This is a genomic window from Bacillus sp. XB1 (genome assembly GCF_053557995.1).
Genome location: NZ_JBNRIL010000002.1, coordinates 59038 through 115283 on the forward strand (window position 1 = coordinate 59038; position 56246 = coordinate 115283).

A 56246-nucleotide genomic window follows, 5' to 3' on the forward strand; every position below is an offset into this window, starting at 1 on the left:
CAATTTCGCACGGTATGATGTCGCAGCTAAAAGAAGCTGGACTTGATGATATGAGAGATCATATAGATAAAAAGTGAGAAACCTTCATTATATAGAGTGAAGGTTTTTTTGTTTCTTACAAAAATGTAAGGTAGTTGTAAGGCAAATCGATAGTTGCATAAGAGCATTTTGGATAAACTATGGGTGTAAGGTAAAAGGCAAGCATATTTTAGGTAAATTAAGTTTTAGGCACTCTATATGTGAAAAAGGAGTAGGAGGGCATGGAGAAACGTTGGACGACCTTTTCTTTTTTAGCGACTAGTAACACCGTAATGCTAGATGGAAAAATGGATTTTTTGCACTTGTTTGATCGTGAAGATGATCATTCTTCTTCTAAATTTACAATGAAATGGAATAAATGGAGCGAGAGTTGTAGGTTTGAAGAAGAGGCCCCTAACGAAGAGCAAAAGATTATTTTAACAAACCCTATTAAAGCGTGGGTTGTTCAACGTCGTAAGTGTAACGTCAAAAATCACTTCAAGAAAACTGAGCCGAGACAATTAGTTATCGCTCCGGCCCGTTCTACTTCCAAATCACGCGAAAGTAACATGTAAATAATTGAGACACACACCCGAAAAAAACATCGTACATATTGCGATGTTTTTTTCTTTTTCTACAATGAAATCTTTAAATGAAATATATTTCATCTGCATCTTATATTTATATCTCTTGCTTATTCTAGTAATACATCCGATGCGAGTAGATGTGAATAAAATATAAGGAGAGAGTGAAAATGAAAAAGAAACTATTACCAATTTGTGCAATGGCACTTTTAACAGTAGGATATTCTTCAGTAGCGAGTGCGGATACTGGAACAGTAACAAAGGAAGAAGAAGCGCAAGTACAACAGGATAAAGCTAAAAAAGAAGAAGCAATCAAGGAACAGCAAAAAAGTGAAATAGAGAAAAAGCAAGCAGCACAAGTACAAGAAAAAAATGATATGGCTAAAAAAGAGGAAACAATAAAAGCTGAGAAAAAAAGTGAAGAAGAGAAAAAGAGAATAGCGCAAGAACAGTTAAAAAACGATATGGCCAAAAAAGAAGCAGCGATAAAAGCCGAGCAAAAGAATGAAGTAGCTAAAAAAGAAGAAGCAAAGCCAGTTGTACAAGGTGAAAAATTACCAAATACAGCATCAAATAATGTAGCAATGATGGGATTAAGTGCATGTCTTGTAGCGGTAGGTACATTATTTGGTTTGAATCGTCGCAATAAGATTAAAGCGTAAATAAAATATTTTCCTATAAAGAATGGGATAATTTCATATATTAAAAATGGTAGGTTACTCCTACCATTTTTGGCATGGAGGAATGAAGAATGAAGTTACTCAATTATATCGGTATCATATTGATGGCTATAGGGCTATTCATGGGATCCTATTATGCTGTGGAATGGTATAAAGGAAGAAGCTCTGCCGGGCAATTAACGGCAGAAGAAATAAAGAGCCTTAAAAATATACAAGATACTCAACTTTCTCATGAAACACCTGTAACTTCTCAAGTGCCTTCTTCTCAAACAGAACATAAAGAAGGAGAAAAGGTAGCGATGTTAAACATACCGAAAATAAAGAAGAAGTTTTCTATATATTGGGGAGCAGATGATACGACTTTGAAAAAAGGAGTGGGTATGTTCGTTAGTGATTTAACGACAACTCCATCTGGAGGGGGACATACTGTACTGAGTGGACATCGAGATACTGTATTTACAGATTTAGAAGAGTTGAAAGAAAAGGATACCCTTGTTTTAGAGTATGATAATAAAACGTACACATATGAAATTCAAAAGACATGGATTACTCATGCGGATGATCGTACTGTTATTATAAAAAAAGAAGAACCGATATTAACACTGACAACTTGTTACCCATTTGATTATATAGGGGATGCACCAGATAGATATATTATCGAGGCGAAGTTAACTGGCAGTTATTCAAAGTGAAATTATAGTTTCTGAAAGCGAGAGGGGGATATATAAGTTATGTCAAAAAACATTTTAATTGTTGAAGATGAAGACATATTACGTGAAATATTAAAAGATTATTTTTTAAGTGAACAATATGTAGTGTTTGAAGCGAGGGACGGGAAAGAGGCTTTAGTTGTATTTGAAGAAGAAGAGGTTGATTTAGTTATTTTAGATATCATGTTGCCAGAACTCGATGGATGGTCTGTTTGCCGAAGGATTAGGAAGACGTCCGAGGTGCCTATTATTATGCTGACGGCGCGTGTAGATGAAGACGATACGTTACTTGGTTTTGAATTTGGAGCAGATGACTATGTGACGAAGCCGTATAGTCCTCCAATTTTATTAGCAAGAGCGAAACGATTATTAGAAAGTAGAAAAGCATCGAAGAAACCTTTAGAGAACGAAGATGATACGTTATCGATTCATGGCATCCATGTCCATTTTCCGTCGCGTACTGTTACTGTTGATGAGGCAGATGTTAGTTTAACGCATACGGAGTTTGAAATATTGGTGTATTTCATGAAAAATCAAGGAATCGTTTTAACGCGAGAGCAACTCATTTCAAGAATTTGGGGATATGAATTTGCTGGCGATGATCGAACGGTGAATAGCCATATTCGTAATTTAAGAAATAAATTAGGAGAGAAAGCAAAGTATATTACAACTGTAGTACGAACTGGTTATAAATTTGAGGGGAATGTATGAAGAAAGGAATTGTACTAAAATTATTTACTCTTACAACAGCATTATGTATGTTGATTTTAGCGACGATATTTATTGGACAAACGATATTTTTTAAACAATATTATGCGAATCGAAAAGTGGAAGATATTAAAGTGAATTTAAATTCTTTTGAGAAGAATTATTTGAATTATGCAGGAAATGCAGAAGAAATTCAGAAACTAGAGCAAGACTTTTTAAGAGAAAATAATACGTGGATTACGACATTAGATAAGAACGGGAATTTAAAACATGCAGATGATTTTTATTTTGAAGTAACGATAGATCGTAGGCAACAAAAGAGCTTTGGACAACAAATATTTAAAATTCCCTTAGGTAATCTCGTCAATATAGAGGAAATTGATAATAAATTATCAGAGCAGTTTTTAGGGCAAGAAATTTATTTTTCTGGAGTGAGAAAAGAAGATAGTTTTATTCCATTCTCTTTTTCTTTATCTAAGCAGAATTTAAGTGGATCTAATAAACCGTTAGAAAAAGCATTTAATGAGAAAATGAGCAAATTAAATGAGGAGAAAAAGAGAGCAGTTGAGGAACAACTTGTTAAGGAAAAGAAACCAGCTGTTCAGGAGCAAGCTGCTCAGGAATTAGGCGTTTACATAGGAGGACGTGTTACAAAAGTACAGTTACCAGATGTAAAAGGTCCTGTGAATCCAATTTATAAAAATGGCATCTTCTTAGATAGCATAAAAGAATTTCAAACTAATTTATTATTAAAAGAGAGCAAGCCCATACAATATACAACACAAACAATGGACTATGAAAAAAATGATATTAAATATAAATTATTAATCAAGCCAATAGAAAAAGACGGATCAGTAACATATATTTATGCGATGGCTTCTTTACAGCCCGTAGATGAAGCTGTACAAATGGTGCAAGATTATTACATCTATATCATTGCATTTGTAGTTGTTCTTATTTTTTTAGCTTCGTTCTATTACTCAAAACAAATTGCCAAACCGTTATTAAAAATAAATGATACGACGAAGAAAATAGCACAATTAGATTTTACAGAAAAAATACCGATTATTTCAAAAGATGAAATTGGAGATTTATCGAAAAATATTAATGTGCTATCAAATAAACTCCATTCACATATTGGACAGTTAGAAGAAGATATTGAAAAGGAAAGAAAGTTAGAAAATACACGGAAAGAATTCATTTCTGGTGTTTCGCATGAATTAAAAACACCGCTAAGTATTATGAAAAGTTGTATTTCCATTTTAAAAGACGGGGTAGCTGAGCATAAAAAAGAGTATTATTTTCAAGCGATGGAGAGAGAAGTAGACAAAATGGATACTTTAATTTTGGATATGCTTGAGCTAGCTAAATTTGAATCTGGTACATATAAAATGAAAAAGTCTTCGTTTTATATTGATACAGTAATTGAAGATATATGTGAACATCTATCTGTGGAAATAGAGAAAAAAGAACTTCATGTTCATAAAAATATACATTCATTTGAAGTGATTGCAAATCAAGGCCGGATTGAACAAGTCATCGTTAACTTCATTACGAATGCCATACGTTATACACCAAATAAAGAAGATATTATTATTTCTGCAATAGATGAGAAGGATCGTATAAAAGTTTGTATTGAAAATAAAGGTACTCACATTGAAGAAGAACAATTAGATAAAATTTGGGATCGTTTTTATCGCGTGGATACAGCTCGTCAGCGTTCACAAGGTGGGACGGGACTTGGGCTTGCTATTTCTAAAAATATTTTAGAATTACACGATGCTGAATATGGAGTGAAAAATACAGAAGACGGTGTATTATTTTACTTTTACTTACCGAAAAAAGCGTAGATAATGCATGCTACGCTTTTTTTAATTTATTTTCATATTATCTTTACTTAATCTTTATTTTTAAGCGATATAATCTGGTTAGAAAATGAGGTTATGTAAGGAGTCGATGAACCGTGCATAGCAATTGGCTAAGTATAATGGTATTTATTTTCTTTTGCGCATTTATTGTATTTTTAATTAATATTACGATATGAAAAAAGAGCGCTCATTAAGCGCCCTTTTTTTGTGTATTCATTTGATAAGCACTGATGCTTTTGAATAAGCGTGGGGAAGTGAGGAATAAAAATATAAGTAAAACTGTACATAAAATAAAAGAACCAAGCATTGTACTTCCATTTACGATTAATGAATATAACACAGCTGATTGACCCTTCGGCGCATATTGTCCCCAGAAAATAATACCGGCAATAAAGTGACAGAAATAGCGAGCAAAGCTACCGACAAATGTAGCAAGGATAATGTAAACAAGGATTTTCTTACCATGGTTTTGTTTTGCTGAAGGTTTTTCATTGCGACTACCTAAACTTGAATGTTCTTCACTATTTTCATTAGACGTTAAAAGTGCTTTTTGAATTGGACGATAGAATAAGCCAGCAAATCCGATAAAAGCAAAGGCAATGAAGTACTCAATGAATGCTTGAACAGGTGTTAAAATATAAGCATCCCCCACGACTATTTGTAATAGTCCCCAAACTAAACCACCTAAGAAAGCTGATTTAAAGCCCCAGCGGTAAGCAATAATAAAAATAGGAATCATAGCGAATGAGATAGAACCGCCTGTTGGAAGTTTAAGTGATAATGGTAAAATATCGATAATCATGGCGAAGGCTGCAAGAATAGCAGATTCGATCATCGCTTGTAAATTGGTGTTACGCATGTTGTCTCCCCCTAAATCCAAGTTGTACAAAAAAGAATAGATATCATAGGAGGATACGAAATACGTAAATAAAAATGAGGTATGTATTTCGGACGTTTGCACAATCCCTGCGTTAGCATTAACTAACAGGTTCGAAGGGTCGGAACGAAGTGTTCCCTCTCAGCGGCATGGCTCCCCCAGTGATAACGAGATTCTTTATTTGCTATTGTTTATTGTAAGCGAAATGGATGAGAATGGCAAACGAATACAGTATGACAATAATTGAAATAGAATTGTAGCGAAATGTTAATAAATATGAAGCAAAAGGGTATAGTACAAGAGAAATTGGGTGTGGTATAATTTTTTTGAAAATAATTATCATTCTCTTCTGAGGGGGAAGGTTATGAGCTTAGTAGATATTAAAATTGGAGAGAAAGTGTTAGTAAAAAGTATTCAGTCTTTAGATCAGCTATTAAAGCGTAGACTAGCTGCTTTCGGTCTTGCTGAAGGAAGCGAACTTCGCCTGAAACAGAAAGCGATGTTTAAAGGTCCTTGTACATTGGAGTGTCGTGGACAGTTAATTAGTATTCGTCATTGTGACGCGAAAATGATAAAGGTGGAATTAGCGTGAATAAGGTAGCTTTGCTAGGGAATCCGAATACAGGGAAGACATCATTATTTAATGCACTTACTGGTTCTTATGAGTATGTAGGAAACTGGAGCGGTGTAACAGTAGAAAAGAAGGTTGGTAAATTAAAAGATAGACAAGGAACATTAATTGATTTACCAGGTGTTTATGATTTAAATCCAGTTTCACGTGATGAAGGTGTTGTAACAAACTTTCTATTAACAGAAGAATTTAATCATATGTTAAATATCGTAGATTCCTCGCAGTTTGAAAGAAATATGCATTTAACGTTGCAGTTACTTGAATTTGGTAAGCCAGTCTCAATTGGTTTAAACATGGTTGATGTGGCGAAGCAAAGAGGAATTGTCATTAATGTAAAACGATTATCAGAACTATTAGGTGTAACAGTCGTTCCTGTTGTTGCAAGGAGTGGAAAAGGCTGTGAAGAACTGCTTACGACTCTTAAAGAAAATGACAAAAAAGAGAAAAAGCCATTCCTTATTTCATATGGTGTACAAATGGATGAAGGAATTGGAGAAGTAATTGCTCTTTTAGAGACAGTGAATTACGAGCATCCGAGATGGTTAGCACTTCAATTTTTAAGCAATAACGAAGTAGTAGAAAAAGAAATGAAAGCATTACCAATTTATAAGGAACTCATAGCCATTCGATCTCGCTTAGAAGGAAAACTTGATTGTACGTTAGAAGAGCACATTTACAAAACTCGTGAAGCGTATATTGAAAAGTTAAAAACAAATGTTATGAAGCATGAGAAAGAAGGAAAAATTCCTTTTTCAGAAAAAATTGATAGATTAATTACACATAAAATTTTAGGACTTCCAATCTTTTTAGCAGTTATGTTTTTTATTTTTCAGGTTACGTTTACGTGGATTGGTACACCTTTATCTGATATGTTAGATGAGTTTTTTGGTGGCCAGCTTACGGATTGGGTGACGGCTGGACTTACAAGTATTGGAGCTTCTCATTTTATTCAAGCACTCGTTACAGAAGGTATTATTGCCGGTGTTGGTGCTGTATTAGTATTCGTACCACAAATCTTTGCACTATTCTTTTTCATTTCATTATTAGAAGACTCAGGGTATATGGCGCGAATTGCAGTTGTTATGGATAGAATTATGGAGTTTTTCGGCTTAAACGGAAAAGCTTTTATTCCGATGATTATCGGTTTTGGATGTAACGTTCCAGGTATTATGGCTGCGAGAACGATTGAACAGGAGAAAGAACGTTTACTTACCATTTTAGTAACACCATTTATGTCTTGTTCAGCACGATTACCTGTATATGCATTATTTGCGGGCGTATTCTTCCCGCATAGTCAGGCGACTGTTGTATTTTCTTTATATGTTGCAGGGATTGTTCTTGCGTTATTAGTTACAAAAATTATGTCTCTTACGATTTTGAAAGCGGAAAAGTCTATTTTCGTAATTGAATTACCTCCTTATCGTGTGCCACAAGCAAAAACGTTATGGCTGAGCACGTGGGAGAAAGGAAAAGGATTTGTTCGTAAAGCTGGTACATTCATCTTCGGTGGTTCAGTTATCATTTGGTTATTAAACTATGCAGGTCCATCAGGATTTGGTGTTGATATGGGAGACAGTTACTTAGCGATGATTGGTGGATTTATCGCACCACTATTTGCACCGCTCGGCTTCGGAACGTGGCAAGCTGCAGCATCCCTTTTAACAGGATTTTTAGCGAAGGAAGTTGTCGTTTCAACAATGGCAATTATTTATGCAGTTAAAGAAGATGTGCTTGGAAACGTAATGGGAGCACATTATACAGCATTATCAGCTTATGCATTTATGTTCTTTATTTTATTATACGTTCCATGTTTAGCGACGGTGGCTGTTATTAAACGTGAAACAGGATCAGCGAAATGGACGATTTTCTCAGTCGTTTACCCGCTTGTTGTTGCTTATGTATTAACGCTTATTATATACCAAGTTGGATCTTTACTAGGATTCTAAAAGGAGATGTATAATGATGGTCAATATTATAATTGGAGCTATCATTTTTGGTTATGCAGCATACACGTTAGTTAATTTTGTAAAGAGAAGTAAAAAAGGAAAATGCGCAGCATGTTCTTTAAATAAGTCATGTCAGTCGAAAAATTGTAGTCCAGATATGGAACAAGTTGCTCATAATAAATAGAAAAAAGCTTTGCGAATTTCGCAAAGCTTTTTTGTTTTACTTTTTAATTTTTACAAGTTGAGAAGCTTCGACGCCGTTGTAACCAGGGAATTCTTTACTTGGGTCTTTATCAAATTTTAATACACCTACAGATTTTTCATCACCTTTTACATTGTTGTAAGTTGCGTCATCGACAATCGCATACATATCTGTATATGCACGGCCACTTCCGATAATTGTGTTGCCTTCATATTTTAATTTCGCTCCATCAAGTGTAGCATTTTCTACTTTTTCTTTTGCAAATAATACACCTTGTTCTGTTGTTACAGTTGGTAATTTATCAAGTGGTTTCGTGTTGTCTTTTTCATCAACTTTGCTAAGTAACTCTTTTTTCACTAGTTCCTCACCAGTTTTCTTATCCATTACAAGAACTTTTTTACCATCTAATGTTGTCATTTTCATTTTATAGAAGTCTTTTTCTTTCACTTCTTTTTTGTTTTTATCTGTAATTTGCTGAACTTGTTCTTCTGAGCCGTACAGTACAAAACCGTTCGCTTTCTCTCCTAATAAAGAACAACCTGATAATGCTCCAAGTGAAATTGCTGCTGCTAATCCGATTCCTACTAATTTTTTCATGATGATTTCTCCTTTTATATGTTTTATATTAAATACAATTTTTGTATTATTGCTTACAAGTGAAGAAGCTTGTTTGTTGCTTCTGGTATTAGTGTATAAGAAATATTAGAATGCAACTATCGAGTTAGCTTACAGTAACATTACACTTATGTAATTTAGTGAAATTGCATAAAAGTAAGTTAATTTCAAAGAGGGATAATGAGAATATGTTAGAAATACAATATTGTATATAGAATGTCATATTATAATGGATGTATTTTGGAAATAACATGTAAGGACATATTAGTTTTGTTATAATAAACACATAGGCTGTAAAAATGAATATTCTTTACTGTAAAGGGAGATTTTTCAGTTTTCCAAGTAGTGAATTTGAAATATGAGGTATATCATAGGAGGAATTTAGATGTCTGTATTCAAACGATTAAGAGATTTAACAATGTCGAATGTATATTCATTAATTGAAAAAGCGGAAGATCCAGTTAAGATGACTGATCAATATTTACGCGATATGCAAGCGGATGTACAAGAAGCTGAGAAAAGTGTAGCAGCTCAAATCGCGCTTGAGAAGAAATTCAAAATATTATTTGAAGAGCAAGAAGCACTTGTGAAAAAACGTGAAGAGCAGGCTCATATGGCTGTTCAAGCTAATAACCTAGATCTTGCGCGTCGTGCATTAGAAGAGAAACAAAATGCAGAACAAAAAATGAATGAGTATAAAGCAAGCTATGAGCAAAATAAAGCTGCTGCTGATAACCTGCGCCTGAAGCTAGAAGAAATGCGCAAGCAATTAAATGAACTGAAAAATAAACGTGAAACACTTGTAGCACGTGTAAATGCGGCGAAAGCACAGAAAAATATTAATCAGGCAATGTCTGGATTTGATTCAAATTCAGCAAAAGCTGGTTTAAGCCGTATGGAAGAGAAAGCTCTTCAATTAGAGGCTGAAGCAGAAGCAAGCGGTGAAGTTTATAAGAAAGAAAAATCATTAGATGATGAATTCGCAAGCTTAAACAAAAATTCTGCTGTTGACGATGAATTAGCTCGTATTATGAAGCAGTATGAGAAATAATATAGAATAGAGACAAATGAACCGACATGTCTAAATATATTCATGTCGGTTTTCTATTATATTTAGAGGAGGTTTTGCAATGACATGGATGAATGTAGTTGCCATGCTTGTATGGACTGGAGCGAGTGCAGTACTTTTATTTGCAATTATGTGGGTTGATTCAATTTTTACAAAATACAATGATTTAAAAGAAATTAAAAATGGAAATACAGCTGTAACAACTCGTTTTATTATGAAATTATTTGCACAAGGGTACATTTTATCCCAATCAATTACGAAAGCAAATGACTTATGGCAGGCACTTCTTGCTTCAGCAGTTTCTTTCGTTATTTTATTAGTGGTAGAAATGTTTATCGAATTTGTATTAAAGAAAATGTCTGGTCTTGATTTAGAAGAAGGTACGAAAGAAGGTAGCGTTGCACATGCGATGTTAGCCGGATCATTACATATTGTTGGTGCACTAATTTTAGGTGCTTGTTTATAAAGAGAAAAGGAGGGGTAGATCATGAGTTTATTTAAACGAATTAAAAATATAATGAAAAGCCCAGAGCCACCGAAGCCGGAAAAGAGTCTTTTAACGTTAGCTCCTGGCGATATGATTGAAGTGTCATTAGTTATGTATGAATTAATTGGGAAAACGAGTATGCATTCGCGTAAGGAAATTGTTTTGACATTGCAAGATGGAAAAGACATTCGTTATTTAAAAATTGAAGATCGTGAAAATACGTATTACAAATTATATACACCAATTGATGGTCGCTTAGATTCAATTGATGAAATTCCGACGACAATTGAAATGGATGATACCGAGTACCATATGGAAGAACAATATAACGGACGTGTTGTTGTTATGGGAAAAACTCCATTCTCAGCTTCAGAAGAACAGTACGTATGGGAATTCCAATCAGATAATCGAAAATTATTGCGTATTGAATGGCAAAATGGTCGCACAATGATGTATGAGGGAGAAGCAATCATTCCTGCTGATGTACAAATTATAAGAGCAACGTAAGGGGGCGTAATCATGTCAAACCGATTGTTTACCATGATTAAATCGTTTGTAATCCCTATACTTGCTATCGTTATATTACTTGTTGTTGCTGGTTATGCCTTATCAGGTTGTCAAGGCGGGCAGACAAAGTCGATTCAAGACCGTTATCCACTTGAATCTGTTGCCAAGGAAGGTAAACAAGAATCTTACGTGTATAGGGCCGCCAATCGGTCAGTTCCTGAAGTAGCGAAGGAACTCATTAACGAAAGAGAACCGAAGCAAGCATCTAAAGAAGACGAAAATCAAATGTTCCTCGTTTATTCTGATAAGATTTATAACCTGCAAAAGGATAAAGAGAAACCATCTGATACGTTAATTGAAATAAGTAATAAAGAATTTGTCCGTCAAAATTACCAACCGTCCTTCTTGCAAGGATATATTATGGGTAGCATATTAAACGATATATTCGGTTCAAAAAGATCATCATCCGGTGATTACCGAGGATATAATGACAGACAAAATCATCAACCAGTTATTCCAGAAAGACCACCTACGAAAGAAGAAAAGAAAACCCCACCTCCAATTACGAAGGAAGGGAAAGGATCTATCATTAAGCGAGGCGATAATGTAGATTCGAAACCATCAGTAGGTGATAAGGGAAGTATTACTGAAAAAGGAAGTAATACGACGCCCCCACCTTCTACTGGAAGCAAGGGTAAAATTACAAAAACACCAGGCGGTTCAAGCGGATCAGATGTGAAGCCAAAATCATCTATTAAAACGCCGCCAAGGAACACATCTCCTCCGAAAACAAGGGTCGGTGGTTCAGGAAAAATTACAAAGAGAAGATAGTATAGAGACCGAAAAGTGTAAATTGCTTTTTGGTCTTTTTTTGTTATGGGAATTAATCCCTTTCAGTTGGTACGATTTATGCATAAGGGGGGGGAGTAAAAATATATCAGCGATTATTAGAATATATCGACCGCAATTTAAAATATATCAGCGATTATTGGAATATATCGACTTACCGACAAAAACTGACAACGATAGCAACTTAATAATAAAAAGAGGGTGTGCCAAAATTTTGGCACACCCTCTTTTATATAACGATTAATGAATATCACGTTTCTTGAAATTACCGCCTTTTACTTCTGCTACGTCATAAACTGTAATAAAGGCGTGTGGATCGATTTCATTAATAAGTTCTTTCATTTTACTTTCTTCTAAACGGTTAATTACGCAAGAAATTTCTTTGAATTTCTCTCTTGAATAACCACCGTATACTTCGTTATATGTTGCACTTCGGCCTAAACGATCGCGAATTGTTTCTACCATTAATTCAGGCTCTTTTGTAATAATTTTAAATGCTTTTGAACCACTTAAACCAACTTCAACGATATGAATCACTTTCGAAGCGATAAAGTAAGCAATTGCCGAAAGGATAGCTCCTTGAAGACCGAATACCGTTGATACGAAAATAAATACGAACATGTTTAAGAATAAAATAAGGTCACTCGTTCCAAATGGTAACTTACGAGAAAGCAATACAGCAAGCATATCGATTCCATCTAATGCCCCACCGTTACGTAATGCTAGTCCCATACCAAAACCGATGATAATACCACCAACAACTGTAACTAATAATGTATCGCCTTCAATAATAGCTGGTATTCCGTGCATGACAACGGTACCTACTGCTAATGAAGCAATTCCGATAATAGAATAAATCGCAAAGCTTTTACCGATTTGCTTATACCCTAACCAAACGAAAGGAATGTTAATAACTGCGATTAGAGCTCCTAATGGCAATCCAAATAATCTTGAACTAACGATACTTAAACCAGTCACACCACCGTCTGATACGTTATTTGGAATTAATACTGCTTCTAATCCGTACGCTGTGATAAATGCCCCAATAATAATCATCAAAGCTTTTGAAGCAATTTTTAGCTTATTGGGCTTGTTTTTGATAATTTTCTCCATATAATTTCCTCGTTTCAAACTAGTTTCTTATTTGTTACGTCATTCACACCTAAATTTTATTTTAACATTTAATTTGAAAAAATTCTCCTTTAATGGATGTATGCAGGGAATATTATCACCATATTATCTTTAAAATATTTTTGAAATCAGTATAAGAAATCCCATCCTTTCAAAGGATGGGATGCTATTAAGAAAATATAAAACTAAGTATTGATACGAATAAAGCGAAACCTAAAATAGTTCCACATATTTTCATATGGCGCTTACGTCCCATTACGACAATCGCAACATATTCGCGAATCATTGCGTTAGGCCAGTAATAAAATGCAGTTTTTGACCCGATTCCTTGGCTATTAAGACCAGCTTGTCTAGCGTATATGCCAGCGCGGAAAAGGTGGAAATTATTTGTGGTAAAAATACTTTTATATTTACCTTCAGGTTTTAAAGAATCCATAATTTCTTTAGAGAACAACATATTTTGATATGTGTTTACAGAGCGATTTTCTTGCACCGTATGTTCAAGAGGAATTCCTTTTTCAACAGCATAATTTTGCATTGCTTCTGCCTCTGGAAGACCTTCATCTGGACCTTGACCACCAGAGAAAATAATTGTTGGTGGTGTATTTACAGCTGCTTGTTTCCAATAGAAGTCGATAGCTTTATTAATGCGGCTTGCAAGTAATGGTGGTACTTTATCATTAATTAAGCCGCTACCAAGAACGATAATGAAATCTTGATTACGTCTTGGTCTGTTGAATTGGTATAAAAAATATGCGCTTAAGAAGTTAGATAAGTGTATAAAGAAATAGAAGCTTATAAGAGAAATAGCTGCAAAAATAGGCTCTAAATGCGATGAGACCAAACTTGCTGGGTTTATGATAGGGAGTAACATAAAGAATAACATCCCTAAAGCAGCAAGGAGTGTTAAACAGTTAGTGAACCGTCTTCCTTCTCGCTTCATTAAAATTCTAGCATTAAGAAATAGCCCAAACATTAAAGCAACAACACCGAAAGGAAGCATAATAAGAAGTGCTAAAATAGGTAAAATTATAATATAGCGTAGGACATCACTACTTGAATTTACAGATATAATCACACAAAAAAGAAGGAAAAAACAGACAAAGGAATTAAATAAAAAGCCGTTTATTATTTTTCGCGGATCTTTTAAATAGGAGATAAGAAAAATAATAAATAATATAAGAGGAATAATTCCGAAATACATCATAAATATAGTACACCTCAATTTGTATAAGAATTTGACATACCTTTTATATTACATGATTTTATAAGTGAAAATGAAAGAAAAAGGATTTTGAATTTTCTCAATAAAATATATGGATACATATGTTACAATATATTCAAAGCGATATATTAAAAGTAAAATGGTTGAAAAGGCACTCAATAGAGTGCTTTTTCTTTTTGTATGCAATTGTGCATATTATATTTTTTTTCAAATGAAGAGGATTACAATATAATTTGTAGACAGACTTTATAAAGCAGAATTTAATACAAACATTTCCCTCTACTTTTTGTATCTAACAATCGTATAACAATAAATAATTCTGTTTTATAGTGTCTGTTTTTGAAAGGTGTCTTTTTTGAAGGCACCTTTTTTTATTAGTATAGATAGTTTTCACTGTTAGCATAGTGTAAACTATCTATACTAAACATTAGCAATCTTCCGTATAAATATTATCAATTTACTATATATTCCAGTGGTGTTAACCTACATATGAAAGGCTTTCTTTTTCAAAATATTACCCCTAATAAAATTTTGAAGAAGTCAACTGTCTCCAAACTTGTCTTTATGCTTAAAGAAAAAGCACTCAAATTGAGTGCTTTTTCTTATTGAAACATGCTATTTTTCTAGGCGATTTTCATAAAATAAAAGTAAAGAAATGAAAGTGGGTGACAAAATGCCGGCAGTTGTGGAAGGTGTTATTATTGAAAACTGCAATGGAACAATTAATGTAGGGGATAAATATAACGTACAGCCGATTGAAAAGACGAAAGCTTATAATGGATCGGGATCATCAAATACAGGAATGAAAGTACAAACGTTTAGCGGGATTAGTACGGCGGATGTAAGGGATAATGATGCGTATGATCAAGTTATTCAATCAACGTTATAATTTTAAAATGCAAAATTGCATAAAGTAACATGTTTGTTGTATGTTACACTCTAGCTGTGAGCTGTTAATGATTCTTCTGTATTATAGTTGTTAGATTAGAAATATAACATCTTATCGAAAATCATACGTACAAAAAAAGACACTTCAAACGAAGTGTCTTTTTTTACTTTAGTGATACCCTTTAGCAGAGTCTTTATGAATTTTATTTTTAAAAATACTGTAGCTCCAAAGCTGATATCCAATAACGATTGGTACCATAACCATTGCAACGAAGAACATAATTTTTAAGTTTAATTGACTACCAGCTGCGTTATATAACGTTGTACTGTATGCATCGTTAATACGAGATGGTAACATTCTTGGGAACATACCTGCAAAGCCAGTTGTCATAAACATTGCGATTGTTAGGCAAACGAATGTGAATGCAAGGCCAATTTTATGTTTGTACACCATAATAAGTGCGAGTACACTCATTAGCATTGCAAGTACTGGAAGAATGAATAGTACCGGATATTCCGTAAAGTTTTGGAATAAGTTTGTCCGATTAGCAGTTGCTACATAGAAGATAGCTAAAATAATAGCAGCTGCCATTGAAAATGGTCTTGCGATTTTATAAGCACGATCAGATACTTCACCAGTCGTTTTAATCATGACCCAAAGGGCACCGGATACGACAAATATAGCAGTGAAGAAAAGACCACCTAATATACCGTAATGGTTTAGTAAGCTAAGTAAATTTCCTTCATAGCCATTTTTTCCGATTTGTAGTCCGTAATAAAGATTAGCGAACGTAACACCGAATAAGAAGGCGATTAGGAAACTGCCAATTGCAAATGCCCATTTACAAGTTTTTTGCCAAATTGGTGAATCATCTTTATGCATGAATTCCAGTCCAGCGGCACGAGCAAATAGTGCAAGTAATACTAAGAATAACGGTGTATATAAATAACTAAACATATTAGCATATGTGACTGGGAAGGCAGCAAATGTTGCGCCACCAGCTGTAATTAACCATACTTCATTACCGCCCCAGAACGGGCCAATTGCTTCTTGTAATTGATTTCGTTCTTGTCGATCTTTCGTAACGAAAGGAAAAATCATTCCGTTACCAAGTGCATACCCGTCAAGAATGAAGTAAACTGTCCAAATCACGCCCCATAAACCGAACCAGATGATTGCAAGCATATCATGAGACATGAGCTACACCTCCCTCAGTAGCAGGTTCTTCTAATGCGGCAGGTCCTTTTTTCGCGAACTTCAGCATTAAGTATACGTCTGCGATTAAAAGTAAAGTGTAGAATAAAATTAAACTAATTAATGAGAACCAAATTTGCGGGACAGATATAGGTGATACAGATTCTGCTGTACGCATTAGTTTATATACTGTCCATGGTTGACGACCTACTTCAGCGACAATCCATCCTGCGTTAATTGCGATATAAGGAAGTAAGACAGACCATATTGTAATTTTCAAATAACGTTTTGAGTTTTCTAGTTTTCCTTTTCGGTTTAAATAGAAGCCATACCAAGTTAATGCCATAAAGAACATGCCGAGTGCAACCATTAAGCGGAAGCTATAATACACGAGGTTAACATTTGGACGTTCATCTTTCGGAATATCTTTTAAACCAACAATTTCGCCATTAAATGAATTTGTGTAGAAGAAGCTTCCGAGTTTTGGAATCGTAAGGAATTCAAAGTTCTTCTCATTTTTTACATCAGGAATTTGAACAATTGAGAAGCCTTGTCCTTTTCCAGTTTCCCAAACTGCTTCCATCGCAGCACCTTTTGCGGGTTGATATTTAGCTGCTGATACACCAGATTGATGTCCCATAAACGGTGTAATTGTTGCGGCGAATAAGCCTAACATTAAACCAAACTTAAATGATTTTTTGAAGAATTCTACTTCATTTTTACGTAATAAGTGATAGGCACTAATTGCCATAACGAAGAAAGCACCTACGATATAACAACCAACTACAGTATGGAAGAACATGTTCCAAGCGTATGGATTCGTAACGAGTGCCCAGAAATCATTTAATTCAGCGCGGCCGTTACGCACGACGTATCCAACAGGGTTTTGCATAAAGCCGTTTGCTGTAATAATCCAAAGGGCGGAAATGTTTGTTCCAAGTGCAACCATCCACATACAGAAGGCACGAAACTTTGGTGAAATTTTGTCTTTACCGAATAACCATATTCCCATGAAAGTAGATTCTAAGAAGAAGGCAACAAGTGCTTCGATTGCGAGAGGGGATCCGAAAATGTCTCCCATATATTTGGAGTACTCAGACCAGTTTGTTCCAAATTGGAATTCCATCGTAATCCCGGTTATAATCCCCATTACGAAGTTAATTGTAAATAATTTACCCCAAAAATTTGCCATTTTACGGTATGTTGGATTCAATGTGCGGGCGTATTGAGTTTCCATACATGCTACTAAAATGACAAGTCCGATTGTCAAAGGTACAAATAAAAAGTGATAAAAAATAGTAATTGCAAATTGAAAACGACTCAGTAACAGAACGTCGGACATAATAAATATTCACTCCTTTTTTACATTATCTACAATCAGTTTATAGTGAAAATACGTTTAAAGTATGTGAAACTTGTTACAAAGATGTGTGTATATTTTGAAAGAATTATGTCGATTATCTGAAAATATCTTATTTTTACTATAAAGCGATATCCTTTTTGAGTTTTTCATATTTTGGTACACTATTTATGTAGTGTAAACGAGAGAAAAGAGGGTCCTTTACTATGAAGTCATTAGAAGAGATTTTGCAGTACAATGAGAAATTTGTTGAAGAGAAAAAATATGAAGAGTTTGTAGCGGGGAAATTTCCAAACAAAAAGATGGTAATTATTTCTTGTATGGATACACGACTTGTCGAACTATTACCAAAAGCGATGAATATGCGTAACGGTGATGTGAAAATTATTAAAGTAGCAGGCGCTGTTATTTCACATCCATTTGGAAGTATTATGCGTAGTATTTTAGTCGCTGTATACGAACTTGGCGCTGATGAAGTATGTGTAGTTGGTCACCATGATTGTGGTATGGCAAAAATTCAAGCAAGTAGTACAATTGAGAGAATGAAAGAACGCGGTATAACAGAAGAGAAATTAGATATGCTTCGTTATTCTGGAATCGATTTAGAACAATTCTTGCGCGGTTTCTCTAGTGTGGAAGAAAGTGTAGAACATAGCGTATCAGTACTTCGCAACCACCCATTACTTCCGGAAGAAGTACCTGTTCACGGTCTTGTTATAGATCCTGATACAGGAAAATTAGATTTAGTTGTAAATGGTTACGACAATTAAGAATTTACTTTGTCATCCTTTTTATCTGGGACAGGATCAAATCCTCCCGGGTGGAAAGGGTGACATTTTAATATACGCTTACAAGTAAGCCAAAAGCCTTTGAATGCACCATGTTTTTGAAACGCTTCTAATCCATAATGAGAACAAGTTGGATAAAAACGGCATGTTGGTGGCGTCATCGGAGAAATGAACTTTTGATAAAAGCGTATAATCCCAATAAAAATCTGTTTCATAACGGTCTCCTTTTCAGCATATTCTTAAAGTATTATAGCACGACTGTACATAATACTTTACTAATGTGCATTTCCGTTATATCATATTGGATATAACGGAATTAAATTAAAAGCGGGAGAGATGTTGTATGCCATCAGTAGAAAGCTTTGAATTAGATCATACGATTGTAAAGGCACCTTATGTAAGACATTGCGGAGTTCACAATGTAGGTAGTGACGGTATTGTAAATAAATTTGATATTCGTTTCTGTCAACCGAATAAACAAGCAATGAAACCAGATGTTATTCATACGTTAGAGCATTTATTAGCATTTAATTTACGTAAATATATTGATCGTTATCCGCACTTTGATATTATCGATATTTCACCGATGGGCTGCCAAACAGGATATTATCTTGTAGTGAGCGGAACGCCGACAGTTCGAGAAATCATTGATTTATTAGAACTAACATTAAAAGATGCGGTTCAAATTACAGAAATTCCGGCTGCAAATGAAACGCAATGTGGTCAAGCGAAGCTTCACGACTTAGAAGGAGCACAACGCTTAATGAACTTCTGGTTAAGCCAAGATAAAGATGAACTTGAGAAAGTTTTTGGATAAAAAGAAAAACTGCCTGTGAAAGGGCAGTTTTTTTATTGTGCTAAGAGCGACCATACTCTTCTTTTGTATGAAAATATATTAGATACTCCAACATATAAAATAAAGGCAGAACAGAGAAAATAAACAAATGCTTTCGCTTTTTGCTGCTTCTTTATTTCATCGATTCCAAAAAGGATACACATAATACTTAAAAGGATAGACACGTAAGGTAAAAGAATAGTGAAGTTTGCAAAGAAGCTAAATAGGGCGAGAGAAAGAGCGATAGTGGCGATTATAATTTGAATGTTTTTTAACATGGAATCCCCCTTAAGTAGAAAGAAATAGTTACTGAGAGAAAATAATTATAAATGCTAAATTGGTCAAAATTTCATTCTACATATAACGAAAGTAGTTCGATATTAAGAAGAAGAATATAAGACCAGAAACGAAAAAATACGGGATACTCATTGATTTTCGTCCGGATTTTAATTCATTAATTCCTAGAAGAATAAAGGAACAACTGAGAATAAATTGTAAGTATGGAAGAAGTGAAAAATTATCGGTAACATGGACATAAGTGCTTAGAGTGAGTAAGAGAAGCATGAGAAATGCTAAAAAAATCCGTAATATAGTTAGAGTTAGCATTGTATAGCCTCCTTTAGACCATTTACTAGAATATTTCTGTGAAACCAATAAATAAAGCAGCGGCCCCTGCTAGTAGAGCGAGCACACTACCTCCTGTTTGCCGTTTTAATATTTCCTCTAAACTTATGGTGAGGGCCATAACTCCTAAAAAGATGAACATATAAGGGATTATTTCTCTACTACCATTAAAAAATCCATAAATTGCTATAGAGAAAGCGATAAGTAATACAGTAATCCGGATTCCTTTTAGCATGTATGTACCTTCTTTTATTTTATATAGCTAATGATGAGAACAATCCAAATGAAGGCACCGGCAATAATACAAATAAGTCCAGTTGAGGACTCCTTTTTCTTTATTTGTTCAAATGCGATGAGAAACATTAAAGCTCCTAATAGAAATTGTGAAAGAGGTAAAAAATTATTTTGACCTGTATATAATCCAATTGCCGACATAACGATCACAGTGAGTGCGATTGTGATGCGGAGTATACGAAGCATATTATAAATCCTCCTTATTCTTTTTTGTATAAGGATTATCTTCTAGTTTATCGACCGAATGTTTATAAGCATAGCCTTTATTAATTGTCATGATGGAGAGTACGAGGATGATTAGGACGATGATAATACCGATAATTAATATTTTGAACATTAAAACCCCTCCTTTTCTTTATTTTACATAATTTTGTAATTGATGAAAACAATAGAAATTAAAAGGATGAAAGAAGGGTGTTACATGGAGACGAAAAAAACATATTATATATCAATAGGAAACGGTCAAATTTCACAAGTGAAGACGGCGGATACGTATAATTTTGAGATTTCCGCAAATGATGAGGAAATTACGGAATTAAGAGAGCACTTCGATCAAGCATATGTAGAAGATTTAGGGTCATTTGTACGCTCCCACGTTCCATTTGTTGAGTATCATCACGATTCAAATAATGACCGATATGATGAACAACTACAAAAAGCATATAAAATGATTTACGATTTAGGAAATCACGAGACGAAAGAATTAGTCGCGCAAATGGGAATAATCAATGGATTGTAATTGGATAATATTATGCAGAAAAGCGAGAATATGCTACAATTTGTGGTAGGAAAAACTTGTAACCATCAATAGGGGAGTAATGGCATGTACAAATTTAAAGATTATTACCACAACACTGTACAATTATCGTTTGAACGTTATCCATTTTCTCCTGAGCCAAAGCATGTTTGGGTTGTATGCCGGTACGGGGATCAATGGTTATTAACGCATCATTTACGTCGCGGTCTTGAATTTCCAGGTGGTAAAGTAGAACTAGGGGAAACACCGGAAGAAGCGGCAGTTCGAGAGGTTCATGAAGAAACCGGCGGCATAGTTTCTGATTTAACTTACTTAGGACAATACAAAGTATCTGGAAAAGACAAAATAATCATTAAAAACATTTATTTTGCAACAATTAGTGCGGTAGAAGAACATACGCATTACGAAGAAACGAAAGGGTCTGTTTTATTAAAAGACATTCCTGACAACATTAAAACGAATAGAAAATTTAGCTTTATAATGCGCGATGACGTATTAGCGCGTACGATGAAACATATAGAAGAAATCGGCTGTTTTACGAAGTAAAGTAGCCGGTTTCTTTTTTTGTATGTAAGAATAAATGTAAATATATCTTTACATTATTTTGGTTATATTATACAATTTTGTAAAGATATATTTACATTTTAGGAGGGGGAAGATGGATAAAAGAAAAGAAACGACTGTTACTGTTTCGATGGTTAAATTAAACTTTTCTTTATTTTTTATAATAATTGCTTTGTCGTTTGGAATTGGTTATTTGCATATATTTCTTTCGGGTGGGGGCGGATTAAAGTTTCACTTTATCTCCACCTCTAAAAACGAAAGCACCTCCAACAAATCATCTACGATACGTGAATGCTTAAAATTCCCCCAAAACGAATCTTTTTTCCAAACACCAAGAATCCCTACTTGTTCAGAACCAAGCACATCGTTTTCTGGATGATCTCCAACATAAAGACATTCTTCTGCCTTCACATCTAGTCTTTGCAAAGCACGTTCGAAAATTTCAGGATGAGGTTTTTTAATTCCTTCAGCTTCTGAAACGAGAATGGTGTTTGTATACGTATGTATATGTAGTGCTCGAAGGTTGCTCATTTGAAATTCAGTAAAACCATTTGTAATAATACCAATTTTAATGTTTCGCTGTTTTAACTGTTGAAGTAGTTCATGCGTGTTTTTGAAAGGAATGCAATGATGTTGGAAGTTTGTAATATAGTCGTGTAGTAGTTGTTCTTGCGTTAAAGTAGTAATGTTGTATTGGGAAAGGAGAGTAGCATATACTTTATCCTTCCACGTATAGCCATTATTATCGAGTTCAAGAAATCGAGAACAATACTCTGTTTTCTCTACGCTCTTCAAATGTGAGGCGAAGCGATTATATTGCTCACAAATAAATTGTTCTAAAGATTGGCGCCGATCTAATAGTGTTCCATCTAAGTCGAATAAGATTGCACGAATCATGGGAAGCCTCCTTGCAGTTTTTATAATTAATTATCGCATATTCGCAAAAAAATGATTATGATATTTTGTAGAATGGAATAATGGGGGATTGTATGAAGAAACTGTATGGCAAGTTAGTATGTTGTATTATAGCAAGCAGTTTAGTTGCAGGATGCGAGAGTGCTATCGAGGTTACGAAAGAAAAAGAAATTTGTAAAACAGAAGAAGAGTGCACGCAAATAGGAGATAAAACATTACAAAAAGTATATAAAAAGATAGAGGGACTTTCAGAACTTGAAAAAGTAGAGGATTATGACATAGAAGAGTATGAAAGTATGAATATGAAAGAGGCGGAACAGAAAAAAGAAGAGGATGACAATTACTTCTTTTTAGCTTCTTATTATATCGATGATGATGAAATTGTAGATCCTTATTTTGAGAAATTGGATCGTAAGAGATTGAATAAAGTTTTTGCAGATGACAAAGTAGCAAAAGATGATTTGTTAAGCCAGCGGCAAGATAGAGAGTATCATGAAACGTTATGGGACATGTATCGCACTCTCATTCCAGTGAAATATCGTGAGAATATAACAGGGTTGGATTTAATAACGGATGGTTATGACGGCGTTGTTGCCCATGTCATGCCAAGTATGGATGACCCGAGAGATTGGTTGCTTAGTTTAGACGTGCTCGATTCTGGGGTGAATATAGATGAAGTGATGAAAACATTAATTCATGAAACGGCTCACGTATTAACGATTGGGCATAAACAAGTACCAGTGGATAGGAAATATTTAGAGGCGTTTGATGAAGAGAAAGACATTTCATCATATCGAAATAAATGTAACACGGTGTTCTTGAAAAATGGATGTGCGAGAAAAACTTCGTATATTAACCAATTTTATAATGAATTTTGGAAACCAATTGAGCAAGAGTGGACAGAAAAGAAAGTAGAAGAAGGTGAAGAGGCACAAATTGAATTTTATAAAGAAAAGCATGATGATTTTGTATCGCTGTATGGAACAACAAATGTAACGGAGGATATCGCAGATACATTTACAGCGTTCATTTTACAAGATTCAAAAAAGGTGAAAGAAGGAACAGAGTTAAAATATAAAAAAATTGCTTTCTTCTATCAGTTCCCTGAGCTTGTAAAAATGAGAGCGGAAGTGCTGTCGGGATTATATGATGTTTCAAAAACGATAGAACAACAAAGTGGAGACTAATGTGAGTTATGCTTTCGATATAGTTTCGTTAAAGAAAAGCGTGAAGAATTTTTAATTCTTTGCGTTTTTTATGTTGATAAAATTGAAAATTCTGTATTTTTATTAAAAAGAAGAAGGAACTTGCGGTATAAAATAGAATTAGTATAAAAATGTCACAATTTAGACACAATTATAATGCGCGTGTTGTAGGGACTATAAGTTTACTCTCGAGGAGGTAATGAAACGTATGAAAACGATTCTTGCTGTTGCTGGTCTCATTTGGGTAATGTCTCACGGTTTTCCGATTTTTGAAGGGGAGCAAATTCGTAGTGCTTTGAATGAAAAGTTTAATGATTATCATGTGATAGATCGAAAAGATAATGTCGTTACAGTACGTGTGAAAGACTGTTTCCATACAGTTACGGTTGCGGATGGAAACATTACAAATGAAACGAAAATGTGTGATAAAAGGTAAAAGAAAGAAGCTGACTATAGCGCACTGTTTTGAGTCAGCTTCTTTTTCTTTTTCCAATTAGAATTTTTTCAAATGCCTCAACAAATACATACATAAGAGTTGCAAGAACACATGTGAGTAGTACGCTAAGTAAGACGAGTGTGAAGTTAAAGACTTGGAATCCGTAGCTAATTAAGTAGCCAAGTCCTTGTTTGGAAACGAGAAGTTCTCCGAAAATAACACCGACCCAGGATAAACCAACATTTACTTTTAACGTTGAGATAATTGCTGGAAAGGATGCAGGGAGAACGACTTGCTTATAACATTGCCATTTATTTGCGCCAAATGTGTCCATCACTTTTATATAGTTAGAATCGACTTCTTGAAATGAACTGTAAATAACGAGAATGGTAATGATGATGGAAATGATTACTCCCATTGCGATAGAAGATGAAATGTTTGGACCGAAAATAACGATGATGATTGGACCGAGTGCAACTTTTGGCATTGCATTTAGGACGACGAGGTAAGGATCAAGTACGCGGGCTAGAAGTGGCATCCACCAAAGAAACGTGGCAATAATAGCACCGAGTACCGTTCCGAGAATGAAGCCTACTCCTGTTTCCAGCAATGTCGTCCATATGTGGACCCAAAGTGAACCATCGATCCATTTCGTTAAGAAGAGATCCCAAATACTCGAAGGAGAACTAAAGAGTAAAGGATCGAGCCATTCTTTTTTGCTAGCTATTTCCCATAGTGCAAAGAAAAGAATAAGTAGTAAAAGCTGTAATGAGCGAGCAATCCAAGCACGCCTGCGTTCTTTCTTTCGAAATTGTTCATGTAGTTGTTTTATATTATCCAAGTCGTTCCAGCTCCTTCCATATATCTTGAAAGAGGGCTGGGAAATCGTAGTGATGGCGTGCTTCTAACGGTGATAAAGAACGGATACTTTCCGGGACGATAAAGGTTTTTGCGATTTTTCCAGGATTCGCTTGCAGTAAATAAATACGATCACTCATCGCAATCGCCTCTTCAATATCGTGAGTAACAAGTAGTGATGTTTTCTTATATTTATTTAGTAAGTTGAAAACGAGTTCTTCTAGTTTTAATTTCGTTTGATAATCGAGTGCGGAGAATGGTTCATCTAGTAATAAAATTTTCGGATCAGTTGCTAACGTTCGAACGAGAGCAGCACGTTGACGCATACCGCCGGATAGTTCACGAGGATATTGTCCTTCTACCCCATGTAGACCGACTTGTTGTAAAAGATTTAAAGTATGTTCTTTCATCTGTTCATCATAAATCTTTCGAATATGAAGTCCAAGCATAATATTTTCTTCAATTGTTTTCCACGGGAATAAGTAATCTTGCTGCAACATATATCCCATAGATGAAGTTTTCGTTGTAATTGGTTCACCATCTAAAAAGACGATACCATCAATTGGATCAAGTAGTCCAGCAATGATTGAGAGGAGCGTTGTTTTACCGCAACCACTTGGGCCGAGTATAGAAATAAATTCGCCTTCTTCCACTTGTAAGCTCATATCTTCGAGAATAAGTTTGGCATTCTCTTTTGCGAAAAAACAGTGAGAAACGTTACGTATTTGTAAAAAACTCATACACTTCGCCTCTATTTCTTAATAACGCTTTCGGCAATTTTTGTATTGACGAGCGCTTCATGTGGGACTTCTTTTTGTAATTCACCAGCATCTTTCATAATCGTTTGGAGCTGTTTCCATTCTTCCGCATCTAGTAGTGGATTTGTCGCATAAGAATGTTGTTTTTTATACCGTTCAATTACTTTTACTGTAATGTCTTTCGAAGTGTCTTTAAATAGCGGAGAAACAGCATCAGCAATCTCTTCTGGACTATGTGTATCAACCCATTGCTGTGCTTTATAGAGCGCACGTGTGAACTTTTCAGCAGCAGCTTTATCTTTCTTTAAGAAACTTTCTTTTGCCATGAACGTTGTATAAGGAACAGTACCAGATTCATTTCCGAATGAAGCGACGATATAACCTTTACCTTCTTTTTCGAATATGCTTGCAGTCGGTTCAAAGAGCTGCACAAACTCTCCTGTACCAGATGCAAAGGCATTTGCAATATTAGCAAATTCGATATTTTGAATTAAGTTCGTATCTTTCCGAGGATCAATTCCATTTTTCTTTAAAACGTATTCCCCAACCATTTGCGGCATGCCGCCTTTACGCTGTCCTAAAAATGTAACACCTTTTACGTCATTCCAATTAAAAGAGTCTAGTTTTTTACGTGAAACTAAAAATGTCCCATCTGTTTGTGTAAGCTGTGCAAAATTAATGACAGGGTCTTTCGCTCCTTGTTGATGAACGTAAATAGACGTTTCAGAACCGACGAGAGCAATATCAATTCCGCCAGATAATAGGGCGGTCATCGTTTTATCGCCACCAGCTGTTGTTTGTAGGTCAATATTTAGTCCTTCATCTTTAAAAAATCCTTTTTCAATCCCGACATATAATGGGGCATAGAAGAGAGAATGGGTAACTTCGCCAACGCGAATGTTTTGAGTTTGTTCTTTCGTACTTTCTTTTTTACTACTACAAGCAGCAAAAGTAAAAACAGCTAGTAACATGATGCAAAAAATCGCGATTAATTTCTTCACTATATAACACCTCCTAGAAGTCACTCTACAAGCATGATATGTAGGTAAGTGCCCATATGTGAGTGTAGATAGCAGGAATTTTTTGGGTGGTAAAGAAGTACAAATATAAGGGGTGATAAAATGGAGTACGAATACGATGATAGCGTACATTTACATCTTGATTATTTCGGGACAGAATGTGATATGGAATCGATCGCTTATAAGAGGAAGAATGAAGACGTATGGGATGTGTATTTTAATTTTGGAGTATACGGTATTCAGAAAGACGATGTAGAGTTAGGTAGGTTTATGGACGAATATGCCGGTTATTACGTTTTTTCTGTACATGCTCGCGATCTTAGTTGGGAATTTGGAAGTGCCCAGTTTGAAGAGTGGGTTTTGAAAAATCGGATAGTAGAAAAAACGCTACAAAAATAGGAGGAATTTTGTGATTGGATTTCTCATCTTATTATTTATTTTTGTGGCCGTATTTTTTATTATGCAAATGCTTATTTACCGATTCGCAAAGAAAAACATCCATAAATATACAAAAATAAAATGGTTTCATATGTGGCTACATATGAATATGAAAAAAGGACCGAGATTAGATTTTTTTGATTTTGTAGTTATAGTGCTCGTATGTATCGTATGGAAAATATGGCTGCTTCCTTTTATATAATACACATACTAATCATTTTCTCTTTTATCATAAAATAACGAAAAGAACCTGTCTTGTGGCAGGTTCTTTTCGTTATAGTAATAGTTGTTAAAAACGTGCAACGCCTGTTTATTAATTCTTTCGTATTTTTATGTGAAATCTTTAATAGTATTAAGGATTTCCAAAACCTAGTTATTATATCATAAAGTGGAATGCTGAAATTAAGTTTTTCAAGAATGAGTAATTTGTATACCACAATTTAACTGTTGATTAAGGGAATATTAAGACAATACATTTATGGTAGAAGCAAGTATGCAGACGAAATATGTAATATATGTTATTTTAATAGAAATAGTTCTTTCGATGCGGGGGAAATTAAGACATAGAAACGAGGGAATGAATTGAAGTATGGTTCTACACTTTTTCATCTTCCAAAAAGAAATATATTAATTTCTAGCATTATAAGTAGTATGGTGACTTTATTAGTAATAACTATGCTGTTTATGATTTTAAAGGTTTTTAATTTAGACATGATGAAAGATCATTTAAATCAAAAGCTTGTTTTAAGTGTTATGATGATTTTCATATGGGGCATAACGTTTTATATTACGCATTTCAATAAAAAAGAGATGCCTATACTTAGAGCATCCCTGCGAGTGCATTTTATATTACTTTTATTAGCTCATACAGTAGCGTTATTTTATATTGTCATGCAAGTTAATATGAGTTTCATAGAGGCAATGAATTGGATTTACTTTTATAATATGCAGTTTATATTAAGTTTTGTAGTAATTTATGCAATATATATTCTTGTATATAATTTAATAGGTAAGGTTTTTCTAAGTATGGTTTTAACGAGCTGTACGTTAATCATTTTATGTATTGTGAATTATTTGAAGCTTATTTTCAGAGGTGATCCGTTATATCCTTCTGATTTCACACAAATTACGCATATGCAATCTGTTATACCGATGGTGATGGACTATTTTAGTTGGAGTTATATTTTTGTCATTATCGTAAGTATCGTAGCTTGTATTGTAGCAGGGATATATATGAGAAGGTATATTCAAAATGTAAAGATTCATCTAGGAATAAGAGCCTTATTAGTAGTAGGATCTATTTTTGTTCTATATGCGTACGGTAATTTTGCGAATACATTTATGAATAAAGTATTTCAAAAATCAGGTGTAGATTTTGTTTTGTGGAATCAAAATGAGAACTACGCTTCAAATGGTTTTGTACTTGGGTTTATTAGCAATTTAGATACAACAGTTATGGAAAAACCAAAAAATTATTCTAAAGAAAATATGCTTCAAATAGCAAACGATATAAAAAAACAATATAGTGGAAATGTAGGGAATCAAAAGAAAAAAGAGAAACCGAATATTATTTTTGTAATGAGTGAATCGTTTTGGGATCCGACGAAAGTAACCAACCTTTCTTTTAGTGAAGATCCTGTACCAAATTTGCATCATTATATAGAAAACTTTCCTGGGGGACAAACTATTTCTCCTACATTTGGGGGAAATACAGCGAACGTTGAATTTGAGGCATTAACAAGTTATTCAATGAGTTTGTTAAAGCCAGGTTCTATACCATATCAGCAGGTTATTACAAATAAGAAAGAAGTTCCATCAATCCCTACGGCGTTGAAAAAAGAAGGTTATTATACAAGTGCAATTCATTCATTTGGTCGCACATTCTTTAAACGTGACGATGTATATAAGGTGTTAGGATTTGATAAGTTTAATGCAGAGGACACGATGGAAAATGTGGATATTGATGGAGATTATATTAGTGATTTAGCGATGAGTAAAGAGATAATTGCTGAGTTAGAGGAACAAAAACAGCCAACATTTATTCATGCAGTTACGATGCAAAATCATTTTCCATTTACAGAAGGCCGATTTGGTGAAAACCTAATAGAAATTAGCGGTCTAGAAAATGAAGAATCAAAAGGAGAATTAGAGACGTATACAGAAGGATTAAGACGTTCAGATGAGGCACTTCAATATTTAATAGAGCAACTAGATAATTTAGATAGACCTACATTATTAGTATTCTTTGGAGATCATCTTCCATCATTAGGAACAAATAAATCTTTTTATAAAGAAAACGGGTATATAACGAATGAAAAAACACCGAGCGAACGTTTAGCGATGGCGCAAACTCCGTTATTAATGTATGCAAACTTTGATATGCCAAATGATAATTTAGGTTTAGTAAGCCCAATTCATTTTTCTAATCTTATTTTTGATTATGCAGGATTAAATAAATCCTTATTTTATCAATTTTTATCGGAACTTTACAAGGAAATACCAGTGCTTAGAGATGAATTAAAAGTTGATAAAAATGGAGAAGTAATCAATGATTTAACAAAGAAACAAAAAGAAATGTTAGAGCAATATAAAATGCTCCAATATGATTTACTCGTTGGAAATCAATATAGTACAGATATCCTCTTTAAATAAAAGAAACAAAAAGAACTTGTATAACGATACAAGTTCTTTTTTCATAGTATTTAACGGGGTAACCAGACAAGCTGGGTTTAGGGAGTATTACTTGTACATTTAGTATATATGAAAATGTAATTGTTTTATTTGTGTATTTGTGAGAAATGTGTGAATTTTATGTTTTATAAAAACCGATTATGTTAACTTTCATTCTTATATTGCAGTTGTTATGTTTGTAAAAATTTTATCAGTTCTTTATTTAATTCATCCGCTTGATCGATTGGTGAACCATGACCACTATTTGTAAGAGCATGTAACTGAGAATTTTTAATTCGTTGTTGCGTAAGCTCAGCACTTTTGTAAGGAATTAGTTGGTCGTGAACGCCGTGGAAGATTTTTGTTGGGACGTTAATTTTATTTAAATCTTTCGTTACATCTTCATTTGCAGCTGCTTGTAAAATTTTGATAAGGGCATAAGAAGCGGATTGCATACCGAGATAAGAAAACCATTCAAGGGTTGCAGCCCCTAAGTTTCTATTGAAAAAAGATAAAGATACGTCATTTAAAAATTTTGGTAAATTAGCATACATTTGATTAATGAGAGCATCTGCTTGTTCTTTCGGTACACCGTAAGGGGACTCTTGATTTTTAACGAAAGAGGGGGAGACAGCGTCAATTAATGCGAGCTTAGAAATGCGGCGCCCATGATAGCGAGACATATAGCGAATAGAAAGAGCACCACCAACTGAGAAACCGACTAATGTAGCGTTCTCTACTTGGAGTGCTTCTAGAACAATTGCGATATCATCGGCTAATCGATCATACGTGTAACCAGTCCATGGCTTATCAGATTGCCCATTCCCTCGTATATCCATGGCGATACAACGAAAGCCATGCTCTGGTAAAACATTGATTTGATATTGATACATTTGATGATTTAAAGGCCATCCGTGAACGAAGAAAACAGTCTTACTACCTGGACCAGGATTAACGTCTTGCACAAAAATATGCACATCTTTCTCGACAGTAACAAACATAAAACTCCCCCTGTTCTATCAATAGGCTCCATTCTAAAAGCTTTGTTTTACTTTTTAGGCCGTCTATATAAAACATCCTCCATAATATACGTATTAATGATCATAGATTTTATGCTCTGTATATAGTCTAAATATATTGCGTTTTTGGTACGATTTTCCTCAAATGTTCGATTTATCTTTGTTTGTCTATGAAAATCATTTATTATAATAAATGGTATTCTTCGAGATATTATTTTGAAGGGGTGTTGAAGTGAAAGAAAGTTTTCTATCATATAAAGAAGAAGAAAGGAATGCAAAAATCCTTTTATGGGTGTTATATGTCATTGTTATTGTATATCAAATTTTCTATGCAATCGTATTAGAAGATAAATCAATAATGGATAAGGGATACAACATAATATGGCAAGTTATTTGCGGAGTAGCAATACTATGCGTGAATATATATTTACTGAAAAAAGAAAAGGCAAACCTTGTTAAATATGCATGGATATTTGCATACATAGGGATAGAAATCGCTAATATAATTTCGTATATTTTTTATAATAAGGCGGCGTTTGATGCGACAAATATAATAGAAATTATTCTCATTTTCTTTGTACCCATATTTTTAAATAAAAAATTTTATGTGTTTTTGCTTTCCTCTATTGTAGGAAAATATTTAATTTATTTATTTGTATTAGAGGAAATAAAAGCATTTATGTTCCTTATTATGTGTACACTTATGTTAATAGCTGCATATATCATTTTAAATCGATTTTTACAATATCTTTCAGCCGTAAAGGAAAGTATTGCGATTGCTAGTGAATCACAAAAATTAGCAGTAATCGGAAAAATGGCAGCGACTGTTGGACATGAAATTAAAAATCCACTGGCTTCATTAAAAGGATTTACGCAATTACAACGAGAGAAGCATGAAGAGGATCCTATTTATAAACGTATGATTTTTGAAATAGAAAATATGAATAATATGATAAGTGAGTTGATGGAAGTTGCTACATGCAAACCTTCTATTTATAAGAAACATGATGTAGGAAAAATTGTATTACAAGTAATAACAAGTCTTCGCGGAAAAATGAATGAATTAAACGTGCAGTTTATTTCTAATGTGGAAGAAAAAACAATAGAAGTTGAATGTGATGAACGAAAAATAAGAGGAGTCTTTTTATATACGATAAAAAATGCTTTAGAGGCAATGGAACAAGGTGGCATATTACATTTACAATTAGAGAATAAAGGGAAAGAATATGTAATAATCAGCGTAATCGATAATGGTCATGGTATTAAGCAAGAAAACTTAACCCGTGTTACAGAAGCCTTTTATACAACGAAACAAGATAAAATTGGTCTGGGACTTACGGTAGCGAATCGAATTGTCGCCGAGCACTTTGGTGAGCTGCATATTTCAAGTGAAAGAGATACTGGAACGAGAATAGACATCATTCTCCCAAGGAAGTGTGGAAATACTGAAATCCAAGTGGAAGAAAAGCTAGGAGTTACCATATGAATAAAGGCTATATATTTAAAAATGAAGAAATAAAGGCATTGAAAGTATTTTTAAGTTTATTTTTTATTATATTTTTTGTGTATGATCTTGCCTATGAATTTATCGTACCTTTAATCGCGGGAGAGCAAGAAGGCGTAGGAAAGTTTGAAGATGGTTTAGGTTTATGGCTTTACCTTTTGACGGTAGTATTGTTTTGCATTGGAATATACTTTATGAAATGGAAGAATGTTTTTGTGGTAAAGTATATTATTCTAATTGGCTATAATGTATTAGATTGTATCCATAACATTATGATTTATTATGGTAGCGATGCGGAATTTGACGGTGGAAATATAGTAGAAGTATTTTTTATTTTGTTCGCACCAATCTTTGTGAACAAAAGATATTTCTGGTTAGTTCCAGCGATACTTGTCGGGAAGTACGCTCTTACAGGAATCATTATTCAATCTTCTCTCGTTTTAATCCCAATGGCATTATATAGTGTATTTACTATTATATGTTGGATTATATTTTTGAGGGTTCAGTCTTACGTTCGTACGCTTGAGATGATGGACAAAGAAATAAAACAGACAGAAAAACTAGCAGCTGTTGGAAAAATGGCAACGGTTATTGGTTATAAGATTAGAAGACCTTTAGCAAACTTAAAAAAACTTGTGAATAAACAGGCAGACAAGCATCCAGAGGATAAAATTTATAGTGATATTATGAAACAAGAAGTAGATCGGATTCATATAATTGCTACAGAACTTAGTGGATTTGAGAAATCTAAATCACTAGAATCAGAAACTCATAACATACAAGAAATTATCTCTTATGTTATTCGAGTTATGGAAAAGCCTGCTTTAAAACAAGGAGTCCACATACAAGGTATTTACAGTAAAGACTTACCGTCCATTACATGTGATGAAAAACGATTAAAACAGGTCTTTTTTAATTTAATCAAAAATGCAATTGAAGCAATGTCAGTTGGGGGAACAATTACGATTAAAGTTACTGTAAAAGATGGAATCATCGTTCAAGTGAAAGATGAGGGATGTGGTATTCCGAAAGATAAAATTCCAAAGTTAAATGAAGCCTTTTATACAACGAAAGAAACAGGAACTGGTCTAGGTTTAGTAGTTACAGAAAAAATTATTAAAGACCACAATGGTAAAATGAGTTTTGAAAGTGAAGTTGGGGTTGGAACAACGGTTGAGGTTATGTTACCATTGCATTAAATAGAAAAAACATCACTTATTTGGAAGTAATGTTTTTGTGTTCTTCTTAGGTAGACGTTCTAAAAAAGAGGACGATAACGAAAAATAATATATTGATAGTGTAAAAAGAAAATAATGGATGTTTTACTATGAAAAATATATAATGGCTTTGTCTGTTATTTGTTGTAGTTCATTTATATTTCTATTTGTTGACCCGAATCTCGGGTCTTTTTTTTATGAAATGAATTGCTATATGTCAGTGATTAGAAAAATAGAATATATATTCATGCTGTAATACTGGTAGCGCCAGTAAACTCGGTGCTACCAGTAGGTTTGTTTTCCGGCACAACGAAAGCATTTACGTTGGTACAGGTGGTGCTTTCACATTTCTCTATTTTTCTGTGATCGATTGTATTGTGTATATAAATTTAAAAAATGATAGCGTTAGAGCCACCATTTCTCCTGCGGAAGCAAAATAACATCCACATCAAAATTTTCTTTAAACCAATCATACATCAATGTCTCTTTCACTAAATATTCAGAGGCAGAGTGTGACACACCAATTAGAGACATATTCGTTTCTTTTACATAATCCATAATGAGCGAGTATTTATGTCGGCCGTAATCATTGTCGATATGGCAATGGATTTCTCCTGTAATATATGCTTCAGCACCTTTTTCTTCTGCTTCCTTCATTAAAGATACAACATCGCCACATCCAGCGATAATTGCGATTTTTTTGATGGAATCATGTCGTTTACCTTCGAAGTCTGTGTAAGGAATCTGGAAGAGTTGTTTTAGATGTTTTTGGAGTGCTTCTGTTGATGTTTCATCTATTTCACAAATAAGGCCAATTGGTTCTTGTTCTGGACCTCCATATGCAAAGTCGTCCACTACAGTAGCGTTTAATGCTTTTGCAATTGAAATACTCGTTCCATGCGTTTGATGAAAATCCATTGGTACGTGACATGTATATATAGAAAGTTGTTTTTCTTTTATTCCTTGCAAATATTTTTCAGGAATTGGTATGAAACCGCGACCAGATCTTCCAAGCGGATCACCACACTCCATTACAAGGGGATGGTGCATAAAGAGTAAATCACCAGGTGTGGATTGTGAAATGAATGTTTCAAGAACGTCATCTGTAGGGAATACAGCTAAAAATACTTTGTTTAAATTTTCAGATCCGTGCATCATAAGGCCGTTAAATAAATCTACAAAATTTGCTTCGAAAAATTGTTGCCAAGGAAATTTGATAGGATCATATACGGCTGGGATAAATCGACTAAAGGCACTATCTTTTCCGTATTTTTCAATTTGGAATAAGTGATCGAGTGATTGCTCTATTTTTTTTAAGGCTGGCATGTTTGATAATCCTCCTTAAGATGATTCTTGCTTTATGAGTTGTTTGTATTCTTCGTAGCAAAATAAGAAGCGGATAGGAAACAAATAAAACCTAGGATCCAGCTAATAGAAGGAGAATAGGGAAGTACATGCTGTAATAGCATTCCGCTAGAAATGAAGAAACTACTAAATAGACCTAATAACATAGGATATCGTTGTAGTTTGAACACGGATAGTAAACATCCTTTCTCCTGCATGAACTACTCATAAAAGCTCGATTACTGAAACTTTATCACATACATTGTATATTAGTCTTAATTTTCTGTATATAACTTTTAAGAAAAATGGTGATACAATATATGAATGATAAGAGAAGAGAGGATGAAGATTAACATATGTACGTTACTGTAACAGAAGCAGCATATAAAAAGATTATGGATACGATTCCAAGTGAAGCGAAATATATAAAGTTATTTTACGATAATGAGGGTTGCGGTTGTGTCATGAGCGGAATCATCGATTTAGTAGCTGTAGCAGAGAAAGATGAGCGCGATGTGGATATTGAATCAAGCACAATGAACTTTATCGCTGATCGTACAAAGCTTGTATTTATGGACGATAAGTTAACGGTTGATTGGCATGAAGGTGGAGGAACTTTTCAGTTGAAGAGCCCAAGCCAGTTTTATAATCCAAATATGAAGTTACACGTTCGAATATAGTAAAGGAAAGGTGATTCCAAAATGTATTTTGGAATCACCTTTTTTATTTTATAAGTCGCTATTATTGTCGATTTTTGTTGATAAGTCGATATATTGAAAAAATCGCTGATATAAATGGAGTTGCGCTGATATATTTGGGAAATCGCCGATATATTCAGAAAATCGCCGATATAATTTCATTTACTAAAACGTTTCAAAAGTAAAAAGATTTTTTCACATAATGAAATGTACATGTGATTGAATTTTCTGTATAATCTTCTTTGCGGAGGGGATACGCATGAGAAGATGGGGAATTGAGTTGTTAATTTTAAGTGTTGTTATTATTTGGGGGATTAACTATACAATTGCGAAGTATGGACTTTTAGAATTTACAGCAATTGAGTTTACTGCACTTCGCATGATGGCGGCGGCACCGCTTCTGTTACTCCTTACCTTTTTTATTGAAAAGTCGATTTATATGGAGCGAAAGGATATACCTAGATTAATTATCGTTAGCATTGTAGGTATTGTACTGTATCAAACGTTATTTATGGAAACTGTCAAATATACATCTGCTACAAATGCCTCTTTACTCATTTCTATTTCACCTATTTTTACAACTGCATTTGCGATTTTCTTGAAACAAGAAAAGTTTTCTTCTCGAAAGTTAATCGGTTCTATGACTGCCTTTGTTGGTGCAGCATTAGTTTTAGTAGCAGGACATTCGCTTACTAGTTCTTTTTATGGCAATGGAATTGGACTGATTACATCAATATGCTGGGGGCTTTATCCTGTTTTAGCAGGACCATTAATTAAAAAATATTCAGCATTACGTGTTACAGCATGGTCTGCATTAGTGGGTGCGATTCCGCTATTATTGTTAAGTGGTCCACATGTGTTTGTCATGCCATTTCACATTACTCACGGAATGACACTATTTGCTTTACTATATTCTATTTTCTTTGTAACAGTATTTGGTCTAGTAATGTGGTATGTTGGTGTTCAAAAAATTGGGGCGTCACATACGATGGTATATATGTATATAACGCCGCTTGTAGCGGTTTTATTTGCAGCTGTCTGGGCAAATGAATATGTATCGTTTCAACAAATCATCGGTGGAATTATCATTTTTGTCGGTCTATGGTTTGTGAAATCGGAGAAAGTAAAAGTTCATTCTATTGCAGGGGAACCTATATCAAAATAGGAAAACAGATCACCTATGATCTGCTTTCCTATTTTTTTATTTTTGGTAAGAAGATGAGAAATAAGATAGCAGTAATAAGTGGAATTAAGTTTAAAAATGGAATACGGAAGAGTGTAATAAGAATAATACCTGGAAGAAGAACACCGAGGACAGCGTAAAAAATGCTATGGTTTTTCGTGTACCAATACAATGAAAGTCCAATAAGTGCAGGGATAATGAGGTGAATGAGAGCCATTAAAAAATAAATCATTAGACGCCCCCTTTATTTGTGTGCTTATTACATCATATCCGTATGTTCATAGATTGATATCATTTTTTTCATAAATGGACGAAAAAAGTTTGAAAAACCGTCACAAAATATGAGAATATGATGTTTGAAATCTTGTATAATATTATTTCCTAAAAATATTTAAACAACATAAACATACTGTTTATGTTGTTTTTAATTTGAGTGAAATGGATTTAAGGAATATGAATTTGAAAGAAATTTTTTGTTGGATAGATAAAAATTACTGAAGAGGAGAACAGCATGATTAGTATGTCATTAAGGTCGTTTAAAATTCAATCGTATTATATACTAGGTATTCTTTTACTAGGCTGGATGGTAACACCGTTTTCAGCACATTTTTTAGGTGCAGGAATTGGACTTATCGTAAGTATGTATTGCGTTTGGCTTTTAGGGAGAAGAATTGAGAAGCTTGGAGATAGTATTGTAAAGAAGACGAAAGCACCGACACTCGGTATGTTTAACCGTTTTGCAGCTGCAATTTTGGGTGCTATTATTATGTACGAAATTGAGCACCACATGGTTATGTGGGCATTTGCAGTAGGGATTTTGGGTGGGTATTTCTTAATTGTTGTTAATTTAGGATACTATAGCATGAAAGATGAGAAAGAACTAACAAAGAGCTAAAAAAGGTAAAAGACTTCTTTTTAGATGGAATAGATGATCCAGCCACGGATAGAAGCGGTCAGGGCCTTTTTTAGCCCCATACGATGTGAAACCCAGTAGGGATATAATGTATATATTCGAAGCTGTAATTTTATAATCTAGGTCACAGATGAAGAGATTAGCGTTTCACTTTATATAAGATATAGAAAGAAGCTTACGTTTTCACGTAAGCTTCTTTTTTATGTAAGTGTGTGTAACCGTTAAGCCGCATTGGGTTTTGTCGGTGAGTACGCGAAACTTTACGGTTACACGACACTTATTCATATGAGTAAAGGGTTATTCCAACAGAAAGTTTTAATTTAAGCGATTGGACCGCCTAAGTTAATAATGTCTTCAGATACGCTGTCGAACTTTTTGAAGTTAGCTTTGAATTCATTTGCAAGTTCGATTGCTTTTGCTTTGTAAGCAGCTTTATCAGCCCAAGTTTGTTCAGGCATTAACACTTCGTCAGGTACACCTGGTACGTGAAGTGGAACTTCAAGACCGAAGATGTCATGTTTAGCTGTTTCAGTTTTCGCAAGTTCACCGTTTAATGCAGCTTGAATCATTGCACGAGTGTAACCTAAGTTCATACGTTTACCAACGCCGTATTCGCCACCAGTCCAGCCAGTGTTTACTAAGAATACTTTCGCATCGTGTTTCTCAATTTTTTCACCAAGCATTTCAGCATAGCGAGATGCATCAAGTGGTAAGAATGGTGAACCGAAGCAAGTTGAGAATGTTGCTTGCGGAGATGTAACACCGCGCTCTGTTCCTGCTAGTTTACTAGTGTAACCACTTAAGAAATGATACATAGCTTGTTCTTTTGATAACTTACTGATTGGAGGTAATACGCCAGATGCATCAGCAGTTAAGAAAATGATTGTATTTGGGTGTCCAGCAACACTTGGCAGTACGATATTGTCGATCGCATGCATAGGGTATGCAGCACGAGTATTTTCTGTTAAAGTAGTATCGTTATAGTCTGCGATACGCGTTTGGTCATTAATGATAACGTTTTCTAAAACAGATCCAAATGTGATTGCATCGAAAATTTGTGGTTCTTTCTCGTGAGAAAGGTTTACACATTTCGCGTAGCAACCGCCTTCAATATTGAATACACCGTTATCAGACCAACCGTGCTCATCATCACCAATTAATTTACGGTTTGGATCAGCAGATAATGTTGTTTTACCTGTTCCAGATAAACCGAAGAATAATGCTACATCGCCTTCTTCACCTACGTTTGCAGAACAGTGCATAGAAAGAATATCTTGTTCAGGTAATAAGAAGTTCATAATAGAGAAGATTGATTTTTTCATTTCTCCAGCGTATTCTGTACCACCAATTAATACGATGCGTTTTTCGAATGAAACCATAATGAATGCTTCAGAGTTTGTACCGTCAACAGCTGGATCAGCTTTGAAATTCGGTGCAGAAACAATTGTGAATTCTGATTCATGAGTCGTTAATTCTTCTTCAGTTGGACGAATGAATAATTGATGTACAAATAAATTGTGCCATGCATATTCGTTAATAACTTGAATTGGTAGGCGGTAATTGCGGTCAGCGCCTGCAAATCCTTTGAAGACGAATAACTCTTCTTTTTCTTTTAAGTATTCTAAAACTTTAGTATATAATTTATTAAAATGTTCTTCAGAAATCGGTTGGTTCACAGCTCCCCAAGCAATTTTGTCAGCAACCGATGCTTCTTTCACAATAAATTTATCTTTAGGAGAACGTCCTGTATATTTTCCTGTTGAAGCAGAAACGGCACCAGTAGAAGTTAATTTCCCTTCATTTCGCATTAATACTTTTTCCACTAATTGCGGAACACTTAGTTGAATCTGTGCATTGCTTCCGTTCAATAATTCGTGTAAACCAATTTGGACATTCACAGTACTCATATTTATATACCATCCTTTTCATTTAATGAAATATTTCTCGTAATCCCCAACAAGAGTATAACACAATTATATAAATAATGTATACTATTTATTTCTTTTTGTTTGTGTGAATGCATTATTTCCCTATTAATATTTCATTTCAGGCGTATTGAGAAAAACTTTCAGGAAAATGTGAATATTAATTGACAAATGAATATCATTTCTTTAGTATAGGTTGGGACGGATACTCTCTTATCCCGAGCTGGCGGAGGGACAGGCCCGATGAAGCCCAGCAACCTCACTTGTATTGATAAATGCAGGTGAATAGGTGCTAAAACCTGTGCGAGGCTACAGGTCTCGAACGATAAGAGCGAAGGGCAAAAAGCAGTATGCAAGTAGCAAATTAAACCTTTCCTCTATGTAAAGTAGGAAAGGTTTTTCTGTATGCTTGTGTGGGAGAATAAATGTATGTCGCAGTTTGTGGCAAATTAAGGATGAGTTCCGTACAATATATACAATTACTGTAGGGAGGTTTACCACATGACAAAAAAACGTCATCTGTTCACATCTGAGTCTGTAACTGAAGGACATCCAGATAAAATTTGTGACCAAATTTCTGATTCAATTTTAGATGCGATCTTATCAAAAGACGCAAATGCACGTGTAGCTTGTGAAACAACTGTAACAACTGGTTTAGTATTGGTAGCGGGGGAAATTACGACTTCTACTTACGTAGATATTCCGAAAATCGTTCGTGAAACAATTCAAGGCATTGGTTACACACGCGCAAAATACGGATTCGATGCAGAAACTTGTGCTGTTTTAACATCTATCGATGAGCAGTCTGCTGACATCGCTATGGGTGTTGACCAAGCGCTAGAAGCACGCGAAGGTCAAATGACTGACGCTGAGATTGAGGCAATTGGTGCAGGAGACCAAGGTTTAATGTTTGGTTTTGCATGTAATGAAACACAAGAATTAATGCCACTTCCAATCTCGCTTGCTCACAAATTAGCTCGCCGTTTAACTGAAGTACGTAAAGATGATACATTATCATACTTACGTCCAGATGGAAAAACGCAAGTTACAGTTGAGTATGATGAAAATGGTAAACCAGTACGTGTTGATACTATCGTAATTTCTACACAACATCACCCAGATGTTACATGGGAAGAAATCGATCGCGACTTAAAAGAGCACGTAATTAAAGCTGTAGTACCAGCAGAATTAATGGATGGAGAAACGAAATTCTTCATTAATCCAACTGGCCGCTTCGTAATTGGTGGACCACAAGGTGATGCTGGTTTAACAGGACGTAAAATCATCGTTGATACTTACGGTGGATACGCTCGCCACGGTGGCGGTGCATTCTCTGGTAAAGATGCAACGAAAGTTGACCGTTCTGCAGCATATGCAGCTCGTTATGTTGCGAAAAACATCGTAGCAGCTGGTCTTGCTGAAAAAGCAGAAGTACAACTTGCATACGCAATCGGTGTAGCACAACCAGTATCAATTTCAGTTGATACATTCGGCACTGGTAAAGTATCTGAAGACGTACTAGTAGAACTAGTTCGTAACAACTTCGATCTTCGCCCGGCTGGTATTATTAAAATGTTAGACTTACGTCGCCCAATTTACAAACAAACAGCAGCTTACGGCCACTTCGGACGTACTGATGTAGATCTATCATGGGAACGTACAGACAAAGCTGCAGCTTTAAAAGAGCAAGCTGGTCTATAATATATGAAAAAAAGCTTTGCGCGGTGAGCGCAAAGCTTTTTTTATTTATAATTACGTTGGAATAAAGCGAAGAGTTCAATGTCATGCCAAGTGCCGTTGCGGAATATAGCTTCTTTACAAGTTCCTTCATGTTGAAAACCAAGTGATTTATATAATTTAACTGCTCTATCGTTAAAAGAAAATACTCGTAAAGAAAGGCGATGTAAATTTAATTCTAAAAATGCATAATCCAATAATAGGGTTAAAGCTTCCTGCCCATAACCTTGCCCCCAGTAATCCTTTTTACCAATATCAATAATGCATTCAGCGTTTCGATTATACGAATCAATATGAATTAAAGAAGTAATACCAATTGGAAGATGCGTAGCTTTTTCTTCAATGATATAGCTCTTAGAGTTCGAAGAATGAATAAATTGCCGGCAAAGTTTTTCTGTGTCTTGAAAGGAATATTTATCAAGAGTGAGTGTAGTTGAACTCATAACGTCTATATCATTATGCCATTTATAATATGTTAGAATATCATCTTCGGAAAACTTTCGTAACTGGATACGGTTGGATTCAAACAATGTAAACACCCCTTTTGTATTTACTGGTTTTTGTTCATTATCTCAACACACGAACTACAATAAATTTGTCCTTCTAATTCAATATACTTTTTCATATTCGTCATGCCATTCGCCGGAAAGGGCATATGAATCCACGCTTTTTCATACGTTTGTATTTCTGTTTTACATGATTTACAAAAGATTGATTTCTTTTTGAACATATGTGATCAACCTTTCATTTGACGTGCTTTACTTGCGCAAAAGGCACTACTTAGTAAAAATAGTGTCGCGAATATAATGCTTACTAATGTAGCGTATGGAATTGCGCCTTTTAAGGAAAAGCCGACAGTGATTGAAGCGATGAATAAGAGGATAAATGTTGTTGTTAATTTTTTATAAAGTTCCATACAATGTAGACCTCCAATTTATTTTTTAGTACAAGTTTTAAAATTGAATTCTATTATGTAGAAAATATAAAGAGTAGCTAAAGATGTGTAGTCTAGGAGTATAAGAAAGTACACTTTCCTTTTTGTGGGTTAGTATACTTATATTGTATCATGGCGCATGATTGGCTTCATACATAATTGTGTAAAGGTATGTATGATAAAATGAAGAAAAGTCTTTAAGAAAGGAAAGATAAAAAATGAGTGTAACTGAACATAAAAAACAAGCTCCAAAAGAAGTGCGTTGCAAGATTGTTACGATTTCCGATACACGTACGGAAGAAACAGATAAGAGCGGACAACTATTACATGAATTGTTAAAAGAAGCGGGACATAAAGTAACTTTTTATGAAATTGTAAAAGATGATAAAGAAAGTATTCAGCAAGCGGTGTTAGCTGGTTATCATAAGGAAGATGTAGATGTTGTATTAACAAACGGCGGTACTGGTATTACGAAACGTGATGTCACAATTGAAGCAGTATCAGCGTTATTAGATAAAGAAATTGTTGGATTTGGTGAGCTGTTCCGTATGATTAGTTATTTAGAAGATATCGGAAGCAGCGCAATGTTAAGTAGAGCGATTGGTGGTACAATTGGGCGCAAAGTAGTCTTCTCGATGCCAGGGTCTAGCGGAGCGGTTCGACTTGCGATGAATAAATTAATTTTACCGGAATTAGGCCATATTACATTTGAGCTGCATCGCCAATGAGTAAGTGTGCTGGAATTGTATTAGCGGGCGGTATGTCGAGTAGATTTGGTGAGCCGAAAGCGTTAGCAATTTGGAAGGGAACTACTTTTGTTGAGCATATTGTGAAAGTGATGGGAACTACTTTGCAAGACATTGTAGTAATTAGCCATACTGATATAAAAGAGCGAGTAGAGCAATTCGTACAAGTTCCTGTTATAGAAGATATCCCGCACTATAAAGGAAATGGACCACTTGCCGGCATTGTATCAGGTATGGAATACATAGAAGCAGATTGGTACGCTATTATGCCTTGCGATGCACCAAACGTTTCGCATCAATGGTTTGCCATTTTACTAGAGCAAACGAGCAATGAATATGATGCGGTTGTACCTATTATTAATGGAAGAAAACAACCGCTACTTGCGGCGTATCATAACCGCGTGAAAGAAAAGATTTATGCTTTACTTCAGGAAGAAAAAAGAAGTATGGGCCAGCTTTTATCACAATGTAATGTGAAGTATGTTTCTGGAGAAGATGTACAAGCGAATGCGGATTGGTTTATAAATGTAAATACGAAAGAAGAATATGTGCAGGCTCAAAAAGACCTTTCAAATGAATGAAAGGTTTTTTGATATACAGAATTGGGGAACAATTACTGTATAAAGGTATGTGAGTAAGTTGATTTTAAGGGGAATTCTTAAAATCATTATACAGTTTAAAATACTGTATAACCATATATTAATTTTTATGGGTTTTTATTACAAGTCTGTTTAGTTATGTTTATTTTTGATATAATTAATATAGAAATAAAACAATGTTTAACCTTATGTATCATTTATTAAACTAAAATTTATGACCATGTAATAAACTCCCTTCGTTTTTTTGAAGGGAGTTTTTCTATTTAAGCAAGCAACTCTGATGCGTTATGCTGCAGGACTTCTTCATAATGGTTAAGCAAACCGCGAAAGATCTCATCCCAGCTCTTTGATTTCGCAAAAGATGAAGCTGATATTCCCATCTGCTCAAGTTTTTCTTCATTTTGTAATAAAAAATAAATGGATGATAGAAATGCATCTTCATTTTTAGGCGGACAAAGAACTCCCGTTTTTCCATCTGTAATAATATTTTTAACCCCGCCACTATTTGCACCAATGACAGGTGTACCGCATGCGAGTGATTCAAGTACGACATTTCCGAATGTTTCAGTAGCTGATGGAAACACCATTATGTTAGAACAAGCATATGCTTCAGCTAAATCTGTACTTTGTAAATAGCCAGTAAAAGTGATATTTGTTTTCGGAACAGCTTCACGTAAACTTGTTGCTAGAGGACCGTCTCCTGCGATGAGCCAATGAATATCGTTTCGAGTATGTGCTGTTTTAACGATAAGGTATTGCAGTGTATCAATATCTTTTTCAGGAGCAATTCGTCCAACATAGGAAAGGACATACTTCGCTGTAATATTATATTTTTTTCGGAATAGGTCTGTATTGTAAGCAGGATGAAAGAGTGTGCAATCTACACCACGTCCCCATATAGAGAGGGTCTGAAAGCCTTTGTTTTTTAATTGATGTAATGTTTCAAAGGAAGGTACAAAATTTTTTTGCATATGACTATGAAACCATTTTAAATAGTTCCACAGCATATTGGAGAGGAATTCGATTTTGTAATAACGTAAATAGGCATCGAAATCAGTATGATAAGAACCGACAACTGGGATGTTTAACTTTTTTGCATAATACAATCCACAAAGTCCCATGTTGAAAGGTGTGGCAATGTGAATAATGTCAGGTTTAAAGGAAAGTAGTTCCCGTTTAATGCGCGGAGTAGGAAAAGAAAAACGACATTCTGGATATAATATTGTTAACGGGATACTTCTCATCTTATTCACATTCGCTACAAAATTATCTTCAGCTGTATGCTGAGGGGCGAAAACAGAATAGGCGATCTGTTCTTTCTGAAAATATTGTGTTAATCGCTCTAACGTTTTCGCAACCCCGTTAACTTGTGGCGTAAAAGTATCGGTAAAAATGGCGACTCTCATCATATCACTCCTTTATGTGAAAAGTGGGATGAATTGATAAAAAGAGATGATGCCAGAACAAGTGCCAAGGCACATACCGACGAATACATCTGACGGATAGTGAAGGCCTAAATAAATACGTGAAATACCGACGCATAACGCTAACGGTAATAGGAAAGCAAGTAAGCTTGGATTATAGCAAATAAATGGAATGAAGACAGAGAAAACGGCTGTTGTATGACCAGACGGGAAAGAGTGGTCTTTTAATGGATGGACTGGATATTTTGCATCCTGAATTGTTAAATAAGGACGTTTTCGCGGATACCACCTTTTTAATATTTGCACAGGAATATGGCTAATTGCTAACGAAATAGCAGTTGCAATTGCAGCTTGATGCAAAGTTCCCTTTGCGAAAATTAAAAAGAAAAGTGTGAGTCCGATGGAGAAAGTCGCGCTACCGATATGAGTAATATTGCTGAAAAAGATATTTAATGTTTTTTGATCAAAGTAGCGGTTAATTCCTCTGAAAATGTAACATTCTATTTTATATAATCCACTGACCTTCATGAAAATTCTCCTCCCTCATCTACATATATATGGAGATATTAGCTTTTATTTTAATAAGATTTTGTTGAGGGAGTAATAATGTTTTGTAAAGAAAAAGTTAGATTTTATATAAAAAAAGCTGCCAATCTTATGGCAGCGGAAATTTACTTCTGTAATGATTTATAATATTGACCTTTTTCAACGTATTGCGTGCGAATACGCTCCATATCTTTACGGTCTTCTTCTGTTAATTCACGAATGACTTTCGCGGGACGACCGAAAGCTAACGTGTTCGGCGGAATTTTCTTTCCTTGTGAAACGAGGCTTCCAGCGCCGATAAAAGCTCCTTCGCCAATTTCAGCACCATCTAATATAATAGATCCCATTCCAATTAAAGCATCTTTCTTAATATGGCAACTATGTAAAATGACTTGATGCCCAATTGTTACGTCGTTTTCTAAAATAAGAGGATACTGCGGGCTTTGGTGAAGTGTACATTGGTCTTGTACATTTACTCGGTCTCCAATGATTGTCGGTGACACATCACCACGGATGACTGTATTAAACCAAATACTTGATTCCTCGCCAACGGAAACATCGCCTGTAATCGTAACATAGTCAGCGATAAAAGCACTACTCGCAATTTTCGGTTTTTTTTCTTTGTAAGGATATATCATGTAAAGTCTTCCTTTCCTAGAGACTAGTTTTAGTGTATCAAATTATGAGAAAGAGTGAAATGGAGGAGAGCCGTATGTGGAATTATGAAGCGGAGGAAGCAAAAGCTGTCATTGTTATTGTGCACGGCGCAATGGAATATCACGGACGTTACGAAGCCGTTGCGGAAATGTGGAATCATATCGGCTACCACGTCGTGATGGGGGATCTTCCGTCACATGGAACGACTTCAAGAAATAGAGGACATATTGATTCATTTGATGAATACATAGAGGAAGTTAAATTATGGGTGAAAGAAGCAAGAAAGTATAGGTTACCTATTTTTCTATTCGGTCATAGTATGGGTGGTCTTATTGTCATTCGTATGATGCAAGAAACGAAGAGAGAAGATGTAGAAGGTATTATTTTGAGTTCGCCTTGTTTAGGGGTAGTGACTGGACCCTCTGCTCCGCTTCAATTTGCTTCAAGAATATTAAATGTTGTGGCTCCAAAATTGCAATTTGCAACGAATCTTACGGTGGAAATGTCAACACGTAACCATGAAGTGAGAGATGCAATGGAGAATGATTCTTTGTTCTTGCGCAAAGTATCAGTACGTTGGTATAGTGAATTGATTAAGTCTATCGAAATTGCTCATAAAAAAATAGATGATTTTCCAGATGTTCCGCTCTTGCTAATGCAAGCTTGTGAGGATAAACTTGTAGATAAAACACGTGTCCGCACTTGGTTTGATAATGTTAAAATAAGTGATAAGGCTTTTAAAGAATGGCCGAATTGTTATCACGAGCTATTAAATGAGTATGAGCGTGATGAAATTTTGAGTTATATTCAGTCATTTACTGAAATGCATGTCAATAATATAGTAAAAACAAACAAATAAATAAATCATTATTTGTACATTTAATAGAGGAGATGAAGGAAGAAGTGAACGTACCGAGTAATCCCATAACGCTCATGGCGAAAGTATACCGTGATGTGTTTCCGGTTGTACACCATGAGCTAGCGATGTGGAAAGAGCGTGCCTACCATATTCCGAATGATGAGCTTCATAGTCAGGCAATCGCAAGTATTGAGCATAAAACGTTTCATTGTGAGGGCGGTGGCATTTTAGCTCTGCTAGCAAATGAACACCGAGAAGAATGTATTCGTTTTATCGTAGCGTATCAAACGATCAGCGACTATTTAGATAATTTATGTGATCGCAGTACATCACTTAATCCAAATGATTTTGCCGCACTGCATGAATCGATGTTAATGGCATTATCACCTGAAGTAGAAGGTGGCGGTAATTATTATCGTTATCGTGATGATCAAGATGATGGTGGTTATTTAGATGAACTTGTTGAAACATGCCAAGATGTTTTAAAGAAAACGAAGCACTATGACAAAATTGCTCCTGTTCTTCATGAACTTGCTTGTTATTATTGTGATTTGCAAATTCATAAACACGTGAAATTAGAAGAAAGAGAGCCGCGACTGAAAAATTGGTTTGAAGCACATAAAGAAAACTTACCAGAGATGAGTTGGTTTGAATTTTCAGCATGTGCCGGTTCTACACTTGGAATTTTCTGTCTTGTCGCATATGCCTTTCATGATGAATTACATGATGAAGATATTGCGAAAATTAGACAAGGATACTTCCCTTACGTACAAGGACTTCATATTTTGCTTGATTATTTCATTGATCAAGAAGAAGACCGTATAGGCGGAGATTTGAATTTCTGTAGTTATTACGAAAACGAGCAAGCGATATTAGATCGGATGAAACATTTTGTAGAAGAAGCGGAGAAGAGCATTGGTGATTTGCCTCATGCGAAGTTTCATCGCCTTATAAGCCGAGGGTTACTTGGTATTTATTTATCAGATCAAAAAGTATCAGCACAAAAGAATATGCATAAAATGGCACGGCGCATTGTAAAGTACGGAGGCCTCACTTCACGATTCTTCTATTGGAACGGGAAGATGTACCGAAAGAAAACAGCGCAGTGATGAAGAAAACCACTCATGTAGAGTGGTTTTCTTTTCATTATGATTGTATTTTTGAAAATACATATATAAGAAGTTCAATCGCAAAAATCACTAATACAGATAATCCAAATAAAGGCATGACAGCGCCCAGTATAACCATCATGATAAAGAAAACGAATATACTGTTCTTATCTCTTTGTTTTGGAGGTGCTGCTAATTTTCCTTTCGGCTTTCTTGCTAACCACATTTTTACTCCGTAATAAATAAGAAGTAGTAGAGATAACGTTGTTAGTAAGCATAATATTTTATTTGGCCATCCAAATAAATGTCCTTCATGAAGCGGGATGCCGTAAGTGAACCATTGTGCAAGTAATCCATAATCACGATAGTCCGTTTTGGAAATAAGCTTTCCGCTATATTGATCAAAGTAAGCTGTTATCTCTTCATTTGGTGCAACATGCATACCTGTAATACCAGAACCGCTCGATTTCGAAACAGTGAATACACCTTTCGGATCAGCTGGTAGTGAGATAACGTATGGCTTCTTTATTTCAATTCCTTTTTGTAATTCATCGACAGAAATAGCTTTCGGTTCATTTGAATCCGATTCAGGAGGAGCTTCTTTTCTTGTTGCCCATGGCAATTCTTTTACCTTTGATTCAGGCGGCGCCATATACAATTTCGGATATCCGAGCGATTCATTCGACGACGCAATTTTATAAATTTGGTTACCCATAAATCCTGACCATGGCAATCCAGATGCGACTAGCAGAACGAGTGGAATTGTAAATATAATACCGATAATAGAATGACGTCGTTTTGCTTTTTCTCGCTTATTGGATACTGGTGTGTTTTTGAACTGTCGTATACTCATATACAAACCAGTTACAATTAAAAAGATTGTCCAGCACGCCGCAAGTTCTACAGTATAGTTGATGACAGTGCCACCAACTAAAAGAGAACTATGTAATTCCCGCATTATATTGGCAAACGTTTCACTTGCGTTTTGATCTCCGACAATTTGATTATTGCTATCTAAATATACATACTTTTGTTGCCCTGTATATTCATTTGTAATCGTAAGTCTCGTATTATAATCCCCATTAAACTCACTAATTTTCGCCACGCTATAATGTGGATATTTTTTTTCTGTTAAGGAAATAGAATCAGCCATCGAAATAGATTCTGTTTGGGCGCTCTTCCCAAAATATAAATCTTTATAGATGAAATCTTCAACTTCCTCCCGAAATAAATACCCAATTCCGCTTAGTGACAACGTAATAAGAAGCGGCGTAATAAAAAGCCCAGCATAAAAATGCCAACGCCAAAAAATGTAATGAAGCGAACGATTTACTTTCATACTTTCAGTTCCCCTAACCTTCCCTATATGAATAACTACTTATTTAATATAGCGAGATTAAGTGTGATTACTTTGAAAGAATTGTGAAGAAAGTTAAAAGTTTGTGGGATTTTTATCAGCAAGACATACAATACGCAATGCAAAACTTAGTTGAATGAATTAGCTCTTCATTTCCTTTTTGTAGCCTGATTTGAAGTGCCTTTTGAAAATAAGATAAGGCAGTATGGAAGTCACCTGCATCTAATTTACTTTTTCCGTAATTAATGATGCTATAGTATTAAATCAATTTTTAAATTTATTTAATTACTCAAATACTGAATCTAAAATATTTAATTGTTCAGCTGTTATTCACTCCTTTCTTATATGTAACAAGATATTCAGTTCTTGCTCTAATTTAGCAATTGACTTACTTTTTGTGTAAGCTTCATTTCTTTCCTCTAAAAGAAGCAGCTCATGTTCCGCAGCAGTGTGTTCCTCTATGATGCCAACGCATTTTGCAGTTAACCTTTTCTCTACTTCATCTACTAAAAAGGAAATATTTATAATCAAAATAAAATAAAAAAAGAATATTCTGTCTATTGTTGAGAAAAATATATTTAACTATAATCACCTTTGGTAATATGTTACAAATATATACAGGTGTTTCAAAATTTGAAATATACTAACAATTAAAGGCGAGGTAATTTTATGGGGAAAACTCAATTGAATTTTAAAAAGGCAGGAATTATTACATTAACATCAGCTATGTTATTTGGCGGACTTTTGCCAACTATTTCTCATGCTGAAGAAAGTAACATAGCAAAACTTCAAACATTCTCTTTATCTAACATGCCAGAAAAGGCAAAAAACATTGACTTAAATGAATTAAAAGAAACGGGGGAAGAATATTTAAGTGAAGAAGAGGTAAGGTCAATCGATCCATATCAATTAAATTTGATATTTAAAGAATTAAAAGATGAGATAAAGAATGGGAAATATACTCATGCTGAATTGAATCAAATTGCTAGTGACAAGATAAAAAATAGCACAGCAAAATCCCCTAGTTTATATGGTTACGATATACCAGGAATGCCTGATTTAACAGAAGCGGAAATTTCGTTAGCAAAGAGGCATCCTATTGAATTCGTAACTTATGGAGGATGTTCAATTGATGCTCTTAATGAAGCGAAGAAATATTATGGTGGTGATCAACTTACTAAGGGAAATGGTGATGCGTTTAGACATGCTTATTGGAATGCGATTTTAGTTCCGAACATGGGTGGTTCTAGTGGTGCTGTATATGGCGAAGAAAGAGCAAAAGCTTGGACTGATGCTCATGAACAATATTCTGTTGGTATTGATAAAGAAATGGATCTTCATAACAATTGGTTTGGAAGATCTGTAGCAATGAATAATTATTATTGGACTACGTCAAAATATAGCAGTTACATGAGAGAAAGAGTGAGTAAAGGTTCTTTAGCACGAATAGTTAATAATCAATTAGTGGCGACAAATGGTGTTACTGGTAAGTAATGCACAGAATGAATGTGAGAAGAAGTAAGTATCCTATAGTATTGTCTTTATATTTTACTTAGTGATATTCTTTAAATTAACACCTTGAAAATACATATTTGCATAAAAAAGGAGACAAAGATTTTGAAAAAGAATTTAATACTGATTTTTTGTCTAGCTATTTTATTCATATTGTCTGCTTGTCAAAAAGAATACAAAGGAAAATATGTGAAATGGGGCGACACTGTAGAAACTGTTGACACAGAAAGATTTGAAAGAAACAATATTCCATATAAAGTAGAGGGCAATAAGGTGTATGTTCCAGAAGATGCATTTGATGATGCTATAGTATGTTGTTCTTAGGAAGTTGCGTTCCATGAATAGGTAGCAGTAAAACTCCAACATGGTGCTATGTTGGAGTTTACTAAATTTGAGAGGGTGAAGCAATTGCGAGGTTACTCATTCAACAAGCAGGATGTACAAATAAAAACAGAACCGCTTGTGGATCAATAGTTTAGAAGTAGAGGATATTAAAAAAGGTTTTCAGAATTTAAAGCCTGGTTCAGATTATGAGCGCATGTTCGCTGAAGTGCAAGTACATCAAATTAGCGATTGGATTATTGGAATGAATGCTAGTAAGTTATATACACTGACGTAAGAAAGGCATTCAAGGTGTTTATACGAGTATAAACACCTGCGTTATGTTTGATAAACAAGCGACAGCAGGAAATTAAAAACTTTAAACCAACGCCTTTCTTTGAATTGGAAGCGCAATTTACTTTTGAAAACGGTGTATACAAAGGATGTTATAAAGAGAGATTTACAACTAAAGGTGAATTAATGAACTTACTGCAGCAATATAATCTTTCTGAAAACAATAGCCAGCAAGATATATTCATTTGGACCCCCTTATATTTTCTACATACATCCTAACAACCGTTTCAGCAAGACATTGAGAGGAATCAACAAAATCCTCATTTGCCACTACATTCAAATCGGTACATGCGATAATAGCGGTATCAACTTCATCTTTCAATTGTAAAACGAGCACATTCCACAATTCGCGAGCTTCTTCACTCTCTCCAGATTTAATCCAAGTAATAATTTGATTAATCATTTCCTGCCATTTTTTATGATGAATGTATTCTATATTACGTTTTGTAATCCCATCTTGATAAATCCCAGCTTGAACAGTTGCTTCTGTTGCGAGAAGAGCAACTCTTTTTGTATTTTCAGGAATTGTTTTTAACGTCTCATCAACTATATTCAAAATAGGAATAGAAAGAGATCGCTGTAATTCTTCAAAATAAAGATGCGCTGTATTGCACGGCATAGCGATAAAGCTTGCGCCAGTACTTTCAAGTTTTTGTGCCCCTTCAATAATCGCTTTTTTCATCGTCTCGTGATCAATAGGACGATCCATGTAAAACGGTGTTGGGCACGAATAAATCATCATATGAGGAAAGTCCATATCATGTTTTGCTCCGTATATTGTTTGGCACCTTGCTACAACTGTATCGACGAATGGACCAGTTGATTTTGGCCCCATTCCTGCTAGTATTCCGATCATTGTTTTGTCTCCTTTAAGAATGTTTATATCCATTATATAGGAGAATAACAAAAAGACGTGCAGTGAATGCACGTCTTTTTTTGTTATGTTTTGTCGAACAATCGATATATCCGAGAAATCGTTGATATATTGTAAGTTATGATAGATATATCGAAAAAATCGTTGATATATCCCGAGTTACGATAGATATAATTGAAAAATCGTTGATATATTACCCCGCATTAACGGGCAGTAAAACTTCCACCTTAAAATTCGGCTGGAGCAAAGAAGTTAGTTGGGAAATAAACTGCCCATAAATGCCCGATTGGTTCAACTAATAATCAGTGGGGATTCCCCCCACTGATTAAAGTTTCACTTTATCGTTTCTCAATCGCCACAATAAATGGCGGGTTGTTTTGTTGGTTAATGAAGCCATATCGCAGTACGTGAGCTTGTTTTTGGTCTAGCTCTTCTGCAAATTTGAGAACAGCGTCGCGTTCTACTTGTCCTTCTGGGTGTCCGTGGTAAATGACGAGGACGATGATACCTTCAGGTGCCATTACTTCTAGTAATTGTTCAATTGCCGAAATTGTTGAGTTCGGTTTTGTAACGATATGCTTGTCACCGCCAGGAAGGTAACCTAAGTTGAAGATAGCGCCTGTTACTTTTCCTTTTGCGTCTTCTGGTAGTACGGATAGAAGTGTATCGTGACTATCGTGAACTAAAACAGTACGTTCAAAAAGTTCTTTTTCTTTTAGACGAGTTGTTGAGCTTTCAATCGCTTCTTTTTGAATATCAAATCCAAATACTTTTCCGCTATCCCCAACAATTTCAGCTAGGAAGCAAGTGTCATGACCATTTCCAAGTGTTGCATCTACAGCGTAGTCGCCTTCTTTAACAGCCGTTTGCAGCAGTGTGCGAGCAAACGGTAATACACGTTCTAATTTCATTGTTGTTTCTCCTCATTTGCATATTTTCCTTGCCAGCTTCCGCGGCGTACAAATTCTGCATCGATGGAATTTAATACTTCCCATTTATTTAAGCTCCACATTGGACCAATCATTAAATCAGGTGGGCCGTCACCTGTGATACGGTGCACAATTACGTCTTCTGGAATAATTTCAAGTTGGTCAACAACAAGACTTACGTAATCCTCAAGAGAAAGGAATTCGAGTTGTCCTTTTTCATATTGCTTCACCATTGGCGTTCCTTTTAATAAGTGAAGTAAGTGGATTTTAATTCCTTGTACATCAAGTTTCGCTACTTCACGAGCTGTTTCCATCATCATGTCGTAATCTTCAAGTGGAAGACCGTTAATAATATGAGAGCAAACTTTAATGCCGTGCTTACGTAATTTATTTACGCCTTCCACGTAAGACGGATAATCGTGAGCGCGATTAATAAGGTTTGCAGTGCGTTCATGAACGGTTTGTAGTCCAAGTTCAACCCAAAGATACGTACGTTTATTTAAGTCCGCTAAATATTCAACAACATCATCTGGTAAACAATCTGGACGAGTTGCGATAGAAAGACCGACAACATCTTTTTCTGCTAGAAGCGGTTCGAATTTTTCTTTTAACACTTCAAGTGGTGCGTGTGTATTTGTGTACGCTTGGAAATAAGCGATACATTTTCCATCTTTCCACTTTGAGCGCATTTTTTCTTTCATTTCATGATATTGTGTTATAACATCATCGCGGCGATCACCAGCGAAGTCGCCAGATCCGGCAGCGCTGCAAAATGTACAACCACCGTAAGCAACTGTACCATCACGGTTCGGACAATCGAAGCCAGCATCTAATGAAACTTTAAAGATTTTTTCACCAAATTCATTTCGTAAATGGTAATTCCATGTATGATAACGTTTATTGTCGTTTGTATATGGAAAAGGGTTTTGAACCTTCATTATTTTCCCTCCTAAGCCGAGTCAAAATGAAACAAAATCCATTATAACATACTCATAAGGTAGAGATGGAAGGGACACACTAAAGGGGAATTGAAGCAAGGAGGGACAATTATGGCAGAGCGTCAATCACTTGAATCGTATATTACACAAGCGGAACAAGCGGTGGAATATGCAAAAGAACAATTAGAACAAGGCATGAGACAAGAGCATTACAATACGATGGAGTATTCAGATGCACAGTTACAATTAGAACAAGCGTATAACGATTTACAAACGATGCAACAACATGCGAATGATGAGCAACGTGAGCAATTAAATAGAGCACGTATGGCAATTCGCCAATTGCAACATCAAATGATTATTACACCGCACTAATAAGGAGTGAATGTAATGGCGAAACGTTCAGATCAAAATAACCCAGAGCAAAAAACACAAAATGGACATAACGCTGAGTTTTCGAATGAACTTGATCCCATTGTTCAAGTAAAACAGCGTAATAGTAAAAAAGGACAACCTCAAAAATCAAAACAATCAGAGTAAACCAGGTCGCAATATGACCTGGTTTTATTTTGTTATATGACAATAATGTAAGATTCCTGTAAGGTTTGCCGATAGTTGTAAGCTTACTTTTCCAGTAGAGTAAGGGAGGATTAAATTTTGGACAAGGAGCTGCTTTATGGGGAACAATATTACAAACAAACGAATTGATGAGTTAGATTACATTCGTGGCTTCGCATTACTGGGGATTATTTTAGTAAATATTCTAGCGCTACTTAATATTAAAACTCCAGATCCTAATACAGTAGATGCTAGCTATCAAAGATTTTTATACTTATTTGTAGAAGGTCGTTTCTTCTCAATCTTCTCATTCTTATTTGGAGTGGGATTCTATATCTTTATTTCAAGAGCGATTGCGAAAGGGAAAAATGGATATGTTCTATTTTTCCGCCGCGTAGTTGCATTATTTATTTTTGGTTTGATTCATTACATGTTTCAGCCTGGAGAAGCGTTAACGTTATATGCAATTTGCGGATTAATCGTTTTACCGTTTTATAAAGCGAAAAAACAAGCGAACTTAGTAATTGGTCTTATTTTGACAATAGCCTTTAGTGTAATGGGTGTTAAAGAACTATTACCACTTGGTTTAATTTTATTAGGTCTTGCTGCAGGACAATATCGTGTATTTGAAAATCTTTCAAAAAACATAAAGCAAGTCGCTATTTTTACAGGCATTATGTTTGTTTTAAGTGTGGCAGCTGTATGGTATCAATATGGACACGTGCCTGCTGGCCCATTTGTAAATATGATATTGATGAATGAAGATGGAACAATGGATGCTGCAAGCCAGTTTCTAAAAATTGGTATTACTGTTGGACCAATTATTTCAGCTTTCTATGTAGGAGCATTAATTTTATTACTTCAGTTAAAACCAGTTCAAACATTATTAGCACCATTGAAATACTACGGTCGTATGGCTTTAACAAATTATATCGGACAAACGGCAATGATTTTAATTGCTGGTAGTGTATTTAACTTTGCAGGTAACTTAACATACATGCAGACGCTATATGTATGTATCGCAATTTATGCAATTCAAATTGTGTTTAGTGTAATTTGGATGAAAATCTTTAAAATGGGTCCATTAGAATGGGTTTGGCGTGTTATTACGTACTGGACGGTAACACCTTTAAAGAAATAAAGTGAAACTTTAATCAGTGGGCTGTTCCTTTCGCGGAACAGCCTATTTTTATTGTCATCTTTTGTCGATAAGTCGATATATTTTGGTAATCGCTGATAAAAGTGTAAGAATCGCCGATATAATTTCATTTACCGATT

The 56246-nt window shown here is 34.9% G+C and carries 67 protein-coding genes, 2 pseudogenes and 2 riboswitches (1 of these 71 running past the window's edge); of the genes and pseudogenes, 40 read left to right on the forward strand and 29 right to left on the reverse strand.

The features are described 5' to 3' along the window. From ACK1U5_RS15500 to ACK1U5_RS15525, 6 genes are all read left to right on the forward strand, one after another. Positions 1-77, forward strand: partial view of a hypothetical protein gene (locus ACK1U5_RS15500; protein WP_002001286.1) — the final stretch only. 139 nt of this gene lie to the left of the window's left edge; 77 of the gene's 216 nt are visible here — the last part of the coding sequence; its start codon lies off the left edge, out of view; its stop codon occupies positions 75-77. Between the two features lie 183 nt (positions 78-260). Continuing rightward, on the forward strand, positions 261-593 hold the full coding sequence (locus ACK1U5_RS15505; protein ID WP_000415613.1) for a hypothetical protein: 333 nt from the start codon (positions 261-263) through the stop codon (positions 591-593). A gap of 179 nt (positions 594-772) precedes the next feature. After that, positions 773-1264: an LPXTG cell wall anchor domain-containing protein gene (locus ACK1U5_RS15510; RefSeq protein WP_000728022.1), complete on the forward strand. Its 492-nt coding sequence runs from the start codon at positions 773-775 to the stop codon at positions 1262-1264. A gap of 89 nt (positions 1265-1353) precedes the next feature. Continuing rightward, complete coding sequence (locus ACK1U5_RS15515; protein WP_000771590.1) at positions 1354-1974, forward strand: class D sortase; 621 nt, start codon at positions 1354-1356, stop codon at positions 1972-1974. A gap of 39 nt (positions 1975-2013) precedes the next feature. Further along, on the forward strand, positions 2014-2703 hold the full coding sequence (locus tag ACK1U5_RS15520) for a response regulator transcription factor (RefSeq protein WP_113710580.1): 690 nt from the start codon (positions 2014-2016) through the stop codon (positions 2701-2703). Further along, positions 2700-4550 (forward strand): sensor histidine kinase, encoded by a 1851-nt coding sequence (locus ACK1U5_RS15525; RefSeq protein ID WP_087875838.1) that lies wholly within the window; start codon positions 2700-2702, stop codon positions 4548-4550. The genes ACK1U5_RS15520 and ACK1U5_RS15525 overlap by 4 nt, the downstream gene beginning before the upstream one ends. A 208-nt stretch (positions 4551-4758) precedes the next feature. Here the strand turns inward: ACK1U5_RS15525 and thiT are convergent, their stop codons facing one another. After that, positions 4759-5427 (reverse strand): energy-coupled thiamine transporter ThiT, encoded by a 669-nt coding sequence (thiT, locus tag ACK1U5_RS15530; protein ID WP_001246585.1) that lies wholly within the window; start codon positions 5425-5427, stop codon positions 4759-4761. Between the two features lie 86 nt (positions 5428-5513). Further along, positions 5514-5615, reverse strand: a riboswitch (TPP riboswitch). A gap of 194 nt (positions 5616-5809) precedes the next feature. Here thiT and ACK1U5_RS15535 point away from each other — a divergent pair. Genes ACK1U5_RS15535 through ACK1U5_RS15545 form a run of 3 tightly spaced genes read left to right on the forward strand, consistent with a single transcriptional unit; the run spans position 5810 to position 8206 of the window. Then, positions 5810-6037, forward strand: coding sequence for a FeoA family protein (locus ACK1U5_RS15535; RefSeq protein WP_000060512.1), 228 nt, complete (start codon positions 5810-5812; stop codon positions 6035-6037). Then, positions 6034-8022 (forward strand): ferrous iron transport protein B, encoded by a 1989-nt coding sequence (gene feoB, locus ACK1U5_RS15540; protein ID WP_001044851.1) that lies wholly within the window; start codon positions 6034-6036, stop codon positions 8020-8022. Before ACK1U5_RS15535 ends, feoB begins: the two co-directional genes overlap by 4 nt. A gap of 13 nt (positions 8023-8035) precedes the next feature. Next, positions 8036-8206, forward strand: a complete 171-nt coding sequence (locus ACK1U5_RS15545) for a FeoB-associated Cys-rich membrane protein (RefSeq protein WP_087875837.1) — start codon at positions 8036-8038, stop codon at positions 8204-8206. 36 nt (positions 8207-8242) lie between these two features. On the opposite strand, the gene ACK1U5_RS15550 is transcribed toward ACK1U5_RS15545, so the two are convergent. After that, positions 8243-8821: a lipoprotein BA_5634 family protein gene (locus ACK1U5_RS15550; protein ID WP_087875836.1), complete on the reverse strand. Its 579-nt coding sequence runs from the start codon at positions 8819-8821 to the stop codon at positions 8243-8245. A 403-nt stretch (positions 8822-9224) separates the two neighbouring features. Here ACK1U5_RS15550 and ACK1U5_RS15555 point away from each other — a divergent pair, with 403 nt between their 5' ends. From ACK1U5_RS15555 to ACK1U5_RS15570, 4 genes are all read left to right on the forward strand, one after another. Further along, positions 9225-9890, forward strand: a complete 666-nt coding sequence (locus ACK1U5_RS15555; protein ID WP_000110280.1) for a PspA/IM30 family protein — start codon at positions 9225-9227, stop codon at positions 9888-9890. 79 nt (positions 9891-9969) lie between these two features. Then, positions 9970-10374 carry a DUF350 domain-containing protein gene (locus ACK1U5_RS15560; RefSeq protein WP_000220087.1) on the forward strand — a complete coding sequence of 135 codons (405 nt, stop codon included), beginning with the start codon at positions 9970-9972 and terminating at the stop codon, positions 10372-10374. Between the two features lie 21 nt (positions 10375-10395). Further along, on the forward strand, positions 10396-10902 hold the full coding sequence (locus ACK1U5_RS15565) for a DUF4178 domain-containing protein (protein ID WP_000051746.1): 507 nt from the start codon (positions 10396-10398) through the stop codon (positions 10900-10902). Between the two features lie 12 nt (positions 10903-10914). Continuing rightward, the gene (locus tag ACK1U5_RS15570; RefSeq protein ID WP_000071185.1) at positions 10915-11733 is read left to right on the forward strand and encodes a DUF4247 domain-containing protein; all 819 of its coding nucleotides are present in this window, start codon (positions 10915-10917) and stop codon (positions 11731-11733) included. 258 nt (positions 11734-11991) lie between these two features. Here the strand turns inward: ACK1U5_RS15570 and ACK1U5_RS15575 are convergent, their stop codons facing one another. After that, the gene (locus tag ACK1U5_RS15575) at positions 11992-12864 is read right to left on the reverse strand and encodes a YitT family protein (protein WP_000411244.1); all 873 of its coding nucleotides are present in this window, start codon (positions 12862-12864) and stop codon (positions 11992-11994) included. A gap of 187 nt (positions 12865-13051) precedes the next feature. Further along, on the reverse strand, positions 13052-14089 hold the full coding sequence (locus ACK1U5_RS15580) for a YdcF family protein (RefSeq protein ID WP_087875835.1): 1038 nt from the start codon (positions 14087-14089) through the stop codon (positions 13052-13054). A 673-nt stretch (positions 14090-14762) separates the two neighbouring features. Between ACK1U5_RS15580 and ACK1U5_RS15585 the strand changes: the two genes are divergently transcribed. Then, on the forward strand, positions 14763-14996 hold the full coding sequence (locus ACK1U5_RS15585; RefSeq protein ID WP_002062565.1) for a spore germination protein: 234 nt from the start codon (positions 14763-14765) through the stop codon (positions 14994-14996). Between the two features lie 168 nt (positions 14997-15164). Here ACK1U5_RS15585 and cydB read toward each other — a convergent pair whose 3' ends face one another. Both cydB and cydA read right to left on the reverse strand, forming a co-directional pair. After that, positions 15165-16193 (reverse strand): cytochrome d ubiquinol oxidase subunit II, encoded by a 1029-nt coding sequence (gene cydB, locus ACK1U5_RS15590; protein WP_000017662.1) that lies wholly within the window; start codon positions 16191-16193, stop codon positions 15165-15167. Next, positions 16183-17532 (reverse strand): cytochrome ubiquinol oxidase subunit I, encoded by a 1350-nt coding sequence (gene cydA / locus ACK1U5_RS15595; protein ID WP_001286194.1) that lies wholly within the window; start codon positions 17530-17532, stop codon positions 16183-16185. The genes cydB and cydA overlap by 11 nt, the downstream gene beginning before the upstream one ends. Before the next feature lie 224 nt (positions 17533-17756). On the opposite strand from cydA, the gene ACK1U5_RS15600 reads away from it, so the two are divergent. After that, positions 17757-18320 carry a beta-class carbonic anhydrase gene (locus tag ACK1U5_RS15600; protein ID WP_000838164.1) on the forward strand — a complete coding sequence of 188 codons (564 nt, stop codon included), beginning with the start codon at positions 17757-17759 and terminating at the stop codon, positions 18318-18320. Here the strand turns inward: ACK1U5_RS15600 and yidD are convergent. Further along, the gene (gene yidD, locus ACK1U5_RS15605; RefSeq protein WP_000809330.1) at positions 18317-18553 is read right to left on the reverse strand and encodes a membrane protein insertion efficiency factor YidD; all 237 of its coding nucleotides are present in this window, start codon (positions 18551-18553) and stop codon (positions 18317-18319) included. The two genes, ACK1U5_RS15600 and yidD, sit on opposite strands and share 4 nt — an antisense overlap. Before the next feature lie 128 nt (positions 18554-18681). Between yidD and luxS the strand changes: the two genes are divergently transcribed. Further along, on the forward strand, positions 18682-19155 hold the full coding sequence (gene luxS, locus ACK1U5_RS15610) for an S-ribosylhomocysteine lyase LuxS (RefSeq protein WP_001141371.1): 474 nt from the start codon (positions 18682-18684) through the stop codon (positions 19153-19155). Between the two features lie 32 nt (positions 19156-19187). Here the strand turns inward: luxS and ACK1U5_RS15615 are convergent, their stop codons facing one another. The 4 genes from ACK1U5_RS15615 to ytzI all read right to left on the reverse strand — a co-directional run bounded on the left by ACK1U5_RS15615 (position 19188) and on the right by ytzI (position 20428). Further along, positions 19188-19451 carry a YczI family protein gene (locus tag ACK1U5_RS15615; protein WP_053514591.1) on the reverse strand — a complete coding sequence of 88 codons (264 nt, stop codon included), beginning with the start codon at positions 19449-19451 and terminating at the stop codon, positions 19188-19190. 353 nt (positions 19452-19804) lie between these two features. Continuing rightward, complete coding sequence (locus ACK1U5_RS15620) at positions 19805-20032, reverse strand: DUF3953 domain-containing protein (RefSeq protein WP_048568026.1); 228 nt, start codon at positions 20030-20032, stop codon at positions 19805-19807. Between the two features lie 14 nt (positions 20033-20046). Beyond that, positions 20047-20277, reverse strand: coding sequence for a DUF3953 domain-containing protein (locus ACK1U5_RS15625; protein ID WP_061138893.1), 231 nt, complete (start codon positions 20275-20277; stop codon positions 20047-20049). Position 20278: 1 nt separating this feature from the next. Further along, positions 20279-20428, reverse strand: a complete 150-nt coding sequence (gene ytzI, locus ACK1U5_RS15630; RefSeq protein ID WP_048568024.1) for a YtzI protein — start codon at positions 20426-20428, stop codon at positions 20279-20281. Positions 20429-20512: 84 nt separating this feature from the next. Between ytzI and ACK1U5_RS15635 the strand changes: the two genes are divergently transcribed. The 3 genes and pseudogenes from ACK1U5_RS15635 to ACK1U5_RS15645 all read left to right on the forward strand — a co-directional run. Then, complete coding sequence (locus tag ACK1U5_RS15635) at positions 20513-20830, forward strand: hypothetical protein (protein WP_000448409.1); 318 nt, start codon at positions 20513-20515, stop codon at positions 20828-20830. A gap of 84 nt (positions 20831-20914) precedes the next feature. Then, the gene (gene mutTA, locus ACK1U5_RS15640) at positions 20915-21394 is read left to right on the forward strand and encodes an antimutator 8-oxo-(dGTP/GTP)ase (RefSeq protein WP_000276385.1); all 480 of its coding nucleotides are present in this window, start codon (positions 20915-20917) and stop codon (positions 21392-21394) included. Between the two features lie 112 nt (positions 21395-21506). Continuing rightward, positions 21507-21629, forward strand: a pseudogene (locus ACK1U5_RS15645) (DUF3267 domain-containing protein); the annotation flags it as partial. A 14-nt stretch (positions 21630-21643) separates the two neighbouring features. Here ACK1U5_RS15645 and ACK1U5_RS15650 read toward each other — a convergent pair. Beyond that, on the reverse strand, positions 21644-22309 hold the full coding sequence (locus ACK1U5_RS15650) for an HAD family hydrolase (RefSeq protein ID WP_025966485.1): 666 nt from the start codon (positions 22307-22309) through the stop codon (positions 21644-21646). Positions 22310-22401: 92 nt separating this feature from the next. Between ACK1U5_RS15650 and ACK1U5_RS15655 the strand changes: the two genes are divergently transcribed. After that, positions 22402-23514 (forward strand): hypothetical protein, encoded by a 1113-nt coding sequence (locus tag ACK1U5_RS15655; protein WP_069605232.1) that lies wholly within the window; start codon positions 22402-22404, stop codon positions 23512-23514. A gap of 226 nt (positions 23515-23740) precedes the next feature. Further along, positions 23741-23968: a hypothetical protein gene (locus ACK1U5_RS15660; protein ID WP_000849112.1), complete on the forward strand. Its 228-nt coding sequence runs from the start codon at positions 23741-23743 to the stop codon at positions 23966-23968. Between the two features lie 34 nt (positions 23969-24002). On the opposite strand, the gene ACK1U5_RS15665 is transcribed toward ACK1U5_RS15660, so the two are convergent. From ACK1U5_RS15665 to ACK1U5_RS15675, 3 genes are read right to left on the reverse strand one after another with little or no spacing between them, the layout of a single operon-like run. After that, complete coding sequence (locus ACK1U5_RS15665; protein WP_069605233.1) at positions 24003-24809, reverse strand: ABC transporter permease; 807 nt, start codon at positions 24807-24809, stop codon at positions 24003-24005. Continuing rightward, complete coding sequence (locus ACK1U5_RS15670; protein WP_000009029.1) at positions 24802-25566, reverse strand: ABC transporter ATP-binding protein; 765 nt, start codon at positions 25564-25566, stop codon at positions 24802-24804. Before ACK1U5_RS15670 ends, ACK1U5_RS15665 begins: the two co-directional genes overlap by 8 nt. Before the next feature lie 11 nt (positions 25567-25577). After that, positions 25578-26585: an ABC transporter substrate-binding protein gene (locus tag ACK1U5_RS15675; protein ID WP_000733151.1), complete on the reverse strand. Its 1008-nt coding sequence runs from the start codon at positions 26583-26585 to the stop codon at positions 25578-25580. A gap of 120 nt (positions 26586-26705) precedes the next feature. Here ACK1U5_RS15675 and ACK1U5_RS15680 point away from each other — a divergent pair, with 120 nt between their 5' ends. The 3 genes from ACK1U5_RS15680 to ACK1U5_RS15690 all read left to right on the forward strand — a co-directional run bounded on the left by ACK1U5_RS15680 (position 26706) and on the right by ACK1U5_RS15690 (position 29693). Beyond that, on the forward strand, positions 26706-27002 hold the full coding sequence (locus ACK1U5_RS15680; protein WP_000455580.1) for a DUF3986 family protein: 297 nt from the start codon (positions 26706-26708) through the stop codon (positions 27000-27002). A 10-nt stretch (positions 27003-27012) separates the two neighbouring features. After that, entirely contained in the window at positions 27013-27243 is a 231-nt protein-coding gene (locus ACK1U5_RS15685) for a hypothetical protein (protein ID WP_061138900.1), read from the forward strand. 380 nt (positions 27244-27623) lie between these two features. Next, positions 27624-29693: an LTA synthase family protein gene (locus tag ACK1U5_RS15690; protein WP_061138901.1), complete on the forward strand. Its 2070-nt coding sequence runs from the start codon at positions 27624-27626 to the stop codon at positions 29691-29693. Between the two features lie 209 nt (positions 29694-29902). Here the strand turns inward: ACK1U5_RS15690 and ACK1U5_RS15695 are convergent, their stop codons facing one another. Beyond that, the gene (locus ACK1U5_RS15695; protein ID WP_048568019.1) at positions 29903-30712 is read right to left on the reverse strand and encodes an alpha/beta fold hydrolase; all 810 of its coding nucleotides are present in this window, start codon (positions 30710-30712) and stop codon (positions 29903-29905) included. A 250-nt stretch (positions 30713-30962) separates the two neighbouring features. Between ACK1U5_RS15695 and ACK1U5_RS15700 the strand changes: the two genes are divergently transcribed. Together ACK1U5_RS15700 and ACK1U5_RS15705 are read left to right on the forward strand one after the other, a co-directional pair. Then, positions 30963-32216 (forward strand): ATP-binding protein, encoded by a 1254-nt coding sequence (locus ACK1U5_RS15700; protein WP_061138903.1) that lies wholly within the window; start codon positions 30963-30965, stop codon positions 32214-32216. Then, the gene (locus tag ACK1U5_RS15705) at positions 32213-33433 is read left to right on the forward strand and encodes an ATP-binding protein (protein ID WP_001032638.1); all 1221 of its coding nucleotides are present in this window, start codon (positions 32213-32215) and stop codon (positions 33431-33433) included. The genes ACK1U5_RS15700 and ACK1U5_RS15705 overlap by 4 nt, the downstream gene beginning before the upstream one ends. Positions 33434-33856: 423 nt before the next feature. Here the strand turns inward: ACK1U5_RS15705 and ACK1U5_RS15710 are convergent, their stop codons facing one another. Next, complete coding sequence (locus ACK1U5_RS15710) at positions 33857-34777, reverse strand: Nif3-like dinuclear metal center hexameric protein (protein WP_069605234.1); 921 nt, start codon at positions 34775-34777, stop codon at positions 33857-33859. A gap of 374 nt (positions 34778-35151) precedes the next feature. Between ACK1U5_RS15710 and ACK1U5_RS15715 the strand changes: the two genes are divergently transcribed. Continuing rightward, positions 35152-35475 (forward strand): iron-sulfur cluster biosynthesis family protein, encoded by a 324-nt coding sequence (locus tag ACK1U5_RS15715; RefSeq protein ID WP_000289569.1) that lies wholly within the window; start codon positions 35152-35154, stop codon positions 35473-35475. A 277-nt stretch (positions 35476-35752) separates the two neighbouring features. Next, positions 35753-36658: a DMT family transporter gene (locus ACK1U5_RS15720; RefSeq protein WP_069605235.1), complete on the forward strand. Its 906-nt coding sequence runs from the start codon at positions 35753-35755 to the stop codon at positions 36656-36658. 28 nt (positions 36659-36686) lie between these two features. On the opposite strand, the gene ACK1U5_RS15725 is transcribed toward ACK1U5_RS15720, so the two are convergent. Beyond that, positions 36687-36908 carry a hypothetical protein gene (locus ACK1U5_RS15725; RefSeq protein ID WP_000639042.1) on the reverse strand — a complete coding sequence of 74 codons (222 nt, stop codon included), beginning with the start codon at positions 36906-36908 and terminating at the stop codon, positions 36687-36689. Between the two features lie 279 nt (positions 36909-37187). On the opposite strand from ACK1U5_RS15725, the gene ACK1U5_RS15730 reads away from it, so the two are divergent. Then, positions 37188-37571, forward strand: coding sequence for an ATP synthase subunit I (locus ACK1U5_RS15730; protein ID WP_000624929.1), 384 nt, complete (start codon positions 37188-37190; stop codon positions 37569-37571). A gap of 338 nt (positions 37572-37909) precedes the next feature. Here the strand turns inward: ACK1U5_RS15730 and pckA are convergent, their stop codons facing one another. Beyond that, positions 37910-39496: a phosphoenolpyruvate carboxykinase (ATP) gene (gene pckA / locus ACK1U5_RS15735; RefSeq protein WP_000108802.1), complete on the reverse strand. Its 1587-nt coding sequence runs from the start codon at positions 39494-39496 to the stop codon at positions 37910-37912. A gap of 228 nt (positions 39497-39724) precedes the next feature. Next, positions 39725-39846, forward strand: a riboswitch (SAM riboswitch). 169 nt (positions 39847-40015) lie between these two features. Here pckA and metK point away from each other — a divergent pair. Beyond that, a complete protein-coding gene (gene metK / locus ACK1U5_RS15740) occupies positions 40016-41215 on the forward strand; it encodes a methionine adenosyltransferase (RefSeq protein ID WP_000163123.1) in 1200 nt (399 codons plus the stop codon). 41 nt (positions 41216-41256) lie between these two features. Here metK and ACK1U5_RS15745 read toward each other — a convergent pair whose 3' ends face one another. The 3 genes from ACK1U5_RS15745 to ACK1U5_RS15755 are packed head-to-tail and all read right to left on the reverse strand — an operon-like array spanning position 41257 to position 42167. Further along, the gene (locus ACK1U5_RS15745) at positions 41257-41781 is read right to left on the reverse strand and encodes a GNAT family N-acetyltransferase (protein ID WP_000464120.1); all 525 of its coding nucleotides are present in this window, start codon (positions 41779-41781) and stop codon (positions 41257-41259) included. Between the two features lie 20 nt (positions 41782-41801). Further along, complete coding sequence (locus ACK1U5_RS15750) at positions 41802-41981, reverse strand: hypothetical protein (RefSeq protein ID WP_000473617.1); 180 nt, start codon at positions 41979-41981, stop codon at positions 41802-41804. Positions 41982-41987: 6 nt separating this feature from the next. Next, on the reverse strand, positions 41988-42167 hold the full coding sequence (locus ACK1U5_RS15755; protein WP_000424800.1) for a hypothetical protein: 180 nt from the start codon (positions 42165-42167) through the stop codon (positions 41988-41990). A 236-nt stretch (positions 42168-42403) separates the two neighbouring features. Here ACK1U5_RS15755 and ACK1U5_RS15760 point away from each other — a divergent pair, with 236 nt between their 5' ends. Both ACK1U5_RS15760 and ACK1U5_RS15765 read left to right on the forward strand, forming a co-directional pair. After that, positions 42404-42913 (forward strand): MogA/MoaB family molybdenum cofactor biosynthesis protein, encoded by a 510-nt coding sequence (locus ACK1U5_RS15760; protein ID WP_069605236.1) that lies wholly within the window; start codon positions 42404-42406, stop codon positions 42911-42913. Continuing rightward, the gene (locus tag ACK1U5_RS15765) at positions 42910-43512 is read left to right on the forward strand and encodes a molybdenum cofactor guanylyltransferase (protein WP_069605237.1); all 603 of its coding nucleotides are present in this window, start codon (positions 42910-42912) and stop codon (positions 43510-43512) included. The genes ACK1U5_RS15760 and ACK1U5_RS15765 overlap by 4 nt, the downstream gene beginning before the upstream one ends. 281 nt (positions 43513-43793) lie before the next feature. Here ACK1U5_RS15765 and ACK1U5_RS15770 read toward each other — a convergent pair whose 3' ends face one another. The 3 genes from ACK1U5_RS15770 to ACK1U5_RS15780 form a co-directional block, all read right to left on the reverse strand. After that, positions 43794-44936, reverse strand: a complete 1143-nt coding sequence (locus ACK1U5_RS15770; protein ID WP_001261606.1) for a glycosyltransferase family 4 protein — start codon at positions 44934-44936, stop codon at positions 43794-43796. A 12-nt stretch (positions 44937-44948) separates the two neighbouring features. After that, on the reverse strand, positions 44949-45482 hold the full coding sequence (locus ACK1U5_RS15775; RefSeq protein ID WP_069605238.1) for a phosphatase PAP2 family protein: 534 nt from the start codon (positions 45480-45482) through the stop codon (positions 44949-44951). 143 nt (positions 45483-45625) lie between these two features. Beyond that, entirely contained in the window at positions 45626-46138 is a 513-nt protein-coding gene (locus tag ACK1U5_RS15780) for a gamma carbonic anhydrase (RefSeq protein WP_000640186.1), read from the reverse strand. A gap of 74 nt (positions 46139-46212) precedes the next feature. Here ACK1U5_RS15780 and ACK1U5_RS15785 point away from each other — a divergent pair, with 74 nt between their 5' ends. Then, entirely contained in the window at positions 46213-47016 is an 804-nt protein-coding gene (locus tag ACK1U5_RS15785) for an alpha/beta hydrolase (RefSeq protein WP_000267424.1), read from the forward strand. 44 nt (positions 47017-47060) lie between these two features. Then, complete coding sequence (locus ACK1U5_RS15790; RefSeq protein WP_069605239.1) at positions 47061-48125, forward strand: tetraprenyl-beta-curcumene synthase family protein; 1065 nt, start codon at positions 47061-47063, stop codon at positions 48123-48125. A gap of 37 nt (positions 48126-48162) precedes the next feature. Here the strand turns inward: ACK1U5_RS15790 and ACK1U5_RS15795 are convergent, their stop codons facing one another. Continuing rightward, a complete protein-coding gene (locus tag ACK1U5_RS15795; protein WP_000867812.1) occupies positions 48163-49464 on the reverse strand; it encodes a PepSY-associated TM helix domain-containing protein in 1302 nt (433 codons plus the stop codon). A gap of 687 nt (positions 49465-50151) precedes the next feature. Here ACK1U5_RS15795 and ACK1U5_RS15800 point away from each other — a divergent pair. The 3 genes and pseudogenes from ACK1U5_RS15800 to ACK1U5_RS15810 all read left to right on the forward strand — a co-directional run. Next, positions 50152-50976 (forward strand): DUF6973 domain-containing protein, encoded by an 825-nt coding sequence (locus ACK1U5_RS15800; protein WP_000520797.1) that lies wholly within the window; start codon positions 50152-50154, stop codon positions 50974-50976. Positions 50977-51099: 123 nt separating this feature from the next. Continuing rightward, complete coding sequence (locus tag ACK1U5_RS15805; RefSeq protein ID WP_000739867.1) at positions 51100-51318, forward strand: hypothetical protein; 219 nt, start codon at positions 51100-51102, stop codon at positions 51316-51318. Positions 51319-51401: 83 nt separating this feature from the next. Then, positions 51402-51843 (forward strand): annotated as a pseudogene (locus ACK1U5_RS15810) (DNA topoisomerase); the annotation flags it as partial. 7 nt (positions 51844-51850) lie between these two features. Here the strand turns inward: ACK1U5_RS15810 and ACK1U5_RS15815 are convergent. The 3 genes from ACK1U5_RS15815 to ACK1U5_RS15825 form a co-directional block, all read right to left on the reverse strand. Beyond that, positions 51851-52525, reverse strand: a complete 675-nt coding sequence (locus tag ACK1U5_RS15815) for an aspartate/glutamate racemase family protein (RefSeq protein WP_048568015.1) — start codon at positions 52523-52525, stop codon at positions 51851-51853. Positions 52526-52881: 356 nt separating this feature from the next. Beyond that, positions 52882-53454 carry a class I SAM-dependent methyltransferase gene (locus ACK1U5_RS15820; protein WP_000764497.1) on the reverse strand — a complete coding sequence of 191 codons (573 nt, stop codon included), beginning with the start codon at positions 53452-53454 and terminating at the stop codon, positions 52882-52884. Further along, the gene (locus ACK1U5_RS15825; protein ID WP_000868030.1) at positions 53451-54410 is read right to left on the reverse strand and encodes a TIGR01212 family radical SAM protein; all 960 of its coding nucleotides are present in this window, start codon (positions 54408-54410) and stop codon (positions 53451-53453) included. The genes ACK1U5_RS15820 and ACK1U5_RS15825 overlap by 4 nt, the downstream gene beginning before the upstream one ends. A gap of 111 nt (positions 54411-54521) precedes the next feature. On the opposite strand from ACK1U5_RS15825, the gene ACK1U5_RS15830 reads away from it, so the two are divergent. The 3 genes from ACK1U5_RS15830 (at position 54522) to ACK1U5_RS15840 (ending at position 56109) form a co-directional block, all read left to right on the forward strand. Further along, positions 54522-54785, forward strand: a complete 264-nt coding sequence (locus ACK1U5_RS15830) for a YtzC family protein (protein WP_000840871.1) — start codon at positions 54522-54524, stop codon at positions 54783-54785. Between the two features lie 15 nt (positions 54786-54800). Further along, positions 54801-54950 (forward strand): hypothetical protein, encoded by a 150-nt coding sequence (locus tag ACK1U5_RS15835; RefSeq protein WP_001129340.1) that lies wholly within the window; start codon positions 54801-54803, stop codon positions 54948-54950. 136 nt (positions 54951-55086) lie between these two features. Next, the gene (locus ACK1U5_RS15840; protein WP_069605240.1) at positions 55087-56109 is read left to right on the forward strand and encodes a DUF418 domain-containing protein; all 1023 of its coding nucleotides are present in this window, start codon (positions 55087-55089) and stop codon (positions 56107-56109) included. The last annotated feature ends 137 nt before the right edge of the window (positions 56110-56246 follow it).

Coding starts and splice junctions, on each gene's coding strand:
- ACK1U5_RS15505 (WP_000415613.1), top strand. CDS start 261: ATGGAGAAACGTTGGACGACCTTTTCTTTTTTAGCGACTAGTAACACC.
- ACK1U5_RS15510 (WP_000728022.1), top strand. CDS start 773: ATGAAAAAGAAACTATTACCAATTTGTGCAATGGCACTTTTAACAGTA.
- ACK1U5_RS15515 (WP_000771590.1), top strand. CDS start 1,354: ATGAAGTTACTCAATTATATCGGTATCATATTGATGGCTATAGGGCTA.
- ACK1U5_RS15520 (WP_113710580.1), top strand. CDS start 2,014: ATGTCAAAAAACATTTTAATTGTTGAAGATGAAGACATATTACGTGAA.
- ACK1U5_RS15525 (WP_087875838.1), top strand. CDS start 2,700: ATGAAGAAAGGAATTGTACTAAAATTATTTACTCTTACAACAGCATTA.
- thiT (WP_001246585.1), bottom strand. CDS start 5,427: ATGCGTAACACCAATTTACAAGCGATGATCGAATCTGCTATTCTTGCA.
- ACK1U5_RS15535 (WP_000060512.1), top strand. CDS start 5,810: ATGAGCTTAGTAGATATTAAAATTGGAGAGAAAGTGTTAGTAAAAAGT.
- ACK1U5_RS15545 (WP_087875837.1), top strand. CDS start 8,036: ATGATGGTCAATATTATAATTGGAGCTATCATTTTTGGTTATGCAGCA.
- ACK1U5_RS15550 (WP_087875836.1), bottom strand. CDS start 8,821: ATGAAAAAATTAGTAGGAATCGGATTAGCAGCAGCAATTTCACTTGGA.
- ACK1U5_RS15555 (WP_000110280.1), top strand. CDS start 9,225: ATGTCTGTATTCAAACGATTAAGAGATTTAACAATGTCGAATGTATAT.
- ACK1U5_RS15560 (WP_000220087.1), top strand. CDS start 9,970: ATGACATGGATGAATGTAGTTGCCATGCTTGTATGGACTGGAGCGAGT.
- ACK1U5_RS15565 (WP_000051746.1), top strand. CDS start 10,396: ATGAGTTTATTTAAACGAATTAAAAATATAATGAAAAGCCCAGAGCCA.
- ACK1U5_RS15570 (WP_000071185.1), top strand. CDS start 10,915: ATGTCAAACCGATTGTTTACCATGATTAAATCGTTTGTAATCCCTATA.
- ACK1U5_RS15575 (WP_000411244.1), bottom strand. CDS start 12,864: ATGGAGAAAATTATCAAAAACAAGCCCAATAAGCTAAAAATTGCTTCA.
- ACK1U5_RS15580 (WP_087875835.1), bottom strand. CDS start 14,089: ATGATGTATTTCGGAATTATTCCTCTTATATTATTTATTATTTTTCTT.
- ACK1U5_RS15585 (WP_002062565.1), top strand. CDS start 14,763: ATGAAAGTGGGTGACAAAATGCCGGCAGTTGTGGAAGGTGTTATTATT.
- cydB (WP_000017662.1), bottom strand. CDS start 16,193: ATGTCTCATGATATGCTTGCAATCATCTGGTTCGGTTTATGGGGCGTG.
- cydA (WP_001286194.1), bottom strand. CDS start 17,532: ATGTCCGACGTTCTGTTACTGAGTCGTTTTCAATTTGCAATTACTATT.
- ACK1U5_RS15600 (WP_000838164.1), top strand. CDS start 17,757: ATGAAGTCATTAGAAGAGATTTTGCAGTACAATGAGAAATTTGTTGAA.
- yidD (WP_000809330.1), bottom strand. CDS start 18,553: ATGAAACAGATTTTTATTGGGATTATACGCTTTTATCAAAAGTTCATT.
- luxS (WP_001141371.1), top strand. CDS start 18,682: ATGCCATCAGTAGAAAGCTTTGAATTAGATCATACGATTGTAAAGGCA.
- ACK1U5_RS15615 (WP_053514591.1), bottom strand. CDS start 19,451: ATGTTAAAAAACATTCAAATTATAATCGCCACTATCGCTCTTTCTCTC.
- ACK1U5_RS15620 (WP_048568026.1), bottom strand. CDS start 20,032: ATGCTAAAAGGAATCCGGATTACTGTATTACTTATCGCTTTCTCTATA.
- ACK1U5_RS15625 (WP_061138893.1), bottom strand. CDS start 20,277: ATGCTTCGTATACTCCGCATCACAATCGCACTCACTGTGATCGTTATG.
- ytzI (WP_048568024.1), bottom strand. CDS start 20,428: ATGTTCAAAATATTAATTATCGGTATTATCATCGTCCTAATCATCCTC.
- ACK1U5_RS15635 (WP_000448409.1), top strand. CDS start 20,513: ATGGAGACGAAAAAAACATATTATATATCAATAGGAAACGGTCAAATT.
- mutTA (WP_000276385.1), top strand. CDS start 20,915: ATGTACAAATTTAAAGATTATTACCACAACACTGTACAATTATCGTTT.
- ACK1U5_RS15650 (WP_025966485.1), bottom strand. CDS start 22,309: ATGATTCGTGCAATCTTATTCGACTTAGATGGAACACTATTAGATCGG.
- ACK1U5_RS15655 (WP_069605232.1), top strand. CDS start 22,402: ATGAAGAAACTGTATGGCAAGTTAGTATGTTGTATTATAGCAAGCAGT.
- ACK1U5_RS15660 (WP_000849112.1), top strand. CDS start 23,741: ATGAAAACGATTCTTGCTGTTGCTGGTCTCATTTGGGTAATGTCTCAC.
- ACK1U5_RS15670 (WP_000009029.1), bottom strand. CDS start 25,566: ATGAGTTTTTTACAAATACGTAACGTTTCTCACTGTTTTTTCGCAAAA.
- ACK1U5_RS15680 (WP_000455580.1), top strand. CDS start 26,706: ATGGAGTACGAATACGATGATAGCGTACATTTACATCTTGATTATTTC.
- ACK1U5_RS15695 (WP_048568019.1), bottom strand. CDS start 30,712: ATGTTTGTTACTGTCGAGAAAGATGTGCATATTTTTGTGCAAGACGTT.
- ACK1U5_RS15705 (WP_001032638.1), top strand. CDS start 32,213: ATGAATAAAGGCTATATATTTAAAAATGAAGAAATAAAGGCATTGAAA.
- ACK1U5_RS15710 (WP_069605234.1), bottom strand. CDS start 34,777: ATGCCAGCCTTAAAAAAAATAGAGCAATCACTCGATCACTTATTCCAA.
- ACK1U5_RS15715 (WP_000289569.1), top strand. CDS start 35,152: ATGTACGTTACTGTAACAGAAGCAGCATATAAAAAGATTATGGATACG.
- ACK1U5_RS15720 (WP_069605235.1), top strand. CDS start 35,753: ATGAGAAGATGGGGAATTGAGTTGTTAATTTTAAGTGTTGTTATTATT.
- ACK1U5_RS15725 (WP_000639042.1), bottom strand. CDS start 36,908: ATGATTTATTTTTTAATGGCTCTCATTCACCTCATTATCCCTGCACTT.
- ACK1U5_RS15730 (WP_000624929.1), top strand. CDS start 37,188: ATGATTAGTATGTCATTAAGGTCGTTTAAAATTCAATCGTATTATATA.
- pckA (WP_000108802.1), bottom strand. CDS start 39,496: ATGAGTACTGTGAATGTCCAAATTGGTTTACACGAATTATTGAACGGA.
- metK (WP_000163123.1), top strand. CDS start 40,016: ATGACAAAAAAACGTCATCTGTTCACATCTGAGTCTGTAACTGAAGGA.
- ACK1U5_RS15750 (WP_000473617.1), bottom strand. CDS start 41,981: ATGTTCAAAAAGAAATCAATCTTTTGTAAATCATGTAAAACAGAAATA.
- ACK1U5_RS15755 (WP_000424800.1), bottom strand. CDS start 42,167: ATGGAACTTTATAAAAAATTAACAACAACATTTATCCTCTTATTCATC.
- ACK1U5_RS15760 (WP_069605236.1), top strand. CDS start 42,404: ATGAGTGTAACTGAACATAAAAAACAAGCTCCAAAAGAAGTGCGTTGC.
- ACK1U5_RS15765 (WP_069605237.1), top strand. CDS start 42,910: ATGAGTAAGTGTGCTGGAATTGTATTAGCGGGCGGTATGTCGAGTAGA.
- ACK1U5_RS15770 (WP_001261606.1), bottom strand. CDS start 44,936: ATGAGAGTCGCCATTTTTACCGATACTTTTACGCCACAAGTTAACGGG.
- ACK1U5_RS15775 (WP_069605238.1), bottom strand. CDS start 45,482: ATGAAGGTCAGTGGATTATATAAAATAGAATGTTACATTTTCAGAGGA.
- ACK1U5_RS15780 (WP_000640186.1), bottom strand. CDS start 46,138: ATGATATATCCTTACAAAGAAAAAAAACCGAAAATTGCGAGTAGTGCT.
- ACK1U5_RS15785 (WP_000267424.1), top strand. CDS start 46,213: ATGTGGAATTATGAAGCGGAGGAAGCAAAAGCTGTCATTGTTATTGTG.
- ACK1U5_RS15795 (WP_000867812.1), bottom strand. CDS start 49,464: ATGAAAGTAAATCGTTCGCTTCATTACATTTTTTGGCGTTGGCATTTT.
- ACK1U5_RS15800 (WP_000520797.1), top strand. CDS start 50,152: ATGGGGAAAACTCAATTGAATTTTAAAAAGGCAGGAATTATTACATTA.
- ACK1U5_RS15815 (WP_048568015.1), bottom strand. CDS start 52,525: ATGATCGGAATACTAGCAGGAATGGGGCCAAAATCAACTGGTCCATTC.
- ACK1U5_RS15820 (WP_000764497.1), bottom strand. CDS start 53,454: ATGAAATTAGAACGTGTATTACCGTTTGCTCGCACACTGCTGCAAACG.
- ACK1U5_RS15825 (WP_000868030.1), bottom strand. CDS start 54,410: ATGAAGGTTCAAAACCCTTTTCCATATACAAACGACAATAAACGTTAT.
- ACK1U5_RS15830 (WP_000840871.1), top strand. CDS start 54,522: ATGGCAGAGCGTCAATCACTTGAATCGTATATTACACAAGCGGAACAA.
- ACK1U5_RS15835 (WP_001129340.1), top strand. CDS start 54,801: ATGGCGAAACGTTCAGATCAAAATAACCCAGAGCAAAAAACACAAAAT.
- ACK1U5_RS15840 (WP_069605240.1), top strand. CDS start 55,087: ATGGGGAACAATATTACAAACAAACGAATTGATGAGTTAGATTACATT.